This window comes from Entomohabitans teleogrylli (genome assembly GCF_001484765.1).
GTDB classification, from domain to species: domain Bacteria; phylum Pseudomonadota; class Gammaproteobacteria; order Enterobacterales; family Enterobacteriaceae; genus Entomohabitans; species Entomohabitans teleogrylli.
Map to the genome: position 1 here is coordinate 1 of NZ_LLXO01000032.1, position 55,927 is coordinate 55,927.

67 protein-coding genes and 1 pseudogene are annotated in these 55,927 nt (G+C 54.2%); 61 read left to right on the forward strand and 7 right to left on the reverse strand.

Annotation, left to right across the window (positions count from 1 at the left end):
- The 3 genes from AQ981_RS26405 to AQ981_RS22750 all read right to left on the reverse strand — a co-directional run.
- Positions 1-222 (reverse strand): Rpn family recombination-promoting nuclease/putative transposase (locus AQ981_RS26405; RefSeq protein WP_121500721.1); only part of this gene is annotated, 222 nt, incomplete at its 3' end.
- A gap of 70 nt (positions 223-292) precedes the next feature.
- Positions 293-556 carry a hypothetical protein gene (locus AQ981_RS28240; protein ID WP_058914058.1) on the reverse strand — a complete coding sequence of 88 codons (264 nt, stop codon included), beginning with the start codon at positions 554-556 and terminating at the stop codon, positions 293-295.
- A gap of 19 nt (positions 557-575) precedes the next feature.
- Positions 576-1,196 (reverse strand): recombinase family protein, encoded by a 621-nt coding sequence (locus AQ981_RS22750; protein WP_058914059.1) that lies wholly within the window; start codon positions 1,194-1,196, stop codon positions 576-578.
- A 1,058-nt stretch (positions 1,197-2,254) separates the two neighbouring features.
- Here AQ981_RS22750 and AQ981_RS22755 point away from each other — a divergent pair.
- Together AQ981_RS22755 and AQ981_RS22760 are read left to right on the forward strand one after the other, a co-directional pair.
- Positions 2,255-2,875 carry a ParA family protein gene (locus tag AQ981_RS22755; protein WP_032743918.1) on the forward strand — a complete coding sequence of 207 codons (621 nt, stop codon included), beginning with the start codon at positions 2,255-2,257 and terminating at the stop codon, positions 2,873-2,875.
- Between the two features lie 49 nt (positions 2,876-2,924).
- Positions 2,925-3,155 carry a plasmid partition protein ParG gene (locus AQ981_RS22760; RefSeq protein ID WP_032743917.1) on the forward strand — a complete coding sequence of 77 codons (231 nt, stop codon included), beginning with the start codon at positions 2,925-2,927 and terminating at the stop codon, positions 3,153-3,155.
- Between the two features lie 42 nt (positions 3,156-3,197).
- Here the strand turns inward: AQ981_RS22760 and AQ981_RS22765 are convergent, their stop codons facing one another.
- The 3 genes from AQ981_RS22765 to umuD form a co-directional block, all read right to left on the reverse strand.
- Entirely contained in the window at positions 3,198-3,398 is a 201-nt protein-coding gene (locus AQ981_RS22765) for a hypothetical protein (RefSeq protein WP_058914060.1), read from the reverse strand.
- 101 nt (positions 3,399-3,499) lie between these two features.
- Positions 3,500-4,774 carry a Y-family DNA polymerase gene (locus AQ981_RS22770; RefSeq protein WP_058914061.1) on the reverse strand — a complete coding sequence of 425 codons (1,275 nt, stop codon included), beginning with the start codon at positions 4,772-4,774 and terminating at the stop codon, positions 3,500-3,502.
- A complete protein-coding gene (umuD, locus tag AQ981_RS22775) occupies positions 4,774-5,199 on the reverse strand; it encodes a translesion error-prone DNA polymerase V autoproteolytic subunit (RefSeq protein ID WP_058914062.1) in 426 nt (141 codons plus the stop codon). The genes AQ981_RS22770 and umuD overlap by 1 nt, the downstream gene beginning before the upstream one ends.
- A gap of 207 nt (positions 5,200-5,406) precedes the next feature.
- Between umuD and AQ981_RS22780 the strand changes: the two genes are divergently transcribed.
- The 25 genes and pseudogenes from AQ981_RS22780 to AQ981_RS22900 all read left to right on the forward strand — a co-directional run bounded on the left by AQ981_RS22780 (position 5,407) and on the right by AQ981_RS22900 (position 21,939).
- The gene (locus AQ981_RS22780) at positions 5,407-5,637 is read left to right on the forward strand and encodes a hypothetical protein (protein ID WP_058914113.1); all 231 of its coding nucleotides are present in this window, start codon (positions 5,407-5,409) and stop codon (positions 5,635-5,637) included.
- Between the two features lie 109 nt (positions 5,638-5,746).
- Positions 5,747-5,916: pseudogene (locus AQ981_RS28245) on the forward strand (hypothetical protein); the annotation flags it as partial.
- Between the two features lie 71 nt (positions 5,917-5,987).
- The gene (locus AQ981_RS22785) at positions 5,988-6,689 is read left to right on the forward strand and encodes a DNA methylase (protein ID WP_058914063.1); all 702 of its coding nucleotides are present in this window, start codon (positions 5,988-5,990) and stop codon (positions 6,687-6,689) included.
- Complete coding sequence (locus tag AQ981_RS22790) at positions 6,689-6,910, forward strand: hypothetical protein (protein ID WP_049141634.1); 222 nt, start codon at positions 6,689-6,691, stop codon at positions 6,908-6,910. Before AQ981_RS22785 ends, AQ981_RS22790 begins: the two co-directional genes overlap by 1 nt.
- 44 nt (positions 6,911-6,954) lie before the next feature.
- The gene (locus tag AQ981_RS22795; RefSeq protein ID WP_058914064.1) at positions 6,955-7,365 is read left to right on the forward strand and encodes a DUF1380 family protein; all 411 of its coding nucleotides are present in this window, start codon (positions 6,955-6,957) and stop codon (positions 7,363-7,365) included.
- Between the two features lie 46 nt (positions 7,366-7,411).
- Positions 7,412-8,179, forward strand: coding sequence for a cytochrome P450 family protein (locus AQ981_RS22800; RefSeq protein WP_058914114.1), 768 nt, complete (start codon positions 7,412-7,414; stop codon positions 8,177-8,179).
- A gap of 431 nt (positions 8,180-8,610) precedes the next feature.
- Positions 8,611-9,039, forward strand: coding sequence for an antirestriction protein (locus AQ981_RS22805; protein ID WP_058914065.1), 429 nt, complete (start codon positions 8,611-8,613; stop codon positions 9,037-9,039).
- A gap of 44 nt (positions 9,040-9,083) precedes the next feature.
- Positions 9,084-9,590: an antirestriction protein ArdA gene (locus AQ981_RS22810; protein WP_058914115.1), complete on the forward strand. Its 507-nt coding sequence runs from the start codon at positions 9,084-9,086 to the stop codon at positions 9,588-9,590.
- A gap of 42 nt (positions 9,591-9,632) precedes the next feature.
- Positions 9,633-9,824 carry a hypothetical protein gene (locus AQ981_RS22815; RefSeq protein WP_000761848.1) on the forward strand — a complete coding sequence of 64 codons (192 nt, stop codon included), beginning with the start codon at positions 9,633-9,635 and terminating at the stop codon, positions 9,822-9,824.
- Positions 9,825-10,028: 204 nt separating this feature from the next.
- Complete coding sequence (locus AQ981_RS22820) at positions 10,029-10,292, forward strand: DNA polymerase III subunit theta (RefSeq protein ID WP_161969187.1); 264 nt, start codon at positions 10,029-10,031, stop codon at positions 10,290-10,292.
- 23 nt (positions 10,293-10,315) lie between these two features.
- The gene (locus AQ981_RS22825) at positions 10,316-10,636 is read left to right on the forward strand and encodes a hypothetical protein (RefSeq protein ID WP_058914067.1); all 321 of its coding nucleotides are present in this window, start codon (positions 10,316-10,318) and stop codon (positions 10,634-10,636) included.
- 710 nt (positions 10,637-11,346) lie between these two features.
- On the forward strand, positions 11,347-11,904 hold the full coding sequence (ssb, locus tag AQ981_RS22830; protein WP_058914068.1) for a single-stranded DNA-binding protein: 558 nt from the start codon (positions 11,347-11,349) through the stop codon (positions 11,902-11,904).
- Between the two features lie 48 nt (positions 11,905-11,952).
- On the forward strand, positions 11,953-12,186 hold the full coding sequence (locus AQ981_RS22835) for a DUF905 domain-containing protein (protein WP_043519690.1): 234 nt from the start codon (positions 11,953-11,955) through the stop codon (positions 12,184-12,186).
- A 68-nt stretch (positions 12,187-12,254) separates the two neighbouring features.
- A complete protein-coding gene (locus tag AQ981_RS22840) occupies positions 12,255-14,255 on the forward strand; it encodes a ParB/RepB/Spo0J family partition protein (protein ID WP_058914069.1) in 2,001 nt (666 codons plus the stop codon).
- Between the two features lie 40 nt (positions 14,256-14,295).
- The gene (psiB, locus tag AQ981_RS22845) at positions 14,296-14,730 is read left to right on the forward strand and encodes a conjugation system SOS inhibitor PsiB (protein ID WP_121500717.1); all 435 of its coding nucleotides are present in this window, start codon (positions 14,296-14,298) and stop codon (positions 14,728-14,730) included.
- Positions 14,727-15,455 carry a plasmid SOS inhibition protein A gene (locus tag AQ981_RS22850; RefSeq protein WP_058914071.1) on the forward strand — a complete coding sequence of 243 codons (729 nt, stop codon included), beginning with the start codon at positions 14,727-14,729 and terminating at the stop codon, positions 15,453-15,455. Before psiB ends, AQ981_RS22850 begins: the two co-directional genes overlap by 4 nt.
- Positions 15,452-15,775, forward strand: coding sequence for a hypothetical protein (locus AQ981_RS22855; protein WP_058914072.1), 324 nt, complete (start codon positions 15,452-15,454; stop codon positions 15,773-15,775). The genes AQ981_RS22850 and AQ981_RS22855 overlap by 4 nt, the downstream gene beginning before the upstream one ends.
- A gap of 818 nt (positions 15,776-16,593) precedes the next feature.
- A complete protein-coding gene (locus AQ981_RS22865) occupies positions 16,594-16,863 on the forward strand; it encodes a hypothetical protein (protein WP_058914116.1) in 270 nt (89 codons plus the stop codon).
- 46 nt (positions 16,864-16,909) lie between these two features.
- Positions 16,910-17,140: a CCDC81 family HU domain 1-containing protein gene (locus AQ981_RS22870; RefSeq protein ID WP_058914073.1), complete on the forward strand. Its 231-nt coding sequence runs from the start codon at positions 16,910-16,912 to the stop codon at positions 17,138-17,140.
- A gap of 48 nt (positions 17,141-17,188) precedes the next feature.
- Positions 17,189-18,064, forward strand: a complete 876-nt coding sequence (locus AQ981_RS22875; protein WP_058914074.1) for a DUF4942 domain-containing protein — start codon at positions 17,189-17,191, stop codon at positions 18,062-18,064.
- Positions 18,065-18,846: 782 nt separating this feature from the next.
- Complete coding sequence (locus AQ981_RS22880; protein WP_058914075.1) at positions 18,847-19,182, forward strand: hypothetical protein; 336 nt, start codon at positions 18,847-18,849, stop codon at positions 19,180-19,182.
- A 54-nt stretch (positions 19,183-19,236) separates the two neighbouring features.
- Positions 19,237-19,584: a hypothetical protein gene (locus AQ981_RS22885; RefSeq protein WP_058914076.1), complete on the forward strand. Its 348-nt coding sequence runs from the start codon at positions 19,237-19,239 to the stop codon at positions 19,582-19,584.
- Between the two features lie 88 nt (positions 19,585-19,672).
- Positions 19,673-19,903 (forward strand): CCDC81 family HU domain 1-containing protein, encoded by a 231-nt coding sequence (locus tag AQ981_RS22890; protein ID WP_058914117.1) that lies wholly within the window; start codon positions 19,673-19,675, stop codon positions 19,901-19,903.
- A 46-nt stretch (positions 19,904-19,949) separates the two neighbouring features.
- Positions 19,950-20,783: an N-6 DNA methylase gene (locus AQ981_RS22895; RefSeq protein WP_058914077.1), complete on the forward strand. Its 834-nt coding sequence runs from the start codon at positions 19,950-19,952 to the stop codon at positions 20,781-20,783.
- A 625-nt stretch (positions 20,784-21,408) separates the two neighbouring features.
- A complete protein-coding gene (locus AQ981_RS22900; protein WP_058914078.1) occupies positions 21,409-21,939 on the forward strand; it encodes an antirestriction protein in 531 nt (176 codons plus the stop codon).
- A 37-nt stretch (positions 21,940-21,976) separates the two neighbouring features.
- Here the strand turns inward: AQ981_RS22900 and AQ981_RS22905 are convergent, their stop codons facing one another.
- A complete protein-coding gene (locus tag AQ981_RS22905; RefSeq protein WP_058914079.1) occupies positions 21,977-22,456 on the reverse strand; it encodes a transglycosylase SLT domain-containing protein in 480 nt (159 codons plus the stop codon).
- 433 nt (positions 22,457-22,889) lie between these two features.
- On the opposite strand from AQ981_RS22905, the gene traM reads away from it, so the two are divergent.
- From traM to repA, 34 genes are all read left to right on the forward strand, one after another.
- Positions 22,890-23,282, forward strand: coding sequence for a conjugal transfer relaxosome DNA-binding protein TraM (gene traM, locus AQ981_RS22910; protein ID WP_058914080.1), 393 nt, complete (start codon positions 22,890-22,892; stop codon positions 23,280-23,282).
- A gap of 238 nt (positions 23,283-23,520) precedes the next feature.
- Complete coding sequence (locus AQ981_RS22915; RefSeq protein WP_058914081.1) at positions 23,521-24,195, forward strand: hypothetical protein; 675 nt, start codon at positions 23,521-23,523, stop codon at positions 24,193-24,195.
- A 191-nt stretch (positions 24,196-24,386) separates the two neighbouring features.
- The gene (locus tag AQ981_RS26445; RefSeq protein ID WP_420809789.1) at positions 24,387-24,545 is read left to right on the forward strand and encodes a TraY domain-containing protein; all 159 of its coding nucleotides are present in this window, start codon (positions 24,387-24,389) and stop codon (positions 24,543-24,545) included.
- A gap of 61 nt (positions 24,546-24,606) precedes the next feature.
- Positions 24,607-24,975 carry a type IV conjugative transfer system pilin TraA gene (gene traA / locus AQ981_RS22920; RefSeq protein ID WP_058914082.1) on the forward strand — a complete coding sequence of 123 codons (369 nt, stop codon included), beginning with the start codon at positions 24,607-24,609 and terminating at the stop codon, positions 24,973-24,975.
- Between the two features lie 13 nt (positions 24,976-24,988).
- Entirely contained in the window at positions 24,989-25,294 is a 306-nt protein-coding gene (gene traL / locus AQ981_RS22925; protein WP_058914083.1) for a type IV conjugative transfer system protein TraL, read from the forward strand.
- 19 nt (positions 25,295-25,313) lie between these two features.
- Complete coding sequence (gene traE / locus AQ981_RS22930) at positions 25,314-25,880, forward strand: type IV conjugative transfer system protein TraE (RefSeq protein ID WP_058914084.1); 567 nt, start codon at positions 25,314-25,316, stop codon at positions 25,878-25,880.
- A complete protein-coding gene (gene traK / locus AQ981_RS22935; protein WP_058914085.1) occupies positions 25,867-26,607 on the forward strand; it encodes a type-F conjugative transfer system secretin TraK in 741 nt (246 codons plus the stop codon). Before traE ends, traK begins: the two co-directional genes overlap by 14 nt.
- Positions 26,607-28,022, forward strand: coding sequence for an F-type conjugal transfer pilus assembly protein TraB (gene traB / locus AQ981_RS22940; protein ID WP_058914086.1), 1,416 nt, complete (start codon positions 26,607-26,609; stop codon positions 28,020-28,022). The genes traK and traB overlap by 1 nt, the downstream gene beginning before the upstream one ends.
- 85 nt (positions 28,023-28,107) lie before the next feature.
- A complete protein-coding gene (gene traV / locus AQ981_RS26450) occupies positions 28,108-28,668 on the forward strand; it encodes a type IV conjugative transfer system lipoprotein TraV (RefSeq protein WP_071608996.1) in 561 nt (186 codons plus the stop codon).
- A gap of 145 nt (positions 28,669-28,813) precedes the next feature.
- Complete coding sequence (locus AQ981_RS22945; RefSeq protein ID WP_058914118.1) at positions 28,814-29,017, forward strand: hypothetical protein; 204 nt, start codon at positions 28,814-28,816, stop codon at positions 29,015-29,017.
- A 386-nt stretch (positions 29,018-29,403) separates the two neighbouring features.
- Complete coding sequence (locus AQ981_RS22955) at positions 29,404-29,700, forward strand: hypothetical protein (protein ID WP_058914088.1); 297 nt, start codon at positions 29,404-29,406, stop codon at positions 29,698-29,700.
- Positions 29,701-29,723: 23 nt separating this feature from the next.
- Positions 29,724-29,945: a hypothetical protein gene (locus AQ981_RS27905; protein ID WP_058914089.1), complete on the forward strand. Its 222-nt coding sequence runs from the start codon at positions 29,724-29,726 to the stop codon at positions 29,943-29,945.
- Complete coding sequence (locus AQ981_RS28255; RefSeq protein ID WP_058914090.1) at positions 29,942-30,346, forward strand: hypothetical protein; 405 nt, start codon at positions 29,942-29,944, stop codon at positions 30,344-30,346. The genes AQ981_RS27905 and AQ981_RS28255 overlap by 4 nt, the downstream gene beginning before the upstream one ends.
- Complete coding sequence (locus tag AQ981_RS22970; protein WP_058914091.1) at positions 30,343-30,537, forward strand: hypothetical protein; 195 nt, start codon at positions 30,343-30,345, stop codon at positions 30,535-30,537. The genes AQ981_RS28255 and AQ981_RS22970 overlap by 4 nt, the downstream gene beginning before the upstream one ends.
- Before the next feature lie 94 nt (positions 30,538-30,631).
- Positions 30,632-33,250, forward strand: coding sequence for a type IV secretion system protein TraC (gene traC / locus AQ981_RS22975; RefSeq protein WP_058914092.1), 2,619 nt, complete (start codon positions 30,632-30,634; stop codon positions 33,248-33,250).
- 17 nt (positions 33,251-33,267) lie between these two features.
- Positions 33,268-33,660 (forward strand): type-F conjugative transfer system protein TrbI, encoded by a 393-nt coding sequence (trbI, locus tag AQ981_RS22980; protein WP_058914093.1) that lies wholly within the window; start codon positions 33,268-33,270, stop codon positions 33,658-33,660.
- On the forward strand, positions 33,657-34,283 hold the full coding sequence (gene traW / locus AQ981_RS22985) for a type-F conjugative transfer system protein TraW (RefSeq protein WP_058914094.1): 627 nt from the start codon (positions 33,657-33,659) through the stop codon (positions 34,281-34,283). The genes trbI and traW overlap by 4 nt, the downstream gene beginning before the upstream one ends.
- Before the next feature lie 19 nt (positions 34,284-34,302).
- The gene (gene traU / locus AQ981_RS22990; protein ID WP_161969189.1) at positions 34,303-35,286 is read left to right on the forward strand and encodes a conjugal transfer pilus assembly protein TraU; all 984 of its coding nucleotides are present in this window, start codon (positions 34,303-34,305) and stop codon (positions 35,284-35,286) included.
- A gap of 12 nt (positions 35,287-35,298) precedes the next feature.
- Entirely contained in the window at positions 35,299-35,916 is a 618-nt protein-coding gene (trbC, locus tag AQ981_RS22995) for a type-F conjugative transfer system pilin assembly protein TrbC (RefSeq protein WP_058914096.1), read from the forward strand.
- A complete protein-coding gene (gene traN, locus AQ981_RS23000) occupies positions 35,913-37,868 on the forward strand; it encodes a type-F conjugative transfer system mating-pair stabilization protein TraN (RefSeq protein ID WP_058914097.1) in 1,956 nt (651 codons plus the stop codon). The genes trbC and traN overlap by 4 nt, the downstream gene beginning before the upstream one ends.
- Positions 37,869-37,887: 19 nt before the next feature.
- Positions 37,888-38,211, forward strand: coding sequence for a hypothetical protein (locus tag AQ981_RS23005; RefSeq protein WP_058914098.1), 324 nt, complete (start codon positions 37,888-37,890; stop codon positions 38,209-38,211).
- Between the two features lie 20 nt (positions 38,212-38,231).
- Positions 38,232-38,984 (forward strand): type-F conjugative transfer system pilin assembly protein TraF, encoded by a 753-nt coding sequence (gene traF, locus AQ981_RS23010; protein WP_058914099.1) that lies wholly within the window; start codon positions 38,232-38,234, stop codon positions 38,982-38,984.
- Positions 38,985-38,993: 9 nt separating this feature from the next.
- Positions 38,994-39,233, forward strand: a complete 240-nt coding sequence (gene traQ / locus AQ981_RS23015) for a type-F conjugative transfer system pilin chaperone TraQ (protein WP_058914100.1) — start codon at positions 38,994-38,996, stop codon at positions 39,231-39,233.
- Positions 39,205-39,783: a type-F conjugative transfer system pilin assembly thiol-disulfide isomerase TrbB gene (gene trbB, locus AQ981_RS23020; protein ID WP_058914101.1), complete on the forward strand. Its 579-nt coding sequence runs from the start codon at positions 39,205-39,207 to the stop codon at positions 39,781-39,783. The genes traQ and trbB overlap by 29 nt, the downstream gene beginning before the upstream one ends.
- A complete protein-coding gene (gene traH, locus AQ981_RS23025) occupies positions 39,770-41,140 on the forward strand; it encodes a conjugal transfer pilus assembly protein TraH (RefSeq protein WP_058914102.1) in 1,371 nt (456 codons plus the stop codon). Before trbB ends, traH begins: the two co-directional genes overlap by 14 nt.
- The gene (gene traG, locus AQ981_RS23030) at positions 41,140-43,968 is read left to right on the forward strand and encodes a conjugal transfer mating-pair stabilization protein TraG (protein ID WP_058914103.1); all 2,829 of its coding nucleotides are present in this window, start codon (positions 41,140-41,142) and stop codon (positions 43,966-43,968) included. Before traH ends, traG begins: the two co-directional genes overlap by 1 nt.
- 26 nt (positions 43,969-43,994) lie before the next feature.
- Entirely contained in the window at positions 43,995-44,639 is a 645-nt protein-coding gene (locus AQ981_RS27785) for a hypothetical protein (protein ID WP_154675977.1), read from the forward strand.
- 54 nt (positions 44,640-44,693) lie between these two features.
- Entirely contained in the window at positions 44,694-45,362 is a 669-nt protein-coding gene (locus AQ981_RS23035; protein WP_058914104.1) for a tetratricopeptide repeat protein, read from the forward strand.
- Positions 45,363-45,602: 240 nt separating this feature from the next.
- The gene (traD, locus tag AQ981_RS23040) at positions 45,603-47,876 is read left to right on the forward strand and encodes a type IV conjugative transfer system coupling protein TraD (protein WP_058914105.1); all 2,274 of its coding nucleotides are present in this window, start codon (positions 45,603-45,605) and stop codon (positions 47,874-47,876) included.
- Positions 47,876-53,137 carry a conjugative transfer relaxase/helicase TraI gene (traI, locus tag AQ981_RS23045; protein ID WP_058914106.1) on the forward strand — a complete coding sequence of 1,754 codons (5,262 nt, stop codon included), beginning with the start codon at positions 47,876-47,878 and terminating at the stop codon, positions 53,135-53,137. The genes traD and traI overlap by 1 nt, the downstream gene beginning before the upstream one ends.
- Before the next feature lie 55 nt (positions 53,138-53,192).
- Positions 53,193-53,918 (forward strand): type-F conjugative transfer system pilin acetylase TraX, encoded by a 726-nt coding sequence (traX, locus tag AQ981_RS23050; protein WP_058914107.1) that lies wholly within the window; start codon positions 53,193-53,195, stop codon positions 53,916-53,918.
- Between the two features lie 147 nt (positions 53,919-54,065).
- Positions 54,066-54,656, forward strand: coding sequence for a fertility inhibition protein FinO (locus AQ981_RS23055; RefSeq protein WP_058914108.1), 591 nt, complete (start codon positions 54,066-54,068; stop codon positions 54,654-54,656).
- A gap of 187 nt (positions 54,657-54,843) precedes the next feature.
- Positions 54,844-55,395 carry a phospholipase D family nuclease gene (locus tag AQ981_RS23060; protein ID WP_058914119.1) on the forward strand — a complete coding sequence of 184 codons (552 nt, stop codon included), beginning with the start codon at positions 54,844-54,846 and terminating at the stop codon, positions 55,393-55,395.
- A gap of 132 nt (positions 55,396-55,527) precedes the next feature.
- On the forward strand, positions 55,528-55,782 hold the full coding sequence (gene repA, locus AQ981_RS23065) for a replication regulatory protein RepA (protein WP_004098862.1): 255 nt from the start codon (positions 55,528-55,530) through the stop codon (positions 55,780-55,782).
- The last annotated feature ends 145 nt before the right edge of the window (positions 55,783-55,927 follow it).

The following is a 55,927-nucleotide window of genomic DNA, read 5'->3' on the forward strand; positions in this document are numbered from 1 at the left end:
ACCACCGGTGGTTTTCAGGCTGTAGAGGACGTCGCTGAAATACTGGCGGAGATCATCCTCAACGAACGAGCCGGATTCCAGTTTCAGCGTGCTGAGATCGCAGACTGCTCGCAGCTCTGCAGGCAGGTGGATTTCCATGAAATCCCGGGCAATATCCGGTTGCGTCAGGAACTGCCTGAACGTGGCATCGTGAGGAGTGGGTGTGCTATTTTTCTTCTTCATCAGCCCTGGCTCTGAAAAATGACCCGCATATGCTATCACAGGCAGGAGCGGCACATAATGGCCAGGCCGCTCAGTCAATTATGCCGGACAACTCACGGTTGCGAACAGAGCGATCATAATCTTCTGCTTTCACGAAAATCCTGATATTCGAACAAATTAATTCATTCATTCCATCTTTACTGTCCGTTTTCACACATAATCCAGCCCAGAAAGGACCATTTGCAATGGCAGGATCTGTTGTGTCCGAAACGGAGTCGTAGAGTCGCGTTCCCAGAATAGTGAGTCCTGCAACGATTACCGTATAAATTACCAGGGTTAACGTTTTTGTTTGCACTTTACTTCCTTTGTAAAAGTTATTTATCAGCGCTGGAGCAGACCCGGATCACTGTCATTTTAGAAACGCCCGCCAGGCGAGCTGTTTCACGCAGTGATTTTCCGTGGGCCAGACGCAGAGTGCGTATCAATTCATGTTTCTGCGCATCGGCCACCCTGCCCCGGTATTTTCCTTCAGCTTTCGCCTTACTGATACCCTCTGACTGACGACGTCGACGGTCTTCGTAATCTTTTCGGGCAATAGCGGCGAGCATATCCAGCATCATGCCATTTACGGCCTTCAGCATGCTTCGGGTAAAGTCATCACTTACTGTGCTGGAGAGCGCCAGATGGCTGGTCGGTAGATCAAGACTGACGATGGCCAGCTGCTTATCAGTAATTTGCTTTCTGAGTGTCTCCCAGCCTGCATCATCCAGGCGGGTAAGCCTGTCGACCTGTTCTATGAGAATCACATCACCAGGTTCCGCATCACCAAGAAGCCTGATCAGTTCTGGGCGGTTCATTGTCGTACCGGAGACATTATCGATATACCAGCCAGCAATACGGTGGCCATTTTGGTTTGCAAATGCCTTCAGTGCATTTTTTGCCCGGCTGGCATCCTGCTCTGAAGTGGATGCCCGGAGGTAACCAAAAACGAACATATTTTGTCCTTCTGGTAACTTTTAAGTGGTCTTGCTTATTATGGTATCACTTATGTGGTAACAATAACATTCGCCGGTATTTTTTCGGGTGGTATATATAGAGCATACCCTAATGTTACATATTGGCGAGCGGTCTAGGATTGGTTAATAAAAAAGCCAGGGAATCCTGGCTCTTGGGTGAGCTGGTTGTTAGAAGAACCAGCGAATTAACTCTAAAAGCACAATGAGCGCTTTCAGAGCCTGGATGACTTTTGTAAGAGTCTCCATTTTCTCTCCTTTTCTGGAGAGTAGAACACCGAATGAACCCTTCCACTCTGTCATTCGGTTTTTAATCTTTAATGTCAGTTAAAGATAGTTCCACTCAGGTAATGGTACTGACTCAGCACCACCTGTTAGTCAGCCAGAGTCTAATCAATGTGTTAGCTGGCTCTTGTAAATCAGATTGATCAGAGTAAAGAGTGGGGGGTATCATTCAACCGTCAGTTAAAGATAGTTCCATTCCAGATCTGAGTACCAGCTTAGTTTTGGATGTAAAAAAGCCCGATCACCAGTCGGGCTTTTTTACATCTAAACCCGCCTGAAGCCTTATCATCCGCTGCCTTGACCCCAATTATGGGTTAATTTATTACTGTAACGCATTCCTAATAATCGCGATTTTATTGATTCAGAACAAAGTAAAAATGTCAGAGTACAAGTGAAGGGCGCTTGCGCTAAATGTAAATTTATACGATTAAAAAAAGATCATTTTTACTACTAACAGTTATTCTTGTTCTTAGTCATTCATCTGAACGAGCCCTTGAAACAGTCATCGTCTGGTCGCATTAAACCGTAAGCGGAGGAAGAACCCATAACCTAATGTTATCGTTTGAAGCGGTAGGCTATGAGATCTCAAACCTCAATATTTAGTTTTATACTCATTTGAGCTTTTGAGCTTTTGAGCTTTTGAGCTTTTGAGCTTTTGAGTTTATGTGTGTTTTTGCTTTTGCTCATATTAATATAATGGTAGACTCAAAAACTCATAGGAGTAATTGAGTAAAAACACAAGTGGGGTTATGAGTATGAAGGTTGTTTCTTTCCTTAATCCGAAGGGTGGCTCAGGTAAAACCACCGCAGTTATTAACGTTAGTACAGCAATGGCTCGTGCAGGATACAACATCGCCGTTGTGGATACAGATCCACAGATGAGTCTGACTAACTGGAGTAAATCAGGCAAAGCCGCATTTGATGTGTTCACTGCTGCGTCTGAGAAAGATGTTTATGGCATCAGGAAAGATCTTGCTGAATACGACTTCGCCATAGTTGATGGCGCCGGTTCGCTTTCTGTAATTACTTCTGCTGCAGTAATGGTCAGCGATTTAGTTATCATTCCGGTTACTCCAAGCCCACTTGATTTTTCCGCAGCGGGAAGCGTTGTCACAGTCCTTGAAGCTCAGGCATATAGCCGGAAAGTAGAAGCTCGTTTTCTCATAACTCGAAAAATCGAGCAGGCAACCATGCTAAATGTTTTAAAAGAAAGCATTAAAGACACTGGTGTCAAACCATTCCGAACGGCAATTACTCAACGCCAAATTTATGTTAAGTCAATTCTGGATGGTGACAGTGTATTTGAATCTAATGATGGGGCCGCTAAAGGTGAAGTGGAAATCCTTACAAAAGAAATAGTTAAAGTTTTTGAGTAATTACACTTTTACTTATAAACTCAAATGAGTAAATGAAAAGGGGGAGTCTATGGCTCTTGAAAAGGCCCATAGTGGTAGTAAAAAAATGACCTTTGGTGAGAATAGAGATCTTGAAAGAGTGGTCGCTACTCCAGCTTCATCAGGTAAGAGCAAGCGTGTTAACGTCAATTTTGATGAGGTGAAACATACCAGATTTAAAGCTGCTTGCGCGAGAAATGGAACTTCAATAACGGATGTGATTAGCAAGCTTGTAGATGACTGGCTTAAAGAAAATGAATAATTGAGATCTAAGCAGTGATAGAATTTCACTGCTTAAATGAAGTCAATGCCGGGTGATGCCGCTGACGTCTTGTTCGGGCAGTAAAGCGTGTCCAGGTGCGTTGAAAGTGATGGTGACAATCTTTCTGGTCAACCCTTCCTCTGAAATAGCATCATCCAGACTGACATCACGAATCAGCGGACTTTCCTCTTCTATATGTCGGGCGATATCCCGTAGCCAGTCTGCCAGTGTTTTTTTATCCATATCTTTCTGCTCCAGTCGAATGTTAGTTAGCATAAACATAACACACTGAAATCGTATGGTTTTAAATAAAAGTTTGTAAGCATATAATTAACATAATTGCTTCATTTCATACGAGCGACAGGCAAATCTGTCCACTTGGTTGTATAAGCCGGTGAAAGCATTTCACGCTTCATTTGCCATTCAGGGGCAATCCCCCGCCCCGCAAACCATACTTTCCCCAGACCGGAATGGTTGATGCCATCGAGAACCTTCATCAGTTCATCACTGCGTGCTCTGGGCTGTACGTCATCAAACAGATTCAGCTGAGAGACGCCGGTCGGGGAGAAATCGTTCAGCATGATGCCGGCTTTGGCATAGCGATGGCCGGAGACCCAAATCCTGTCCAGCGCTCTGACTGCAGCAGTAATAATGTCCCGGGTGTCCCGAGTGGGTGTCATCAGTTTCTCTGTTGCCAGATTGCCATAGTAGGGCTCGTTGATAGCGAACGGCGAAGTTTTAATGAAGGCCGAGATATGCCGACAGTACTGGTGCTCTCCGCGCAACTTCTCTGCTGCGCGTTCTGCATGCTGGCAGACGGCCTGGCGCATTGCCTCGTAAGTCGTGACGCGTTCTCCAAAAGAACGGCTGCAGACAATCTGCTGTTTTGGCGGGGGCGCTTCTTCCAGCGAGATACATGGCTCTCCGTTCAACTCCCGGACCGTTCTCTCCAGTACCACGTTGAAGTTTTTCCTGATGAATGTTGGGTTAGCGCGGGCCAGCTGCAGTGCTGTAGTGATCCCCATCATTCCCAGCTTTTTCGAAATTCTCCGGCCCACTCCCCAGATTTCTTCCACCGGCTGCAGTGAGAGCAGTTTCTCCGTCCTGCGGGGATTGCCTGCTGTTAACGCCAGTACGCCACCAAACTGCGGCCATTCTTTCGAGGCCCACTGGGCTGACTTAGCCAGCGTTTTGGTGGGGCCCATGCCCACGCCGATCGTCAGGCCAGTTCCGTTGCCAACATGGACGCGCAGCTGCCGGCCAAAGTCTTCAAAGTCTGTGCAGCGATCAATGCCGCGAATGTCCAGAAACATTTCATCGATTGAATACTGCTCAACCCGTGGCGCCAGCTCCTCCAGATGGGTCATGACTCTGTTCGACATAGAGGCGTACAGCTCATAGTTACTGGAAAATACGTACAGTTTCTCAGGAAACTGAGCATTTCTCAGCTGGAACCACGGTACCCCCATTTTGATACCCATCTGCTTTGCTTCTTTTGAGCGGGCTATCACGCAGCCATCATTGTTACTCAGAACGACAACCGGTTTACCGCGCAGGTCAGGTCGAAACACCTTCTCGCAGCTGGCATAGAATGAATTCACGTCAGCCAGGGCGAACATCAGTCTGTTCCCCGGGTTTTATGAATAAACGCGGTTACCACACCGAAAATTTGCAGCGTCTCCGGGTCCGGATGTATCGCAGGGTAGGCCGGGTTCATGGGCTGCAGTACAGGACGGGGCGTCAGCAGAAGCCGTTTGACGGTAAATTCCCCCTCCATTTCTGCGATGACGATATCACCGTGTTGCGGTTTTTCCGCCTTGTCGACGACCATCAGGTCGCCTGAGTTCAACCCTATATCCGTCATTGAGTTGCCGATAGCCCGCACAAAATAAGTGGATGCCCGATGCTTCACACAGTATTCGTTAAGGTCGAGTTCCGATTCTGTATAGTCAGCCGCCGGTGAAGGAAAGCCGGCCGCGCACCGTTCTGTAAATAACGGGAGTGGAAGGATTTGGGGGTCGGAGACTGCCGGGATAAACTTCACGATTCAATTCCTATTCACTGTGTTTATATACAGTAATTATTTTACTGCCATTACTTTTTTGCAAGACTGTTTACGCGGTCCCTGGCTAAACCTCTGCTGTGGTTGCGAAAAAAAATGACTGGCAGTAAAACGGATATCAGACATGTTCGGGGACCGATATACTGTAATATGCAGAAAACAAATGAATTTTTACCTGAGGAGGTCTTTATGTCGCCTGGATTCAGAAATGCTCTCCGCTTTGCCGGCGTCCCCGTCGACAGCAGCGAACCGGTACGCAGGCAGTACGGCAGTCGCATGATTGGTATTGTGACGGTATGTCTGCTCCCGCTCCTGGTGTTCGACGTCCCGCTGTGGGTTTTCGTGCTCTCCCAGGTTATCTGGGGCGCGGGCGTGTATATCGGCCTCTCCGTCGCCGGAGACAAATCCCGGAACCGCTAATATTCTGTCACTGATTGTACGAAAAAGCACAGGCGTGATGACGCCTGTCCTCCCCAGGTGCCGCTGAAAGTCTGCCGCACGCTGCCAGTGTCTCGCGTCAGGCCTGTTACGGGACGGGCGGCTTTTCCGCTCAGTCCCGGCGTCGTTGAGAGTGTACGCCAGTCCCTCGCCTTTTTAATGAACGCCCTTCAAGCCGCTTTCGCGGCATATCCTTGCCGTCAAAAAGACTGACGGCTGCGGTATTCCACGGTCGGCCTGACCCGTGACCTGACGCGATGAACAGGCAGCGTGCGGCAGGGAACGGTATCGCGGTGATGCCTCCTGCCCCCTCTGACTACAGGAGTGCTGCCATGTCCAGATTCATTCTCGGGAACTGTATTGATGTGATGCGCGGATTCCCCGACCGTGCCGTGGACCTTATTGTGACCGATCCGCCTTATTTAGTGGGGTTCAGGGACCGCTCCGGTCGCACGATTGCCGGAGATGTGACGGACGAATGGCTGCAACCGGCCACGCTGGAGATGTACCGCGTCCTCAAAAAAGACGCGTTAATGGTCAGCTTCTACGGCTGGAACCGGGTGGACCGCTTTATGGCCGCGTGGAAAGCAGCAGGGTTTTACGCCGTGGGCCAGCTTGTGTTCACCAAAACCTACGCCTCCAACCGTCGCAACGCGAAAGACCGACGCGGATTTGTGGATTACCGCCATGAAGGGGCTTATGTCCTTGCCAAAGGCCGTCCGGTGCCGCCCCTCAAACCGCTGCCGGACGTGATGCCTTTTCCGTATACCGGCAACCCGCTGCACCCAAACCAGAAACCGGTGGAGGCGCTACAGCCGCTGATTGAGTCATTCAGCGCCCCTGGCGCGATTGTCCTCGACCCGTTTGCCGGGAGTGCCTCGACCTGCGTCGCCGCATACCGCGCCGGACGTCGCTATATCGGCATTGAGCTGATGGAGCAGTACCACCGGGCCGGCACTGAACGACTGGCCGCCATGCGCCGTGCCGTCAACACCCCGGCGGCGAATGATGAATGGCTCCCGGAGGCGGCGTGATGAACTACGACGGACATGAAGCCCTGCGCCGCGATATGGCCGGGCTGGCGAACAACCTTTGCGACCTGAAAACCACTCTCAAAGTGCTGGAAGAAACGTATCACTACCGGCACGACGGACTGGCGGAGCGGCTTGCCGGTATCAGCCTGCGGCGTCTCAGTGTCCTGATGGATGAGGCGTTCAATATTGCCCTGATGCTCGACGAAAGCTTTCTGGACTGACAACCGGGGGCGGAACTACCCCACTGAATCACGGAGACAACACCATGCTGTATGGCACCCGTAAAGAACTGAACAAAAAACTTAAACGCATGTTTGGGAACGAAGAACGCTACGCCCTGCTGGTCTGGACGAAAGAAGACGTGATGGCCCTGGCCGGGAACATGACGGAGGCCGAGGCTCACACCCTGCTTGAGCTTATCGGCCGCACGGGAACGGGGGAGCACACCGAAGAAGGCGTGTCATTCCGCACCGTGCAGGCGCTGTACGCCGGGATTCGCCCGAGCATTCCCCGCGTGAGCGTCCCCGTCGATACGCTGTATCGCATCACGGACATTGCCGCACAGGCGATTAACGGAGAAGACGAGTATTCGCCGTCGCTGACGGTAGATCACTACCCGAGTGTCGCTGACGCTCAGGCAGAAATCGCCTGGCTGAAACGTGAACTGGCCGCCTGACCCGTCCGCCCCGCTGAACGGCGGGGCATTCACCGAAGGAAAAAACATGAGAAACGACACACTCAACGCGCTGATACTCCGCCACGGCGACCGGATGCTACAGGATGCTGGGTGGCCGCCTTGCGTGGATATGATGCAAATCGCGCCTGAAACCATGCCCGGCTGGTCAGTCGCCACCGGCTCGCTCGATGCCGCGCAAATTCTGGCGCTGGTCACGCACCTTTGCCAGCCGCTGACATATGGCCGGGCCGGGCTGCTGACAGCCAGCGCCCGGCGGCTGGCGGGAACCCCGGCGCGGCTGTATCTGTACCCGGCAAAGGGCTTTATGCCCCCGGAAAAACTGGCGGACGTCCAGACACTTCATCTGCCTTATGCACAGGAATGGCTGACGGCGGCAGAATGTGACGATCTGCTGGCTTTCCTGAAAGCCTCCCTCACGCAGATAGCGGAAATCGTCAGGCTGGATGCGCACCGCCTTGCCGCTGCGCTGAAACCGTCCGTCACGCCGCGACTGCTGGACAGGCGGTTTGGTGACTGGCGCGTACTGGCTGACGAGTACGAGCATGAAAACTGGCTGGATGAAAACGACACGGACGTACTGGATGCCGTCCTTGACGCGGTTCTGGTGCGCGGAGCAAGGTTCTGCCCCATCCTGCTCACCGTGGTCAATGAACGACGGGAGGAAATCGAAGCCGCAGGCGTTATCACCGATATGCTGCATTTTCCCGGCGACCCGGCCCGCCGCTGGCTTGATCGCCGTGTACTGCGTGAGGTGGTGAGTGAAGCCCGGGCGACGCCCGCACAAACTGAATGATGATGGCGGGGGAAGAAAAATCACTTCCCCCCACTGACTGGCGCGGGATGACCGTATGCGATAAGGATGTCACCGTGCCGGCTCCGCATTCACCCGGCCCGGCCTCCGGGCCTTTTGGGTGAAAACCCGCCTCTGTTATCCCTGTGTCGTGTGCGGGCTGTGCCGTGCCTTCACTTTAGCCCGGCCGCTGCAGATGCAAGGGTTCGCTGACGCCGCCATCCTCGCCCGGTCGCAGTGTTTTTTTATGAGGCTCGCCGCTCTTCCCGTCGTTTTCTCGCTCAAATTTCGCTCCAAAACCGTCCAGACCGGCTTCGCGCTTTATCTGCGCTGCGGCCTCCGGTGTCGCCCCTGCATCTTCCGCTTTCCGCCGGGCTGTCGTGTCGGCACGGCACCGCCCGGTGTCGCAGTCCATGTGATTACGGAGGTATACCATGCAGTATGTGACAACACGCCCTGTCCTGAATGTTGAAGAGTCCGACCGCCTGTCCTTCATGCCGTACATGTTCGGTGCGGATTTTATGCTCGCTGAATTGCAGGTGTATGCGCTGGCGAAAAAATGGATGCCCGAATATGACGGCGGGTTCTGGCATTACATCCGGCTGCCAGAGGGCGGCGGTTACATGATGCCGGATTGTAGCCGGGTTCATCTTGTCAACAGTGAAAACTGGTTCGACCGCATTGTGAGCGCTGACGCGGCGGGCATTATTCTGACATCGCTGGTCATTAACCGTCGTCTGGCGGCAAATCATGACAGCGGCAACCCGGCCCTGACTCACCTTTACATGCTGCGTGATGCCCAGCTCTGGAATCACATTACCTTCCACCCGGAATGCAACGCCATTTACGCCGCGCTGGACTGATTAACGACCGGGGCGGCCATGCCGCCCCGCAGGGAGACGAAAAAATGAATTCATCCATCACCACTCCGGCGGTCTACGTGGGTACGTATCACCAGTACAACTGCGGCAGCATTTTCGGCAAATGGTTTGATTTAACCGATTTCGACGACGAAGACGCGTTTTATGACGCCTGCCGGACGCTGCACGCCGGCGAGGAAGATCCAGAACTGATGTTTCAGGATATCGAGGGCATTCCGTCACAGTTTGCCTCTGAATCCTCTGTTACCTGGGCGTTTATTGAGGCTTTCCGGCAGGCACAGGACGACGGGCGCGCCGCCGCGTTTGTGGCCTGGGCGGAGTATACCGGTGAGTGTGACTATGACGCCTTTGATGACGCGTATTACGGCGAAGCGGACAGCGAGGAGGATTTCGCATATGGCTTTGTGGAGGATAACGGCCTGTTAAACGAGGTGCCCGAATCATTGCGCGTCTATTTCGATTATGAAGCATACGCGCGTGATTTATTCAGTTGTGATTATTTATTCAATAACGGTTATGTCTTCAGAAACTGAATAATGTCCGGCGGGGAAGCCCGCCGGTTAAGGAAAATACGTATGAAACTTGCACCACAAAGCCGTGAGATCCTGCGCCAGTACAAAGCCCTGATTAATGCCCGCCGCCGTGATGCCGGGCAGCGGGAACTGACCACCGCCCAGGTGATGGATGAAATTTGTTACTACATGACGTGTCAGTGTGCCGTGTACATCGGCGGTCATTTCATCCTTCAGGGCGGTAAAGGCCAGTAAACAGGATGGCAGGCGCGGGAGGAGGGCGCCTGTCAGCCCGCGCGCAAAACCCGGGCAGGCTGCGCCTGCCGGAGAGAGACGTCGCCGCGCCTCCGGCGCCGCGCATTCTCCTCTCCTGTCTTTCTTCCCCATTATCCGTCGATGAAGTCTGTAAATGCGCGTAGTATCCACAGTATCTTTCTGTAAACCTGACCGGTGATGCATATGTCAAAATGGAATATCGCCTCATTCTCAAAAGAAGAGCAGGACAAAGTATCAGTCGATAAAGCGGCCGCCGCTGTTGCCTGGCAGGAACGGATGAACAAGCCTGTTGTCCACGAACTCGTTGAGCGGGAACAGCCTGAACATCTGCGCGCATATTTCCGTGAACGGCTACGTGTGCATCGAATCAACAGTCAGCAGCTGCCGCGCGCAAATGCGCCTGAATACCAGAAGCCGGAAGACGGTGTCAGTGAGAGTAAGCCTTAATTTTTTCCCAGGGAGGGACTGCTATGCGTATGTCTGTTATGTATGGTGCCGTTGCGCTGTTAACCGGTATTAATCTTTTTTATATCCCTTTCCTGCCAGTTCAGGCGTTATGGGGGGCTGGCCTGTCAGTCGCTTTTATCGTGCTGAATATTCTCGCCGATAGATTGCGCCTCTGGAGTGGCGTGCCCTGGACGATTGCTGCCGGTGTCATCGTCGCTTTTATGCTTAACGGTGCAGAACCCGATGAAGAAAACCGGGTACTCATCAGTACATTCGCCTGTCTCGCCTCAGCATGGTATGCCGGGATTCAGTTCAGAAAAGAGAAGAGCGAGTCTCTGTCCTGACCGGGACTATTTCTGCCGCTGCCGCTGCCGCTGCCTCTTGCTGTTGCTGCTATTGTTGATGCTGATGGTCTTGCTCTTGCTGCTGCTCTTCCTTTTACTGTTCCTCTTCCTCACTTTATTTTCACTCAATCTGCCTCCGGGCCACCTTCGGCTCCCGACCGCTGCGCGTCCGGTCGTCGAGCCACACTCCGCTAACCGCGAAAGGACGCGCTAAGCTCCGCCGAACCCGCCAGGCGGTTTCGGGCCTGCCGGCTAGTGTCTGATGTCTGACGTCAACGGCAGGCTTGCAGCATCCTTGTCAGGATGCGCCGCCCCTTTTACGCGCCGTCACCTGCGCTTACTGCACCCCGGCAAACTGACGCCGGGCTGTAAGGCGCAACGCCGTTTTCGCTGCCGCTTCTCCGACGTTGCGGCGGGTTCCTGCTCTTTCCTTACCTGGTGCCGTTTCACCCCTTTGAGTCCTTTCGCCGGGGCTGAGACAAGCACAGTCGCTGTCAGCTGTCCAGGGTAAATGGCACGCGGTAAACCGCGCCCCGGACATCCGCCATCGCCCGCGCTGGTTTACGCCCTTGCGGCGAGGTTCTCAAACGGATGAAGGAAGTTACCCGAGGAATAAAACAGCAGGTCCCCGCAAACGTCAAAACCGCGGCTCCGTAACTCAACGGATGACGGGTTTTTAAAAGCAAAACAAAAGATTAAGGAGATTCATCATGGCAGCACGTGGGATTAACAAAGTCATTCTGGTCGGGCATCTGGGGCAGGACCCCGAGGTGCGTTACATGCCCAACGGCGGCGCAGTGGCAAACCTGACGCTGGCCACGTCCGAAACATGGCGTGATAAGCAGAGTGGGGAACTGCGCGAAAACACCGAATGGCACCGTGTTGTCATGTTCGGCAAGCTCGCGGAAGTGGCTGGCGAATACCTGCGTAAAGGCGCGCAGGTCTACATCGAGGGCCAGATGCGCACCCGTAGCTGGCAGGACGATACCGGCGCCACGCGCTATGTCACCGAGGTGCTGGTCGGGCAGAACGGCACCATGCAGATGCTCGGCGGTCGTCGTGGAACTGGTGAGCCTGAGAGCGCCGCACCGCAGCAACCCGCGCAGCCGCAGGATCCTGCTGCCCCGGCACAACCTGCTGACGCTCCGGCTAAATCCCCGAAAGCGAAGGGCGGTAAAAAAGGGCGTCAGAGCGCTGCTCCGTCTCAGCTTCCTCCCCAGCCGTTCCCGGACGATTACCCGCTGACCGATGAGGATGTGCCCTTTTAAACCATGATGAACACGCCCCGTTCAGGCGGGGTAGAAAAAGGAGAAAACATGAGCATTTATAACGCCGGACCGTTACCGGATGACACCTTCACCAGAGCACAGGCTGAAGCGGTGGTTGCACAGTTTGAAAATGTCGCCATCGAAGACGATCAGATTTCGCATTTTCGCCTGGTCGTTCGTCATAACGGCGAAATGGTGTGGCGTGCATGGAATTTTGAAGCGGATGCCGGGAAATGGCTCAACCGTTACATCGAACGCTATGGCATCCGTAAAACGAAGTAAGCCGTAAGAGGTGCCGGACAGTACGGGCTGTCCGGCAGACAGTCATCAATATCAGAGAGGTATCAATTATGTCAGTGACCGAGTTTAAAGCAAAAACCCCCGCAAAAACCAGCAAAAAAGCAGTGAAACCTGCTGAAGCCGCCGCCCTGAAAGCCGCGCTTGAGGCTGCACAGATTGAGATGGTGCCGCTGTCGGCGCTGGTCAAATCCCCGCTGAACGTCCGCACTATCCCGTATCCGCCGGAGAGTGTCCGGGAAATGGCTGACTCCATTCTTGCGATCGGCCTCATTCAGAATCTGGTGGTTCATACCCTGCCTGATGGCCTGTCGGGCGTCGCGGCGGGCGGTCGTCGTCTGGCGGCCCTGCAACTTTTACAGCGCGAGCAGCGCATCGATGCCGGGCATCAGGTCATCGTGAAGCGCGTCAGCGACGAACTGGCGGTTGTGGCTTCGATGGTCGAGAACAACAACCGGGTGGCGATGCACCCGGCAGAACAAATCAGCGGTTTCCGCACGTTGTCTGAGCAGGGGAAGACCCCGGCACAGATTGGTGACCAGCTGGGGTACAGTTCGCGCCACGTCCAGCGCATGCTGAAGCTGGCAAATCTTGCCCCGGAACTGATTGTCCTGCTGGCAGAAAACACGCTCGATGTGGAGCAGTGTCAGGCCCTGAGTCTGGAAAGTGACCCGGCGCGTCAGATACAGGTATATGAGCAGGTGAAGGCTTCATACAGCAACGCTCCGGCCCATCTGCTGAAACGCGCCATCACGGACACCGAAATATCGGTTCGCGACGCCCGCTTTATGTTTGTCGGGCGCGAAGCGTATGAGGCCGCCGGGGGCGAAGTGCGCGAGGACCTGTTCAGCGCTCAGGAGGGCGACGGAACGGCAGACGGGGTGCTGGTCGGGCGTCTGGTGCAGGAAAAAATGGAGTCCGCCGCGCTGGCGATTGAAATGCAGGAGGGCTGGGCATGGTCACTGGCACGGGAAGGGGCGGTCAGAAACTACGGTGACGACCGGGAGCATTATCTGGTTCTGCCGGAGCCGGAGGGCGAACTCAGCGCTGACGAACAGCAGCGTCTCGATGAACTGTACGCCACGCAGGACGCTACGGAAACATTTGAGGATGAAGCCGCGATTCAGGTGCTGATTGACGAGATTGAAGAGGCGGCATCGATCCGGGCATGGACGCCGGAGCAGAAAGCGGCCTGTGGCGTGGTGGTCAGTCTGAGTGACGGCGAGCTTCGTATCCAGCGCGGTGTGCAGAAGAAAGTGCAGGAGGTGGTCGCTGTCGGGCAGGAAAGTCCCGTCTCTCAGGCTTCCATCCATGTGGTCGCCAGCAGTACCCCGGATGTGGCAGAGGGTATCAGCGTACCGCTCCTGAAAAAAATGTCGTCTGAGAGAACGCTGGCGGTACAGGCGGAACTGGTCAGGCAGCCACACAAAGCTGTGGCCCTGATGGTCTGGCGGCTGTGCAGTTGCGTGTTCGACTACTGCACCACCACCCGGCACCCGTTTGTATTGCGCCTCGAAGTCCACCACAGCGGCCTGACCAGCGAAGCCCCGACCGGACAGGAAGGTCAGGCATGGCTGGCGCTGATGCAGGAGAAAGCCCGGCTGGAAGCCCTGCTGCCGGAAGGATGGCGTAAAGACTTCACCACGTTCATCGGCCTCGACGGACAGACGCTCATGTCGCTGATGGCCTTCTGTACTGCCTGTTCGGTGGATGGTGTCCAGACCCGTGAACACGGACATACCCGCCGCAGTGATCTCGACGGTGTCGAGGCGGCGCTCGGGTTCCATCTCCGTGACTGGTGGCAGCCAACGGCGGATAACTTCCTCGGGTTACTCAGCAAAAATCAGATTGTGGCGGCGCTGAAGGATGCCGGACTGACCGGGGCCGCCTCGGATGCCGAAAAAATGAAGAAGGGCGATGCCGCCAGTCACGCCGAACAGTGGCTCTCCGGGACCCGCTGGGTGCCGGGATGGATGCAGTCCCCGGATGCTGCAACGCCGGAAGAAGCAAACACCACGCCTGACACTGACGAATCGACTTCCCACGCTGCCTGATCACGGAGACGCCGCCCTGCGGGGCGGCGATAAGGAGACTATGATGCGCAATGTTATTACCCCCGATGTACTGAAAACCATGATCCCACAGGAATACGAAGACTGGCGCGAGGGAGGGGAGGATTTGCGCCGCGAACTGACCCATGCCGTGATGCGTGACCTGAACTGCCCGGATAACTGGGACATGAACGGGGAGTACCGCAGCGAGTTCGGGGGCTTTTTTCCGGTACAGATCCGCTTCACGCCCTCTCACGGTAACTTTCATCTCGCCGTGTGCAGTCCCGGCGATATCTCCCCGGCCTGGATGGTGGTGTTTGTCCCCGCCAGCGGTCGTCCGTTCTCTGTGGTCAGCACACTGCCAGTCTGGTCGCCGGAGGTGATTTCGCACACACTCAGTCTGACCGCACGGCTTGATGTCGATGGCTACAGTCAGGCCAGTATTATCAGCGTGCTGGCAATGGAGGGCGCACAGTGAACACATCAACAACGTCTCTGGTGACCCTGAAACCGGCCCGACAGGCGGCGCTGCAGGCGGTCCTGTCGGTGGAGGAATCCCGCCGTCACGGTGCGCGTCTGCCCGCCATGCCGCACGTGCGCACCTTCCTGCGTCTGCTGACCGGGAACAGCCGCATGAACACGACCGTGGCGCAGCGTATTCCCGGCCTCAACTGGAACCCGAAGCATCGTCTGAGCAGCCTCAAACAGGTGGAGGAGGCGCTTGATGAACTGATTGCCAGCCAAGGGGAGTGCTGCCCGCTGCCGCTGCCGGTGGATGTCCAGGCTGAACTGTTCCCGGAGGTGCTGCACACCCGGACAGAGCGCCGGTTGCAGCGTAGAAACATCGCGTTCACCCGCAGAATGCGCCGGGAGGAACGGACGCTGGCGCATCACTGGCGGCTGCGGCAGAACCTGCTGGGGCAGGCCGTCACGGAGCTGAACTTTCAGTCCCCGGAGACGGTCAGCAGCTGGTACCGCCGGTGGGCCGAAGAGTTTGACGCGCGCGAGCTGGAGCCTGCTTTCTGGCACTGGCGGTCGCGGTTTACCTCGCTGGCCCCCCTGGACTGGCTGCGTGACGCTGGTGAGCCGCTGTACGGGGTTATCCATGAAATTGGCTTCATTGTGCGTGACACCCCGGAGGCTGTGCGTCAGGCAGAGCGCTGGCAGGTGCCGAACAAGCTGACAGACCGGAGGCGCGGATGAAGTGGCGTTACTCCCTGCGCTGGAAATTACCATCACTGTGTCCTGGTCCGCATGAACTGGCATCCGAACTGGTGGAAGCCGGACAGCCTGCGCCCGAATCCATTATGTCGCTATGGGTGGCGGGTGCCGGGTATGCGGTGTGCGTGGATTTTCCCGATGAGCGGCAGGTCAGGCGCTGGAGCGATGAGCGGAAAGCGGCTGCGCGTCGAAGGAATCTTGAGCGTCGGGTCAACAGGATGGCGCCCCTGTTTGCTGAGGAACTGATTGAGCGGGAGCTTGAGAGGCGACCAGACTATTTCCGGGGAAAATCTCAGACCTGAATCGGGTGAGGCCCGGTTCAGGCGCGCATCGATGTGGAGCCTGCAACGTCTGAAAGAAAAAAGCACAACGCCGGATAAAGAGAGGGGCGCTGACGCGCTCCTCTTTATCCTGTCACTGTATTATCGCCCTTAAATCTTCTGCCTCTTTAATACTGCTTTCTGACAGGTTGATTATCTTCTCCTGCAGCGTTCTCTCTTCTTCCGTCTCTTTCTGACTGGCCTGACCCGCTGACCCCTTCGGCTCCCGACCGCTGCGCGTCCGGTCGTCGAGCCACACTCCGCTAACCGCGAAAGGATGCGGTAAGCTCCGCCGAACCCGCCAGGCGGTTTCGGGCCTGCCGGCTAGTGTCTGATGTCTGACGTCAACGGCAGGCTTGCAGCATCCTGACAGGATGCGCCGCCTCTGTCGCGCCGTGGCCTGCGCTCCCTGCATCCCGGCGAAAAACAACGACCACCGGGCTGTAAGGGGCAACGCCGTTTCGCCTGCCGCGACCCGTCGTTGCCGGGGTGCCTGCCCTGGTGTTCCGTGCGCCTTTCACCGTTTAAGCCCCTTCGCCCGGGAATATCCCGCCACAAACCGCCTGGCTGTCCAGTACCGCTGAAGCTCTCCGGCGACATTTTTTGCCGAAAACCCGACAAATAATGTCGCCTCCGTACCGGACATCTGCACCGGCCCGTGTCTGTTCTTTCCCGTTGCGGCGAAGGTTCTCAAACGGGTGAGGTTCACAACCCGGAACAAACCGGCAGGTCCCCCGCGATGAAAGGTCGCGGCTCCCGAAACTCAACGGGTGATGTTCTTTAAAAATCAGGAGGAAAAAATGCAGACACGGGCGATGCGTGTTTATCAGATCACGTTTAGCGGACTCGACGTAAAAGGCGTTATTCCGATGTTTACCCGCGTGAATGCCATGACCGGAAAGGGCGCGATTAAGGCGTTTATTGAGCGTTACAAACCTGTTCAGGGCTGGTTTCTGGGCGATCCCGAAGACATTACCGACAAAGTAAAAAAGGAGGCAGAAGAAGCAGAACGTAGAAATGAAAAAAGCAGGGATAACCCTGCTTCATCCATGCCGCAGAAATCGCTGTAACGACTTTTGCGGCTATCGACTAACTAACTATAAAGGAGTCACCTAAATGACACCTGTCATTCTTCCACCTTCCGCAGAGGCTGTAAAGCCCCGCCGTCATTCCCGTATCCCCCGCGTCGATATTCCCGCGCCGGAGATAGACCCCGCGCTCAGGGCCTTCGGGCGGCACATTGCGAAATCTGTTCGCAAGGGGCGCGGTGTCCACATCCCCGCGATGAAAAACGCCGATTTTGGTCAGGTGCTCCGCACCCTCGAACTGACACGCGCATTTAACTAACCAGGTGAGCCGCTCCGAAAGGGGCGGCAACAGCAGAAGGAGGACATCATGAATCACACCAGCACACAGGCTGTCAGCGTCGACATTACCCCCCACAGCGGCGCGGGAGAGGTCATCCCGTCTTTGCCCGTCGAGCGCATTGTGGCGCAGCGAAACAGCGGCGTGACGGCGTTTCTGGAGGCGATAAGGCTGCTACGTGACGCGCAGAAACTCATTTTTGACGCATCCGGACGCGGCTGGATCTCCGGCATGACCGAAATCATCGAACGCAGCCTGTCAGCCGACCGCAGCACCACGCGGGAAGCCGCCTTAAAACGCAGCATCTGCCGTTATGCAGATCGCGACATCTGGACGCGCCTGATGAATGACACGGGCATGTTTACGCTGATGAGCGAGGCGCAGCGTAAGGAATGGGACACGCAGTTGTACAGTGACGACTGTCCCGAAATTACGCTGGACAACGTGATCACTACGTTCCGGGCACTGAACGCCAGCAAGGGAGAAACGTTTGAGCAGGGCGTGATCGACGTGTTCCGAAATCTGTCCTGGGACTACAAAACCAACAATCCGCGCTTTCTCGGCAAACGCATCATCATTGATGGCGTCCTGGATAATCATCGCGGGCTGTATTTTTCCGTGCGCACGTATGCACAGAACCGGATAGATGACCTCGCCCGCCCGTTCTGGATCCTCGACGGAAAGAACATCCCCGACAATCGCGTCTCCGAGGGGGCGAACCTGAGCGCGTTTATCAGTCAGGGCGGCGCGGCGAGTGTGGGCGAGGTGTTTACCTGCGAGTATTTTACGGTACGCACATACAAAAAAGGCTCCGCACACGTCACCTTTACCCGGCCCGACCTGGTGGAGAAGGTGAACGACATTATCGCGCGGCACTATCCGGGGGCGCTGCCGCCGGTGGTCTGATGCACTGGCGGGGGACTTGCTCCCCCGTCACTGTCTGAGAGTCCGCCGAAAACCCGCCTGCGGCGCGTGGCAGGGCTGCGCTGACGCGCCGCCATGGCCACTTTGTCACAGGACAGGTATCCCTGTTTCGGGCTGACTCTGACGGTTCAGCTGATATCCTCTCCTGTTTCATTCTCTCTTCTGCTTTTTCTTTCTGACAGGCCAGACCCGGGGACCCCTTCGGCTCCCGACCGCTGCGCGTCCGGTCGTCGAGCCACACTCCGCTAACCGCGAAAGGATGCGGTAAGCTCCGCCGAACCCGCCAGGCGGTTTCGGGCCTGCCGGCTAGTGTCTGATGTCTGACGTCAACGGCAGGCTTGCAGCATCCTTGTCAGGATGCGCCGCCCTTTTACGCGCCGTCACCTGCGCTTTTCGCACCCCGGCAAACTGACGCCGGGCTGTAAGGGGCAACGCCGTTTTCGCTGCCGCTTCTCCGGCATTGCGGCGGGTTCCTGCTCTTTCCTTACCTGGTGCCGTTTCACCCCTTTGAGTCCTTTCGCCGGGGCTGAGACAAGCACAGTCGCTGTCAGCCGTCCAGGGTAAATGGCACGCGGTAAACCGCGCCCTGGACATCTGCCATCGCCGGTGCTCGTTTACGCCCTTGCGGCGAACGGCTCTCAAACGGATGAAGGTAACAACCAGCGGAGCAGAGCAGCAGGTCCCCGCAAAACGTCAAAACCGCGGCCCGGCAACTCAACGGGTGAGGGTTTTAAAGCCTCAAAGTCAGAAAAAGGGAGAAATTCATGAATACCCGCAACGTCCACATATCGTCCGTTCTGCGTACTGATGGTTTTGTGCGCAATATCCACACCGCTAACCCGTTCGATGTTATCCGCGCTGATGTGGTGCTTGCGCGCATCGAGAAAGAGGCAGGGCGCTGCTGCGGGCTGCATTACGAGCTGTATCAGGCGCGAGTGCTGAGCGATGCGCTGGATTATCTGGACGCGCTGCCGCTGAAAGACCGCCCGGCGTTCATGGGCGCGGCGGCAAAACGTGGCTACATCCTGACGCTGGCGGAAGAAAAACACGCGGAGGAAGCCCGTGATGTGCTGATGAGTGAACTGGCGGCAAACGAGTAGACAAACACGGGTGGCGGCATGTTGCTGTCATCCCTTAACCCGAAGGAGAAAACCATGCACTTATACATCACCGAATCTTCAGCCCGTCCGGGAATGCAGATCACCGCCGAAGCCGAGCGCGAATACTGGCTGAGTCGCCAGAAAGCGGCGGTGAAAGCGCCCGCTGAAATCGACGTTCACGCCTTCCACGACGCGCTGGGCCTGATGTTCCCGCTTAACTGGTCAACAAGTGATAACGGTGTCTGGGAAACGTTCATGCTGCAGGAGATGGTCTGCGGTGACGTGACAGAGATTTATGCCCGCTGCGGAGCCAGATATTTCCGGCTGCGGGATGTGTGCAACCTGAGCCATGCGCAGATTAAAACGCGCATTAAGGAGGGATTTAACCCGGAGCAGAAATGAAAAAAGCAGGGAAAACCCTGCTTCATCCACGCCGTAAAAGTCGCTGGAACGATTGATACGGCTGTTCAAATTAACTTACGAGGTACATATGAACCTTTCTATTCTTTCACCTTCCACTGAGGCTGTAAAGCCCCGCCGTCACCAGCGCATTCTGCGCGATGACATCGCCGCGCGGGAGATAGACCCGGCGCTGAAAGCCTTCGGACGGCATATTGCCCGCAGCATTCGCAAGGGGCGCGGCGTCCATATCCCGGCGATGAACAACATCGCCTTCGGGCAGGTACTTCGCACGCTTGAACTCAAACGCGCATGTAACTGATAAGGTGAGCCGCTCCGAAAGGGGCGGCAACAGCGGAGATAATTGTATGTCACAGCTGAGTTTTGCCGATGTGTTCAACATGGCCAGAGAAACCGCAGACAATCCCCCGGTCGTTCAGGTGAGGACTCAGGTCGCGGAAGTGGTGCCTTCTGTTCAGCGTTTGATGAGTGAGCAGCACAGCCGGAGCCGGTTTATCCGCGTGTTTAAAGACACGGGCCGCCATCTGGGACGCTGGGAGGTGTTCAGTGATTTTCTGTCACTGGCTGCCAGTGAGCTGGATATGGCCCGGATAAGCGCGCCTGAAAGCATGGAGCACTGCCGGAAAATCTGCGCGCGTTATGAGGCGTCAGATATTGCGAACATGCAGGAGATGTTCTGCATGATGGTGTGCGCACTGGAGGCGAAGTTTCATGATTTCCTCGGCGCCATTTTCATGGAGCTTGAGCTGGGCGATAGCTTTCGCGGGCAGTACTTTACCCCTTATTCGGTCCAGTGCCTGATGGCGCGGATGCTGATGCCGGGCATCAGGGACACTGTCCGCCGTGAAGGGATAGCCACGGTCAGCGACCCGGCCTGTGGTGCCGCCGGGATGCTGATTGCGTATGCGGAGTGCCTGCTTGAGGCCGATATCAACCCTTCCATGCATATGTTCGGCAGCTGCATCGATATCGATCCGGTGGCGGCAGATATGGCTTTCATCCAGCTGTCTCTGCTGGGAATTGCCGCCGAAGTGGTCACGGGCAACACCCTGACAATGCAGTTCCGGCGGGTAAGATACACTCCCGTGTACTATCTCAATGACTTTGAAAAGAGGCTGGCTGACCTGAACCGGTTCAGGGCGATGCGGGACTTTATGCGCGGGATAAAGCAGGCTGCATAAATAACCGGAGGGGCAGGGGATAACCTGCCCGACTGCGGAAAAAAGGCCGCGCACCTGCGGTGCCGGATAATACCGGCTGCGCTACGCGCCGCCTGTATTATTCCGTCGCGGGCTTGTCTCTTCATTAATATTTGTTTGTCCCTGTTATATTTCATCCGGCATCCTGCTGTTTATCTCTTACGGTATTTATCCTTTGCACTGAAAATAATAAACAGTGGTCCGGGCGTCGTCCCGGACGGGACACGGCTGTCGTGAACAGAGCCAGCAAGCTGTCTCTGCCCTTCGGGCTTCCATCCTGACGCAAATTCAAAAACGCGCTTGCTGCATCCTTATCAGGATGCGCCGCTTTCACCGTGGCGATAAATACCCGCCACTCTGATGGCCGGAACGTGAATTCGATGAAGACCGAATCGACGTTCCGGGTTGTGTGTATGCTCAGCCCCGCGCTATATCGCCCGTCATCATCTTTTCGCGGAGGGCGGCTTTTAGCATCAGCCGTGGCGAAAATAAAGGGGTATATAAACGCTTCGCGCCCCTTTATTTACTCCCCGTCGGCTGCTAATTGCCCTTTGCCGCTCAGTGATGAAGTCGAACGATTTAATAAACCGCGAAGGAGTTAACCAGCATGCACACAATTAACGTCAACACCGCCACTCGTGAATCAGACGAACAATTTAAAACTGACAAATATCTGCGTTATGCCGTTACCGATGGCGATGAGCGTCTGGATTTTATCCCGGCACTCTTTTTTACCCCGTCTGCGGAGAATATGGTCGCGAGCTGGTTACGCCAGCATTCCGATTACGATGGCGGATTCTGGTCTTACTGGATTATTCCGCAGGGTGTCGGCGGAAATATTACCCCCGGCCGCATCCAGTTTATCACCACCCAGACCGGCTATATTGCACCAGAAGGTGAGCAGCGTTACAGGATGCACATCCCCGGAAATTATTTTGAAGGTGAAGTCAGCGCCGATGCAGCAGGAATTATTGCCACGCTGATGATTATGAACTGGCTGTCATGGCAGGTGGCGGATATGGGGCCGGAATATGCCCGCGTCTGTAAGCATCTGGTTTCCCGTCAGGATGCGCTGAAAGATTATCTCAGTATTATTCATCATCCAGAACGGCATTTAATCTGGCGGGCGATAGACTAATCATATACCTGAAAAAAAGACCTCATGGAGGAGGTCTTTAGTTTTTCACAGGCCGGGATTGTCCGGCATTTTTATTTGCCTTGATGGCCCGGTAGATAGCTTCAATCTTTCTTGCATACTCCAGACGTCGCTGGGCCTGCCTGTCCGTTCTGCGGAATCCCGCATTATAGGCACCCACCGCCTCCCAGCTGACTCCCCATTTCTTAAATGACAGTGCCAGATAATAAGCACCCGTGTAAATGTTCAGGCAGGCATCTGTCAGCAGCTGTTCCGGTTTAATACCGAACTGCGACAGTTGAGCGTGATGCTGCGAATCGATTTGCATCAGTCCGGCACCGTAGCCCGTACCTGGATTTTTGCCGATAGCATCCACAACCCATTTTGATTCCTGCCATGAAATAGCCCGGAGCAGATCCGGATCTATTCGATAATCCCGTCCTGCCATATCAAAACAATCCGTGGCCCATGCAGGCGTGGATATTAATAACAGGGCAGCAAACGCCAGTTTTTTTCTCAAGAGATTCCCTCCGGGCCGATTCCTGTAATTACGTTAACCCAGACCAGAACGATACTCAACAAATATGCACTCCTCACCACAAAATCACCACACCCCACGCAAAATTAAAATTTTGCAGATTAGCATTCAGAAACAGTAAGTTAACCTTAGTTATATTATTTTATTTAATATAAGGTTATATATAAGTGAATCATCTACGAATCAATGGCAATTCATGAATGATTCATTATTGAATTGTTTTTAAATCACAATATTAAAATCAGATGGTTGATGTGAATTGACTCTAAATTCAATTCGTGGTGTGATTTGTCCTGTGAATTGCGGAGGATTAATATAAAATCAGAGTCGATTCACGATTCGATTCGTTGTCAGATAAGGTAGATATGCCAGGCCGTATTAAAACAAACCGTCTCATTTTTATAAGGAGTTCGAAGTGGCAAAAGTCCAGGCTTATGTCAGTGATGAAATGTCTGAAAAAATAAATGCCATTGTGGAAAAAAGAAGAGCTGAAGGAGCAAAGGAAAAAGATGTCAGTTTTTCCAGTATAGCCTCAATGTTGCTTGAGTTAGGTCTTCGAGTTTACGAAGCACAAATGGAACGTAAAGAATCCGGATTTAACCAGATGGCATTCAATAGAGCATTGCTGGAAAGCGTAGTGAAAACACAATTTACGGTAAATAAAATTCTGGGCATTGAATGTCTGAGTCCTCATGTCTCGGGTAATCCTCGATGGGAATGGTCAGGGTTAATTGAAAATATACGGGATGATGTGCAGGAGGTTCTGCTTCAATTCTTTCAAGAGGTCGAAGATTCTGATAGTGAGTAATATAAGAATTTTTCCACGTTCTTAAATGATATTTGATGTTTTTGGTTTTTCTTTTAATTTGTGACTGATTGTTCTTTTTGGTAGTGAATATTCAGAATAAAGATCTGGTATTAATGGGTGACATTGTAAGGGGGGAGTTTTATAATTTAGTGGCAGTTTAAAATTTGAGAAACATTGGTGTAGAGAGCTTGACCCTCTCTACACCAACTATCCATAGATACCTTATATGGAGGCGCCTATGTGTGCGAAGGATCGTAGTCAAATCATAGTGTACAGTCAATCGGAAATCATCAGTCATCTTGATGATTTTCTCTCCATCTCATCAAGTCACTGCTTTATACGTGATGCTCATGGCGAGTTAATGTATGTGAGCCCGCTATTTGAGAAAAATATTCTAAATGACAATGAACTAAAATTCTGGTTTTCGTCTATACCAATTGATATTCGGATAGAGTTATTTAACGCTGAAATTAATTCTTTTTCAGGGGAGGGGCCGTATATTTTTAAGGGGGTTAAATCAATGAACTGTTTGCTAAACATATTTATTGAATGCGTTTCTATAAATGGAGTTAAATTAGTTAGATGGGTTTTCTTTTCAGAATCCGTGATTTCTTTACCTCTGGAGGGCGAAAGTAGTCGAGCTTCTATATATATTGATGATATCTTTTCTTTGAGAAAAAAAGTGGGTTTGGATTTCTGGAGGGTTTTTAACTTATATGCTTATGGATTTACGATATCAAAAATTTCAGGTTCGACGAATTTAACTGAAGACCAGGTAAAGAAATTAATAAGAAAAATTAAAAGCGATTGTTTTTTGATTAGCAGGGACAGCTTGGGGATATTAATTTTAAATACACAGAATTATAGTCGGCTTGCTTTTAACGTAATCAAAATTCTATCTGGCAAGTGTTAAAATTATGTAAATCACGCGCACTTTTAGTGCGCGTGATTGTGAAAATAATTTACTCAAAACACCTTCTTAATTTGTTTACTTTTAACTCGGCAAATGTAAACTTTTTTAAGAGTTGGTAATCTTATTTTGGAGGTCGATTGGAAAAAGCGATGAGGAGTAACGCACGACCTGCGCCAGGGAAAAATGTACTTCTGAAACTGGATGAGGAGACTAATCGTCGACTCATTAAAGCAAAGGACAGAAGCAGAAGAAGTAAAACATCTGAGGCTTATTTGAGACTGAAAGATCATCTTGAACGATTCCCGGATTTTTATAACTCAGAGCTTACCGTGCCAGGAGGTGAACAGTAATTTAAACCATAATTCATACATCATTTTTATATATCAATCATTCTTTTTAAAGGAAATAAATATGAATGCTGTTGCAAGTGTTCAGGGCGTTGCTGTCTCTGAAAAAAATAAACCGTCTTTTCTGTCCCGCGTTTTCAACAAAAAGAAAGTGCTGAAAATGACGAAAGCTGTGCTGCCTGTTGCCGCTGTGGGGGCCTTCTTCCCGGATGTTGCGATGGCCACCACCACCGCGACTGACCTGATGAAGTCCGGTGACACCACGGTCAAGGGGACCTTCGGTAAGTCATCCAGCGTGGTCAAGTGGGTGGTACTGGCGGAAGTTATCGCGGGCGGCATCATGTATATGATGACCAAGAACGTCAAGTTCCTGGTGGGCTTCGCCATTCTTTCCGTATTTATCAGCGTGGGTATGACTGTCGCTGGTTACTAAAAGGCAATAAGTGATGACGGGAGACGAATTAAAAAAATACCGTTTCCCGGAAACACTGACTAACCAGAGCCGCTGGTTTGGTTTATATCTCGATGAACTTATCCCGGCCGTGATATGCCTCGGCTGGGGTTTCTGGACCAGTAAGTTCTTATTTGGTATGGCCGCAGCGGCACTGGTTTTCTGGGGTATCAAAAAGCTAAAGAAAGGGCGGGGCAGTTCCTGGCTACGCGACCTGATTTACTGGTATCTGCCGACCTCGCTTCTTAAAGGTTTTTTTCATGATGTCCCGGAGTCCTGTTTCCGGCAATGGATTAAATAACTCAACGGGGAAATAACATATGGAACATGGCGCCAGGCAAGATACCACGCGTGTTATTGCCGTGGGATTTATCTGTCTGGGGACGCTTTTTATCCTCAGTCTGACCACCAATATTATCCAGGGTATTAATAACTACCGCCTTCAGACAGAACAGAAAGTGGCGGTCACACCGATGCTGTATGGTGCGCCATTTGCTGTCTCACAGAATCAGGCAGATGCCTCTTATATCGAGCAATTGGGGCTCAGCTTTATTGCATTACGCCTGAATGTCACACCGGAAACGGTTGATGCCCAGCATCAGCAGCTGCTCCGGTATGTATTACCCGCCTCGCAGAACAATCTTAAGATCCAGCTGGCTGAAGATGCGAAGCGCATAAAAGAAAACAATGTTAACGCCACCTTTTATATGACGTTTATCCGCGCCTATCCGGCCGAAAATCGTGTCGATATTCGCGGTGAGTTGAAAACATGGATTGGTGACTCGAAACCCTACAGTGAAATTAAAAGTTATGTTCTGCAGTTCAACCGGGTTGAAGGTGTCAGCTGGCTGTCGCGTTTTGGAGAAATAAAGAGTGAAAAAGATTAACTCGTTATTTATTTCAGGCTGCCTGTGTTTCGCGGCACCTGCGATATCTGCCACCCAGAACGGGACACTGGTCCCGACGGTTGTGCCGCTGGCCAATGGCGGACAGGCAAACATTGCTGTCAGTAACACCGATCCCAATCTTTTTACCGTGCCCGGAGATCGCATTACCGCGATTAACAGTCTCGATGGTGGCCTGACCAATCAGGAACAGACTGACAGCGGTGGCGCGATTCTGGCCACGGTCAGCAAAAAGCCGTTCACGTTTATTGTGGAGACCGAACGGGGTCTGAATTTTTCAATCCATGCCGTCCCCCGTGCCGGTGTCGGCAGAACTATCCAGCTGGTCACGGAACTGACGGGCACACCTGGCCCGGCCAAAGCGTGGGAAGAGTCAAATCCGTACGAAAGTATTCTTGTTTCCCTGAACCGTGCCGTTCGCCAGGGCGGGATGCCTGATGAATACCAGAGTGTGCCGGTGACGTCAGAAACGCTCCAGGTACCTGCCGGTCTGCGTGCGACGGCGGAAAAGGTCTGGACCGGGCATCATCTGAAGGTGGTCCGTTTCAGCCTGGAGAACATGACATTTTCCCCCCGTCTGGTGCGGGAAAGTGACTTCTGGCAGCCCGGAACACGCGCTGTCATGCTCAGCACCCCGGCAGGTCTGCTGACCGGAGGGGGACGTATGCACGTCTGGATCACCACGTCAGATTCCGGAGGGGCGCGCTGATGGCAAACTTCAACACTCTGATTAAACGTAAACAGTACATCTGGCTGGGACTTATTCTGGTCGGCGGCACCGCGGCCATTGGCGGAGGGATGTATCTTTCAGAACTGAACCTGAGCTCTGATGAGGAAGCCCCGGTTCAGGGGGAACCCGCCCCTGACATGACCGGCGTCGTTGACAGCAATTTCAATGCGAAAGTGGAGCAACACGCAACCACTGAAATGCAGGCGACAGCCGCTGACCTGAACAAACGCTTCGCCTCCCTGCAGGGAGAAGTGGATTTGCTGAGTAAGGCGCGTACCGCCGATCAGATACGTATCGATCAGCTCAGCAATGAAAATGCGGCGATGCAGGAGCAGCTGAAAGCCCTGGGCGTGAAACCTGCCGTCACTGGCGGCGAGCCTGCGCCGTCGCCGTCGTCACCGCCACCCGGGCCGGAAGGGGAGCCTGCGCCAGTCAACTATCCGCCGCAGTCCGGCGGTGCCGTGCCGCCCCCCACGTCATTCTATCCGGGCATCGGTACCGTACCGCCTCCGCAAGTCACCTATCAGCCTGTGCCGGTACCGAACCAGATACAGCGTAAAACGTTCAGCTACAACAAGGGCAAAAAAGGCCGGGAACTGCCTTACATTCCGTCCGGCAGTTTCGCCAAAAGCATCCTGATTGAAGGGGCAGATGCGAATGCTTCTGTCACGGGTAACGAATCCACGGTGCCGATGCAGGTGCGTCTTATCGGACACGTGGAAATGCCCAACAGCAAAACCTATGACCTGACCGGATGCTTTGTCGGTCTCGAAGCCTGGGGGGATGTCTCCAGCGAGCGTGCCATCGTCCGCACCCGGAACATCAGCTGCATCAAAGGCGACAAGACCATCGACCAGCCGATAGCCGGGCACATCTCTTTCATGGGCAAGAACGGCGTGAAAGGCGAAGTGGTCATGCGTAACGGCAAAATTCTCGGCTGGGCATGGGGCGCCGGGTTTGTTGACGGAATTGGTCAGGGGATGGAGCGGGCGTCACAACCGTCCGTGGGTCTCGGCGCTACGGCGTCAGTTGGTGCCGGGGATGTGTTCAAGATGGGGATTGGTGGTGGTGCATCCAAAGCGGCGCAGACGCTGAGCGAGTATTACATCAAACGCGCCGAGCAGTATCACCCCGTGATCCCGATTGGTGCCGGCAATGAAGTGACGGTGGTGTTCCAGGACGGTTTCCAGCTGAAAACCATCGAGGAGCTGGAGGCCGAAAAGAACGGGCAACAACAGGCGCAGAGCCAGGAGCAGGTAGCGCAGCCTGAAGCGCAACAGTCAGGCAGCAACCTGAACGGGTTTAACACTGACGAGATGCTGAAGAAGCTGGGTAAGCTGGACCCGCGTCAGTTCTCACCTGGTGAGGCGTCTCAGGAAGAAAATCAGGGCTGAAAGCACCGGGAAATATTCCCGGTCCGTTAAGACAAATACATTCAGGATGAACCTGAAAAATAGCTGATTAAATACGGGAAATATTATGAAGGAATTAATGCTGTTAATTCCTCTGTGCAGCGCTTTGCTCTTAACCGGATGCGCGGGCACAGAGACGGAATTTGAATGTAATGCCACAACATCGGATACCTGTATGACGATGGAGCAGGCCAATGAAAAAGCAAAAGCCCGGGAGGAAAGCGCCTCTGCAAAGCCGGTTGCGGCCGGATTGCCACGACTGGCTGAAGGTCATTTCAGAACCTCGTCATCTTATCCGTTGCCGCCACAACCCGCGCTCTCTGCCACCGGAACGGTGACCACTGCTGTCCCGGCCTCCACGACGGCTGGCATGCTGAGTGCGCCGGCGCGTCAGCCCCTCGTTACCCGTCCGGGAACGACGGGCTCCTCAGTGACGCCGGTGAATCAGATAACATTCCGCTCTCCCGTGACGCTGCCGGGGGATTATCCCCGGCCCTTACGGAAAGGAGAGCAGACCGCATCGTTATGGGTGGCGCCCTATATCGATTCTGATGACGTCTATCACCAGCCGACAACGGTTTTATTTGTCGTCACGCCCTCGGCGTGGGGACAGCCACGTATTCACTGAGAACCAGCGCCATTAATGGCGCTGTGAAACCTGATGATCACGGTATTTAAAACGAGTGCCCTGCGCGTTGAAAGGGATGGGCGGTAGCGTGCTTTATACCTCGCGATTGGGTTCTGAAAATTTATGAAGAATGGAGCCGTTTTTTATGATTAAGTTTCAGGATTTTAGAAAAGATAAAAAAACATCTGGCGATGGGGAGTTTGACTGCGTCCGTAAAATGAATGAATGGATTGAAAACAAGAATATTCAGGTGATTTCAGTTGAAACCCTGTCCGAAGTTACCGGCGACGCTTTCTCTACTGACACCTTTTTTATCATGTTCAGGCTCTGGTATAAGGAGGTCTGTTAAGTACAGAGGGATAAGGTATCAAATACGGTCAAGGATTAATTATAAATGCAAGTGCTAAAAATGATGTGTGGAAGGAATGTATTAACTTTTTTTTGAACGAGGAATAAATGTGTCCAGGGAGCAGAATCAATATCAAAAAAAGATTGAAGTTTTTGTCCTGTGCTATGACTTGCTGAAGCAGTTTATGATACTCATCTCGCTGATACTCATATCTGTTTTAATTTTTTGGGTTGATAACGTGTCTTTGTTTTTTTTGATTTCGGTCGTTTTTATTCCTTCGCTCGTCTGGCTGGTTTTCAGGGCGTTCGAGTTAAAACTCACGATGTGGTATGTCGAAAGAATCGCGCAGTCAGCCGAACAGGAAGAAAAACGAAGAGGGAGGGGGTATGAATGAAGCGTTAAAATGGGTCATCGCCCTGTGCTTCGTTATTGGAATCTATGTCCTGTTTTTTAATACGGTCAGTCATGAGGTCTCTCAGGCGCAACAGCAGCAGCACTGGAAAAATGACTGCCGGTTGCTGGAAACGAATATTGATAAAGGTTTGTTTTCTCCCGCACAAAACCGGCTTCAGTGTGGTGATGTTATCGAAAATGTCAGCAAGGATGATTATGACCGTGTGATTAATGGCAATAAGCGAATAACACCCATCGCAGAGTTAATCGAAGAACTATTCGGCCGCTAATTTATAAGTGGAGACAGTAAGGTATGCATACCTTTATTTTTCTGGTGCTGATGACGCCGAGTAGCGGTGGCGGGATCTGGAACCTCACACCCATGCCCAATACGGATGTCTGCCTGAAGATGCTGCGGGCAGTCGAAGCGCGCGGAGGCAGAGGCTACGGAAATAACACAGGGGAGTGCATTGAGGTTAAAACGCGTGAGCCTTTGAATAGTGTGATGGAAACGCTGAGCGGAGGAAGGCGATGAGAGCTTACTACCTTGCGGGGAATAATATTGACTGGCTTATTGGAATATGTCTGCTTTTCTTTGCTACTGGAACGGTCATCGCACTGGCCATGGTGGCCATCCCTCAAAAATTCAATCTACGCGTTAACAGAGGTAATACATTTATATATAGTGGGTTTGTTGCAATAGCTGGGTTTTGTGGAATGCTCGTCCTCTCCATTCACTCATTTACGATGGAGGAGCTGGAAGCCGGCAGACACTGGAATAACGACTGTAAGTTGCTCGAGGCAAACATTCCGACAGGCACGTTTACTGATTCGGTTAATAAACTGGACTGTGCCGGCATCATCATTAATGTGCCTGTGTCTCAGTATTATGCTTATATCAGTCAGTGGGAATTGTATCAGGCGAATAAAAAATGAAAATAAACGTCGCGAGCATGGTTAAAAACATTGTTAGCTGGGCCTTTCCACTCTTTTTGCTGGGTTATCTTGTTTACGATGATTACAGAGATAACAGTACAGCGACTGAAGAACAGTTATTAATGACCGCTAAATGTCACGAGAAAGATAAACAACTTCAGGCGCTGAATAATATTGCCCCGGGAAAATAAAGAACGCATTTGCGGAAACTCACCCCGATAACACTGTGGTTCGCCCATTCAAATATCCGGTATTAAATCAATTCACTCATTAAGGAATGCTCGCATGAGTAATAACATCATGGATACCGTCGCGCAGGCCGTGAATACGCTTGTCTCTGCCCTTAAATTGCCCGACGAAGCTGCTAAAGCCAATCATGTGATGGGCAGCATGAACTACCCTCAGTTCAGCCGGGTTTTGCCCTATAAAGATTATGACTCTGGCACCGGGCTTTTTTTTAATACCAGAACAGTGGGTTTTATTTTTGAGGCCCGACCGTTGCCCGGCGCAAATACCCATATCGTGTCGTCTCTGGAAAACCTGTTACGCACAAAACTCCCGCGTAATGTCCCTGTGACGGTGAATCTGGTCTCCAGCAAACTGGTCGGTGACGACATTGAATATGGGCTGCGGGAATTCAGCTGGAGCGGGAAAGAGGCTGAAAAATTCAACGCCATTACCCGGGCCTATTATCTCCGGGCAGCAGAAACGCAGTTCTCCCTGCCCCCCGGGATGGATTTACCCCTCACGCTGCGAAATTACCGGGTGTTTATCTCCTGCTGTGTCCCCCGGAAGAAGAACTCGAAAGCGCAGATTATTGAGCTGGAAAACCATGTCAAAATTATCCGGGCCTCCCTTCAGGGTGCGCAGATCCCGACGCGTGTGATGAACGCTCAGGAGCTGGTCGATATGGTCCGCGAGATGGTTAACCCGGACCCCGAAGAAATGTATTCCAGACCCTATAAGCTGGATCCGTATCAGGACCTGAATTATCAGTGCGTCGATGATTCCTTTGATATGCAGGTGACCGCGAATCACCTGAAAATTGGCCTGCTGGACCGCAAGGGGAAAGAGAAGGTCACGCGCGTGACGAACTTTCATCTGGAACGGGACCCGGAAATCGCCTTTCTCTGGACCAGTGCCGATAACTACGCGAATCTGCTGAACCCCGAGCTCTCCATCTCCTGCCCGTTTGTTATCACGCTGACCCTGATGGTGGAGGACCAGGTGAAGACCCAGAATGAGGCCAACCTCAAGTACCTTGATCTGGAGAAAAAAAGCAAAACCTCCTATGCAAAATATTTCCCGTCCGTGGAAAAGGAAGTGCAGGAGTGGGGCGATATCCGCCAGCGTCTCGCGACTAACCAGTCCTCTCTGGTCAGCTATTTTTTTAATATCACGGCATACACCGTGGATAATCCGGAAGCCGCACTGGCCACTGAGCAGGAAATCCTGAACAGCTACCGGAAAGGGGGCTTCGAATTATTACCGGCCCGTTATCACCATCTGCGCAACTATCTGGCCATGCTGCCGTTCAAATGCGGTGAGGGCCTGTTCAAAGAACTCCAGGCCGCCGGCGTCGTTAAACGGGCAGAAAGTTTTAACGTGGCCAACCTGCTCCCTGTGGTCGCGGATGGCCCGCTGGCACCGGCAGGGCTGCTGGCGCCCACTTACCGTAATCAGCTGGCCTTTATCGATCTGTTCTACGAGGGCATGAACAATACCAACTTTAACATGGCGGTCTGCGGGACCTCCGGGGCGGGAAAAACCGGTCTGATTCAGCCCCTTATTCGCAGCGTGCTCGATTCCGGGGGATTTGCCTGGGTGTTCGACATGGGCGATGGCTATAAGTCCCTCTGCGAAAATATGGGTGGCGTTTACCTCGACGGAGACTCGCTGAAATTCAACCCGTTCGCGAACATTCTGGATGACGCCAACTTCGACCTGTCTGCCGAACGTATCCGTGACCAGCTGTCGGTGATGGCCAGCCCGAACGGCAACCTGGATGAGGTGCACGAAGGCCTGTTGCTCCAGGCAGTTCAGTCCGCCTGGCTGAGCAAGCGTAACCGGGCCCGAATCGATGACGTGGTCAGTTTTCTCCAGGCGGCGAAAGACAGCGAGGAATATGCTGATTCGCCGACTATCCGCAGCCGCCTGGATGAAATGATTATCCTGCTGGACCAGTACACGGTGAACGGGATTTACGGCAGCTACTTCAACTCTGATGAACCGTCCCTTCACGATGATGCCCGGATGGTGGTCCTGGAACTGGGTGGACTCGAATCCCGGCCGTCTCTTCTGGTCGCGGTAATGTTCTCGCTCATCATCTATATCGAGAACCGGATGTACCAGTCTCCGCGCAGCCTGAAGAAACTCAACGTGATCGATGAGGGCTGGCGACTGCTGGATTTCAAAAACGAAAAAGTCGGGACCTTCATCGAAAAAGGCTACCGGACCGCACGCCGGCATCTCGGGTCGTACATCACCATTACCCAGAACATCGTGGATTTTGACTCGCCGACCGCCTCCAGTGCGGCAAGGGCCGCCTGGGGGAACTCGTCGTACAAGATCATCCTCAAGCAGTCAGCGAAAGAATTCGCCAAATATAACCAGCTGTACCCGGACCAGTTCACCCCGATGCAGCGGGACATGATTAACAGCTTCGGCTCAGCAAAAGACCAGTGGTTCAGCTCATTCATGCTGCAGGTGGAGGCGCACACTTCCTGGCACCGCCTGTTTGTCGATCCGCTCAGCCGGGCCATGTATTCGTCCAGCGGGAAAGACTTTGAGTTCATCAAAAAACGCAAGGACGAGGGGGCCGATATCCACGATGCGGTGTATGAACTGGCCTGCAGAAACTTCACGGATGAAATGCAGGATCTGGAAGCCCGTATCGCCCGCTGACAACAAGGAATGCTCTTATGGAAAACAACGCCGTACAGACGAACAAAACAACGCTCTTCACGTTTCACCAGCTTCTGGTCATCCTCGCCCTCATGGCCTGCACGCTGGCAACCAGCAGCGTGCTCACGCGGGTGATACTGGAGCGCACCACGCCACGGCTGGTAGCCTTCGACATGAAAAAAACGCTCGACAGCTTTATGGACAGCGTCAGCCAGAAGCCGCTGACGGAGGCCCAGTCGAAAGCGCTCTCTGAGCGTTTTAACGACGCGCTGGAGAAGAGCCTGGCGGATTACCAGCGACAGCATCACGTGGTTATCCTGGTCTCCCCGGCTGTGGTTCAGGGCGCGCCTGATGTGACCCGCAAAATCCAGACGGAGATTGCCCGCCGGATGAAAGGGGGACGCGAATGACAGGACTTCGTGGGTATCTGCTCGCCGGCTGTCTGCTGTCGCCGCTGACCCAGGCCGCTGACCTCGGGACCTGGGGGGATTTATGGCCCGTGCGGGAGCAGGACATGCTGCAGCTCATCACGCAGCGGCTGCAGAATCTGCAGACCTCCGGTCAGTGGGATCAGACCATGGACGATTTTAAAAAACGCGTCATTGAAAACAGCCAGCGCCCGGCCCCGGTCGAAGGGATAACCCGAGCAGAGAAGTATGAACAGCGCTGGTTTGATCCCAGCCTCCGTCTGAGCGAAGACCTGAAAGACCAGGAGGGGCGGGTGTTTGCCCGCAAGGGCGAGGTGGTGAACCCGCTGAAAACCGTGCCGTTTATGCAGACCCTGTATTTCATCAACGGGGATGACGCCGACCAGGTGGCGTGGATGAAGCGCCAGGTGCCGGAGACCCTGATGAGCAAGATTATCCTTGTACGGGGCAGCGTGCCGGACACCTCTGCCGCGCTGGACAGCCGGATTTACTTCGACCAGAACGGCGTGCTGAGCCAGCGCTTCGGGCTGACCGCGGTACCCGCACGTATCACCCCCGCACCCTCCGGTGAGCGGCTGAATATTGAGATCTTCCCTGTTAAATAAGGATGTTTCTGTGAAAACCCTGACTCTCCTTCTGAGTGCCCTGGCGTTATGGGGGTACAGCCTCAGTGCGGCTGCTGACCCTTCCTGTGAGGGGCGATTCGTCAACCCGATCACCGATGTGTGCTGGCGCTGTATCTTCCCCCTGTCGCTCGGCAGCGTCCAGGTCGGCAAAGGTGACCTGCCAGATACCAGCAATCCCGGCAGCCCCCTGCAGCTTTGCCCGGCTCCGCCGCCGCTGTTTGTTCGTCCCGGCCTGGCTATCGGGTACTGGGAACCAATGGCGATGACGGACGTCAGCCGCTCGCCGGGCTGCATGGTCAATCTGGGGGGACTCAGTATCAATATTGGCAAAACCGGCATGGGGACCGCGAAAAAAGACGACAAACAGGTGAACGGGGCCTTCTATCACGTTCACTGGTACAAATACCCGCTGACCTACTGGCTGAACATCATCACGTCAGCAGGCTGTCTGGAGGGCGGAGACATGGATATTGCCTATCTGTCCGAGATTGACCCGACCTGGGTGGACAGCAGCCTGACCACCATCCTGAATCCGGAAGCCATTCTGTTTGCCAACCCGATTGCGCAGGGGGCCTGTGCGGCGGATGCGATGGCCAGCGCGTTTCATATGCCGCTGGATGTTCTGTTCTGGTGCGCCGGCTCTCAGGGTTCGATGTACCCGTTCAGCGGCTGGGTCAGTAACGAGTCCAGTCCGCTGCAGTCCTCTTTACTGGTCAGCGAGCGCATGGCGTACAAGCTTCACCGGCAGGGACAAATCATGGAGAGCATCGGCAAGGATAAGGCAGTCTGCTATGAGTATCCGTCCCCGATTATCCCCAAAGAGCGCTGGCGCTATCAGATGGTGAACATGTACCCCGACAGCGGCCAGTGCCATCCCCTGGGGCGCAGCGTGATGCGCTGGGAAGCGGGACGAAATCCCCCCAACTCACGAAAGAACTACGGCTATCTGATGTGGCGTAAACGCAACTGCGTCTTCCTCTGACAGGAGTCTCCGATGAAATTTATCAATGCGATGATAGTGATGGCCTTACTGACCATGAAGGTGTGTGGGGCTGCTGGCCCGACAACCGAAGACAGAGCCTGGCTGAAACAGCAGGAGAACCTCAGCGAACAGCTGCGCCAGCATCCGGATAAACAGCTGCAGCAGGAGCTTGAGGCGCAAATCAGCCGCAATCCTCTGCCTAAATCTGATCGCCAGTTTATCGATAATCTTCTGAGCCAGCAGAAAGCGGCGAATCAGGAAAAGCCGGCAGAAGGGGCGCTGTATTTTGTCTCCTTCTCGATACCGGAAGAGGGGCTGAAGCGGATGCTGCACGAAACCCGCCAGTACGGTATTCCGGCGACGCTGCGGGGACTCATCAACAATGACATGAAGACCACCACTGACGCGGTGATGCAGCTGGTAAAGGACGGCGTCACCGACGGCGTTCAAATCGACCCGACGCTGTACTCACAGTACAACATCCGCAGTGTGCCGGCCCTGGTGGTACGGTGTCAGGCCGGTTATGACGTGGTACGTGGCAATATTCGCCTGAAACAGGCGCTGGAAAAGGTGTCGGCAACAGGAGACTGCGCACAGACGGCCCGACAGATGCTGGGGGCGCCGAAATGAAATCTCTCCCCATTATTCTGGCGCTGCACGCCTCTGTCCTCAGTGCCTTCATCTGGCTGGCATCACCGGCCTGTGCTGACAGCGGTACCGATTATAAAGCCGGGTCAGATTTTGCGAAGCAGGTGCAGGGCAGCGGGATTGACTCGCTGAAAAACTTCAGCGGCGAGCAAAACCTGCCCGGGTATACCGACAACCCGGACCAGACAAAATACTACGGTGGCGTCACCGCCAGCGGTGACAGCTCCCTGAAAGGCGACTCGGCCTCTGAGTTCAGCCAGGGCGATACCGGTAAGACCATTACGGAATCATTCCTGAACCGCCCGCCGGACCTTGTTTCGCCGGATGCGCCGTTCATTCAGGCAGCAAAGGATACGGAATCGAAAGCGGACACTATCGTCGGTGATACCGGACAGGCCTGCACGGCCCAGGTGGTTAACCGCAGCGAATTCACGAACCACACCTGCGAGCGTGACCTGCAGGTCGAGGAATTCTGTACGCGTGAGGCGACACTTCAGGACAATGCGACCACAGTGACAGAGCAGGTCACCACGAAGCAGGTGGTCACCCTGAGTCACAGCGCCGGCACCACGCAGTGGAAAGGGACCGTCAGAATGCCGGAAGGCGGCCGTCTGAAAAGTGTCTCACTGGACGGTGACAATATGGTTATCGCCTTCATCAGTCAGTGTGACAACGAAGGGGCGGTGCGGGACAGCTGTAAGCAGGCCATTAACGACCAGCTGACGTTTATGGACAAGTCGTTCCCGGTCAGTGTGGTTCAGTGGCCCCGGTCGCTGACGCTCTGCTCCGGCGGTCAGAACACGCACTGCAACACAACACGTTACGATGGCACCGGCAAAATTCATGAATCGTTTTCCGTCGACAAAACGGTCACCTCCGGCCAGGCCTTCAGTCTGACGAAATCCTCAAAAACGGTGCCCACCGTCAACGTCAAATCGGTCCAGGTCACGGTGACACTGGTGATGGACGTCACCCGGACAACCTATGCGCCGGCCGTGGTCTGGGTGGAAAGCTGCCCGTTCAGTAAGGATGAGGGAACCCGGGTCAGTGAAGAGTGTATCAGTCCGGGCGGAACAAAAAGCATCGTGGTTGACGGGAAAAACTGGTCATTCACGGAGGCCTGCTGGAAATACCGGGATACCTGGATGACACAGCCGGCGGATAACGGCACCTGTGAAAGCCTGATGAATAATGCGGCCTGTACCCTGTCTTCACGCCAGTGTGCCTTCGCCAGTGAGGGCGGGACCTGCCTTCATGAGTACGCCACGTTCTCCTGTGAAACCCGGACAAGTGGAAAGCAGATGATTTGTGGTGGAGATGTGTTCTGTCTCGATGGCGAATGTGAGAAGGCCACCTCCGGAAAGAACAATGATTTTGGTCAGGCGGTCTCCGAACTGGCGGCCCTGGCCGCTGCCGGTAAGGATGTGGCTGAACTGGACGGCGTGGACGTCAGGGCTTTCACCGGCAGTGCGAAATACTGCAAAAAATTCGCTGCCGGGTTCAGTAACTGCTGTAAGGACAGTGGCTGGGGCCAGGATGTGGGACTGGCCCGCTGCAGCGGTGAGGATAAAGCGCTGGCGAAAGCAAAAGCCGACAAGCTGACTGTCAGCATCGGTGAGTTCTGCTCTAAAAAAGTCCTCGGTATCTGCCTGGAGAAAAAACGCAGCTACTGTCAGTTCGATTCAAAACTGGCGCAGATAGTGCAGCAGCAGGGACGCAACGGTCAGCTGCATATCGGGTTTGGTGGGGCAAAAAGCCCGGACTGTCGGGGTATCAGCGTCGATGAACTTCAGCGCATTAACTTTGATCAGCTGGATTTCACGAACTTCATGGAGGATTTAATGAATAACCAGGCTATCCCTGAGAACGCAGAACTGACGGAAAAGACCAGAGCGCGCATTAAAGAACTTCTCACGCAGTCTTCAGCAAAATAACACCTCAACAGGAGCGTTCATGGAAGAGAGAAGCGGAGAGAGACTGACGATGATATTTGTCTCTGCCTTTGTCATTTTTCTGGTCTGTATCATGTCCTACAGCCTGTGGCGGGACCAAAAAATTAATGCGTTTATGCAAACCAACCGGGCCTGGGGCATTCAGTGCGACAAAGATTCGCAGTCTGCATGGGTTATCCGGGACGGGGAGCGGGTGGATTTAACGATAAATGATGTGCCTCTGTACTGCAGTGGTTATCGATTTGAAGTCAGGGATGACGCAGGAAACGATACGCAGCTCGATAAGTATACCGTCTATCAGCACCTGTCACGCCAGCAGCACTAACTCATCACAACAGGTATTCCATGCGAAAACTACACACCGTCATTCTGGCGGGGTGCCTTTGCGGCACCCTGTCGCCGGCTTTCGCCAAAGATGCGGGCTGGCAGTGGTACAACGAGAAGCGAAAAACCGCCGAACAGGAAAAGCCTCCGGCACCGGCCTCCCCCCCGGCCAGAATGGACATTCTGGAGAAGCTTTCCGCCCTGCAGGCGGCCACAAAACGCTCGCTGTATGAAGCCATTCTGTATCCCTCATCTGAGAATTTCGTGAAGTATTTCCGCCTGCAGAACTACTGGACGCAGCAGGCAGGCCTGTTCTCGATGAGCGCGAAGAAAGCCATGCTGGAAAACCCGGAGCTCGATTACAACCTGCAGTACAGCCACTACAACGGCACCGTGAAAAACCAGCTGGCTGCCGACTATGCCGAACAGCGGCAGGCCATTGCCACGCTCGCACAGCACTATGGTGTGATGTTTTTTTACCGGGGCGGGGAGGCCATCGATGGCCAGCTGGTCCAGGTGATCCAGAACTTCCGGGAAACCTACGGCCTGAGCGTGATACCGGTCTCCGTCGACGGTGTCATTAACCCCATGCTGCCTGACAGCCGGGTGGACCAGGGGCAGGCACAACAGCTCGGCGTGAAGTTCTTCCCCGCGATGATGCTGGTCAACCCGAAAAGCGGTCAGGTGAAGCCCCTCAGTTACGGGTTTATCAGCCAGGACGACCTGGCGAAACAGTTCCTCTATGTCTCCAGTGATTTCAGACCCAATTTTTAAGGAGAGTTTATGCGAAAGATTCGTTTTCCCGATTTAGATATCACGGGGATGTGGGTGCTGGCGGTGGGCGTGTTTTTCCACCTGATAGCCAGGCTGGTCAGAAAACAACCCGAGATGGCGGTTCAGGCCGCTGAAATCCTGGGATTAGGCATGGTCATCTGTGGAGGATACCGCATTCTCAATGCCCTGATTGCCGACGCTGATAAAGAGGAGAAAGCCCGTGAGAAACAGCCTGAAGAACACAACTAAAACAGCTGCAACAATGGCGACCTTACTCCTGGCCCTCTCCGGCATGGCGCGCGCGGGCACGCTTGATGAAGTGAAGTCGCTCTGGAACCCGCAAGGCATTTCAGTGGGGGCATCAGCCTCCCGGCATGATGATGCGCCCCGGGCTGTGACGCCGGCTCCTCAGCCCCGCTGGTTCCGGCTCAGCAACGGCAGGCAGGTGGACCTGCGTGACTGGAAGGTGGTGCTGTTCATGCAGGGAAAATGCCCGTACTGCCACAAGTTTGACCCGGTCCTGAAGCAGCTGGCCGGACAGCATGGCTTCTCTGTCTTTCCTTATACCATCGACGGGCAGGGCGATGAGGCGTTCCCGGAGGCGCTGCCGGTGCCGCCGGATGTGATGCAGACCTTTTTCCCGAACATCCCGGTCGCCACGCCGACGACGTTTCTGGTTAACGTGCACACGCTGGCGGCGTACCCGGTTCTGCAGGGTGCCACGGATGCGCAGGGCTTTATGGCCAGAATGGATACGGTATTTCAGATGATGGAGGCACCGAACAATGGACAAGGTTAAGAAGACGGCACTGGCGAGTGGGTTTCTGCTGGGCATGTCGTTTTCAGCAGTAGCTGACGTCAACGGCGACATGAACAACTTCTTCAACCGGCTGGGGTTCGCGTCCAATACCAGCCAGCCGCAGGTCTGGCAGGGGCAGGCGGCGGGCTACGCCTCCGGCGGTTCGCTGTATGCCAGAACGCAGGTGAAAACCATCCAGCTGGTCAGCATGACCCTGCCGGATATTAACGCCGGCTGCGGCGGCATCGATGCGTACCTGGGCTCATTCAGCTTCATTAACAGCGAGCAGCTGCAGCGCTTCGGCAAGCAAATCATGTCCAACGCCGCGGGCTACTTCTTCGATCTCGCCCTGCAGACCACGGTACCCGAAATCAAAACTGCCAAGGACTTCCTGCAGAAGATGGCCAGCGACATCAACAGCATGAACCTCAGCTCCTGCCAGGCCGCGCAGGGCATTGTGGGCGGTCTGTTCCCCCGCACTCAGGTGGCACAGCAGAAGGTCTGCCAGGACATCGCCGGGGAGAGCAATATCTTTGCCGACTGGGCGGCATCGCGCCAGGGCTGTTCGGTCGGCGGGCAGATGGGCAAGGTGCAGGATAAAGCCAGCGACAAGGACAAGGAGCGCGTCATGAAAAACATCAACGTCATGTGGAACGCGCTCTCCAAAAACCGGCTCTTTGACGGCAATAAGGAACTCAAGGAATTCGTCATGACCCTGACCGGCACACTGGTTTTTGGTGAGAACAGTGAAATCACCCCGCTGCCGGCACGCACGACGGACCAGGATCTGATTAAGGCCATGATGGAAGGGGGAACGGCCAGAATTTACCACTGCAATGATTCAGAGAAGTGCCTGAAGGTCGTGGCAGATGCCTCCGTGACCATCTCCACTGACAAGGCGCTCAAGAACCAGATTTCAGCGCTGCTGAGCAGTATCCAGAATAAGGCGGTAGCAGACCAGGCGCTCACCGAGATGGAGAAAGGCTTTATCTCCAGCACCACCATTCCGGTATTCAAATATCTGGTCGACCCGCAGATGCTGGGCGTGTCTAACACCCTGATTTATCAGCTGACGGACTATATCGGCTACGACATTCTGCTGCAGTACATCCAGGAGCTGATACAGCAGGCCCGGGCCATGATCGCCACAGGCAACTACCCCCAGGCGACAATGGATTTAATTCTGGAAAATCTGAACCAGGCGAGTGTGCAGATTGCCGCTTTCCAGTCCCGGGTGCAGGTTCAGCAGGATGCCCTGCTGGTTGTCGACCGGCAGATGAGCTACATGCGCCAGCAGGTATCCGCCCGCATGATGACCCGCTACCAGAATAACTACCATTTCGGAGGGAGTCTCTGATGACGCCACTTGAAATCTACACCATCGCCGGAGGCGACTGGCTCCGGGGCAATCTCAATGCCATTGCCGCCTTCATGAATACCGGCACCTGGACATCTATCGAGAAAATGTGCATCGCATTTTCAGTGCTGATTGTGGGTATCAGCTGGGTGAAAAAACACAACGTCATGGACCTCATTGGCTGGGTCTTCTCCCTGACGCTGGTCTCCATGCTGGTCGTTGTCCGCACGCCTGTGCAGATAATTGACTACAGTAACGTGGCCCAGGTCTACAAAGTGGATAATGTCCCGATTGGCCTGGCGATTCCCGCCTCGCTGACCACGCGCGTCGGGAATGCCCTCGTCCAGAGCTATGAGATGATTTTCTCTCTACCGGACAGCGTAACGTACAGTAAAACCGGCATGTTATTTGGCGGTAATCTGGTCGCCAAAAGCACGGACTTTATTTCACAGAACCCGGAAATCACCACGCTGTTCTCCGACTATGTGCAGAACTGTGTGATGGGCGATATTTTCCTTAACCACAAGTACACCTTTGAGGAACTGCTGAACTCGGCCGATCCCTATACCCTGATATTTTCCAACCCGAGCCCGCTACGGGGTGTATTTGATAAAAATAATACATTTCAGACTTGCCTGGACGCGTCCCGTGATTTGAAGTCAGCGCTGGCGCTGGACTCCCAGACCGGCGGAAAAACATGGAGCTACTATGTACGCCAGCTGTTTGGTGGCAAACCGAATCCGGATCTGCTGTTCAGTCAGATGATTGGCGACAGTTACAGCTATTTCTACAGTTCAGGTCAGAATGCCGGGCAGATTATCCGCCAGAACGTCACCATGAATGCGTTGCGTAACGGTATCCAGAGCTATGCTTCCCGCAGTGGTGACACCGCCAGTCTGGTCAATATCGCAAATACCTCTTCGCTGGAGAAACAGCGTCTGGCGCAGGCAACCATGGGGCATCAGGCTTTGCGTTCATTACCCATGATGCAGACGGTAATTCTGGGCATCATGATTGGGATGTTCCCGGTGATGGTGATGGCCGCGATGTTTAATATGATGACCCTCCAGGTGCTGAAAGGGTACATGTTCGCCCTGATATGGCTGCAGTCATGGCCGCTACTTTATGCCATCCTGAACAGTGCGATGGCCTACTATGCGAAACAGAACGGTGTGCCGGTGGTCCTGTCTGAACTCTCTCAGGTGCAGCTGAAAAACTCGGATATTGCGACCACAGCAGGGTATATATCGATGATGATCCCCCCGCTCAGCTGGGCGATGGTGAAAAGCATGGGGGCCGGATTCTCCAGTGCCTACAGCCACTTTGCCTCTTCCGGCCTCAGTTCGACGTCGCAGGCCGCTTCCGGTGTGGTGGACGGGAACTATTCCTTTGCCAATATGCAGATGGAGAACGTCAGCGGCTACAGCTGGGGTACCAACAGCTCGACCAGCTTCGGACAAATGTCGCGTCAGTTGGCGAACGGCGGAATGAGTACGCAGACAAGAGATGGTTCAATGGTCTGGGATACTGGTGGTGCAATGTCGAAACTTCCAGTAGACATCAATGTCGGCCGACAGATCGCCAGTGCACAGCAGCAAATGGCCAGAGAGTCGGATGTGCAGGCTGAAAGTGCATTGCATGGCTATAACAGCAGCGTGACGAGCGCCTGGAACAGCCTGAAGCAGTTTGGTACGAATATGGGGACCAGTTCTTCCATGACTTCCGGAGCCGACAACACGGAATCCTCTCAGGATTCAATGGCCAGAAGCAAAATGTGGAATGCTGTAGATTCGTATGCGAAGGCAAATCATATTAATAGGGAGCAAGCCTTTAACGAACTGATGGATAAATCAGTTCGTGGTGATGTTTCAGGAGAGGTGTATGGAAGTGTAAAAGCTAGTGGAGGTTTTAACGTTTTTGGAACAGGGGCGACAGCAGAAGCTGGAGGAAAACTCTCAATGAGAGGTACGGGAAGTTCTGGTTCACAGGATAGCGTTAGTGAGTCTGGCCGTAGTTCTGACAGTAATAATCATGATTCCAGTGCTCAGTCAGTAAAAGACTTCAAAGAATCATCTGATTACTTTACCAGCCGTAAAAACACCAGTTCCGGTAATACTACAGATAATAATGCCAGCTCGCGTGTTGACCAATTTGCGGCATCGCTCTCCAGTGCCAAGAACAGTTATGACCAGTACACGAACAGTCGGACACGTAGTCATGAATACAGTGAGATGGCTTCTCGTACTGAAAGCATGAGTGGTCAAATGAGTGAAAACCTGACTCAGCAGTTTGCAAACTTTGTTCAGCAGCGCGTGCCACAGAATGCAGAAGCTATTCTGACCAACACCAGTTCCCCTGAAGTCGCGGCGCAACGTGAAGCCCTGGCGCGTGAGTTCGTCAAATCCCAGGTTGAACCTAAGATTGATGTGGCCTATCAACAAAGTCGCGAAAACATTGGTCAGAATATGTCCGGGGTATCAGGTGGTGATGACCGTGGCTCGGTAATGGCTGACTATGGACGTAATACCCATAGTATCGAGGCCATGACACGAGATGCGGGGATTAAAAATAACGTGGAGCAGACTGTTGATTCCATGATATCTCAGAATAAACGAAATCATCATGAAACGCAGCAGCGTATACAGCAGCAAGGTAATGAAGTGCAAAATCAGCATACAGATCTAGAAAGTACCCATAAATCAGAGGGAAATAAAATGGAAAAAGAATATAATAGCAAAAAGGAAAATCAGGAGTTAATTCCCGGGGCAGATACGAGGAATGAGTTAACGAAAAAAGCTCTGGATTTTCAGGAGAAACATAAGCGTTAAGGATAGAATTTTTAGGAGGGTGTAGGATGAAACCAATTTTTATGTTGTTAATGATATATATCTCATGCACATTATATGATTATCCTACACCTGTGATTGTTTTTTTTGTGCTTATAACTGCCTTATGGCTTGGGGTATTTAAGTATGTGCTTTATGAAACAAGCAGGAAGTCTAACCTCCTGAACTTAACCGATGGAAGGGGGGCTAAGGATATGGTTATTGTTTTTATTTGTTGTATGGTTAACCCTGTATTTTGCTTGATTTCCATTCTTTTATATCAACCATATATTTTGAGCAAGCGTCTGCAACTCTATCCTAAAGTAAAGGGAAGAATTAAAGGAGGCTCAGGTCATAATTTACGACATTCAAAATTCAAATCTTCATCATTTGATTCGGGAAGCCCTAACTTTAATTCAGATATGAGGGGCGCAGGAAATGATAAGATACTTTCTTTTCCTACGGTAAACATTCCAGGTTCTGAAAATTACGAAAGTCATGATACTCATGCGTTTGATACCACATACGATTCAGGCTCTGAAGTTTATTTTTGTAATGAATCTAACTTTAATAATAGTTCGTGTGATATTAATCCAGCGAGTGGTTTGCCAATGACTGGTGGTGTTGATGTTTACGGAGATCCTTTTGGTGTAAATAGTCACGATAGTTATTGAAAGAATAAAGGTGAATGTAATGAATGTGATCCTATGTTTAAATGGTGAGAAAAAATGAAAAAAAACAGCTTCCTTGTTTTTATTTTGTTTCTTTTGGTTATGCGTGTTGAAGCAAGTGATGATTATTACGCTAAAATTAAGAAAGATGCAGCAGCAGGAGATTCTCACGCACAATTTGTTTTAGGTAGAATGTATCTTACGATTTCAGGTGACTATGATAAGGCTATTTTTTGGCTGGGTAAGGCTGCAAATCAAGGTAATTCTGAAGCTCAAGTAGATATGGGAGCTTTTTATTATTATGGCAAGGGTGTCAAAAAAAACCTAAAAAAAGCTGAGGAATGGTACGTTAAAGCGTCCCGGAATGGTAATCCGGTTGCGCAAAATAACTTAGCGATGATGTATTCAACCTCAGGTTCAAGTGATGGGAATTGTGCTAAAATACTCGAGCTTCTAAATAAGTCTGCAAGTAAAGATTATGATTTGGCATATCTTAATCTCGGAAACCATTATAGTAAAGGGCGCTGTGTAGAGCGCGATATGAAAAAGGCTCTAGATTGGTGGGAAAAGGCTGCAGCTAAAGGAAATGGTCAGGCTGAATTCAATCTATATATTTCGTATTATAATGGGGTTGGTGTACACATGAACCAAAGTATGGCCGGTGATTATTTGAGGAAGTCTTGCTCACATGGTTATACGGAGGCATGCAACGTCATCAATAATTAACTAAAAGATTTATATGCCTTCATCCCACTACCTAGCTAACCGGATATCTAAGTCCGGCTAGCTAATGTTACAGCCTTTACTCCCCCTTTTTTTTACAAAGCTAACGGTGAGCTGGTGTGCAATTTATTTGTGCGCCAGTGAGGCGTTGCCGCCAGGGGCGGAATGATTTAATAACATTTGTCGGATATTTTCCTGATATCCGGCATATCTTCCTCAATGGTTCTTTGACGGATTATTGCCATGAGTTTTAATGCCAAAGATATGACGCAGGGCGGTCAGATCGCGAATATGCGTTTCCGCATGTTTGGTCAGATTGCCAATATTATGCTCTATGTTCTATTTATTTTGTTCTGGGTATTATGTGGACTGCTGCTGATGTACCGCCTCAGCTGGCAAACCTTCGTCAACGGCTGTGTTTACTGGTGGTGTACGACGCTGGGGCCGCTGCGGGAAATTATGCGCTCTCAGCCCGTCTATACCATTCAGTATTATGGCCAGTCGCTGGAATTTACTGCAGAACAAATCCTGACGGATAAATACACGGTCTGGTGCGGCGAGCAGCTGTGGACCGGGTTTGTCTTCTCCGGGATGGTGGCCCTGATTGTTTGTGTCGTGACGTTCTTTGTCGCCAGCTGGGTGCTCGGTCGTCAGGGTAAACAGCAGAGTGAGGATGAGAATACCGGCGGGCGCCAGTTGTCCGACAAGCCTAAAGAAGTGGCCCGTCAGATGAAACGTGACGGGATGGCCTCGGATATTAAAATTGGCGACCTGCCAATACTGCTGAACTCCGAAATCCAGAACTTCTGTCTCCACGGTACCGTGGGCTCCGGTAAATCTGAAGTTATCCGCCGTCTGCTGAACTACGTGCGCGCCCGGGGCGATATGGCCATTATCTACGACCGCTCCTGCGAATTCGTCAAAAGCTATTACGACCCGTCGCGCGATAAAATCCTCAACCCGCTGGATTCGCGCTGTGCGGCCTGGGACCTCTGGCGTGAATGCATTTCGTTACCTGATTTTGATAACGTCTCCAACACCCTGATCCCGATGGGCACCAAAGAGGACCCGTTCTGGCAGGGCTCCGGTCGCACCATCTTTGCGGAAGGGGCCTACCTGATGCGGGAGGACAAGGACCGCAGCTACGAGAAGCTGGTCGATACCATGCTTTCCATCAAAATCGACAAGCTGCGTGCCTATCTGCAGAACACCCCGGCGGCGAACCTGGTGGAAGAGAAAATTGAGAAAACCGCCATCAGTATCCGTGCGGTGCTGACCAACTACGTCAAGGCCATCCGTTACCTGCAGGGGATTGAGAAGAACGGCGAGCCATTTACCATCCGCGACTGGATGCGGGGCGTCAGAGAAGACCAGCCCAATGGCTGGCTGTTTATTTCTTCGAACGCTGACACCCATGCTTCCCTGAAGCCGGTTATATCCATGTGGCTGTCAATTGCTATCCGGGGGCTACTGGCGATGGGGGAGAACCGTAACCGGCGCGTGTGGATTTTCGCAGACGAACTGCCCACGCTGCACAAGCTGCCTGACCTGGTCGAAATTCTGCCGGAAGCGCGTAAATTCGGCGGCTGCTACGTGTTTGGTATTCAGTCCTACGCCCAGCTGGAAGACATCTATGGCGTGAAACCCGCCGCCACGCTGTTCGACGTCATGAACACCCGGGCCTTCTTCCGTTCCCCGAGTAAAGAGATTGCGGAATTTGCCGCCGGTGAAATCGGTGAGAAAGAAATTCTCAAGGCCAGCGAGCAGTATTCCTACGGTGCGGACCCGGTACGTGACGGGGTATCGACCGGGAAAGAAAAAGAGCGTGAAACCCTGGTCAGCTACTCCGATATTCAGACGCTGCCGGACCTCTCCTGCTACGTCACGCTGCCCGGGCCGTATCCGGCCGTGAAGCTGGCCCTCAAGTACAAGCCGCGTCCGAAAATTGCCGAGGGATTTATTCAGCGCCGACTCGATACGCGTGTTGACGCCCGACTCAATGCGCTGCTTGAGGCCCGGGAGGCAGAAGGCAGCCTGGCACGGGCGCTGTTCACACCCGACCCGCCGGAGCCTGAGAAGGCTGAAGAAGAAAAGACCGTCGATGAGCAGCCCGAACAGACACCGCCTGCTCCAGTGAACGCGCCGTCGGTGGCAAAGACGTCTGCAGCAGAAAAAACCGTTAAGTCGCCTGAAACAGCACCGCCGGTGGTACCGGTCGCGCGGGTCACGACCGTTCCTTTAATCCGGACTAAAGCCGCCGCCGCTACCGCTGCTGCCGGCGCGACAGCACACACAGGAGGCACGGAGCAGGAGCTGGCACAACAGTCTGCAGAGACGGGACAGGAGATGATGCCGGCCGGCATGAACGAAGAGGGTGAAATCGAAGACATGGCGGCGTATGACGCCTGGCTGGAGAGTGAGCAGACCCAGCGGGATATGCAGCGACGCGAAGAGGTCAATATCAACCACAGCCGTCGCGATGAACCGGATGATATTGAGATTGGAGGGAACTTCTGATGATGTCGATTGGGTCCGTTAAATCGGCGGGCAGCGCCGGAAATTACTACACCGACAAGGATAATTATTACGTCATCGGCAGTCTGGAGGAACGCTGGCAGGGGAAGGGGGCGGAAGCGCTGGGGCTGGACGGAAAAGCGGTCGACAAAGCCGTGTTCACTGAACTACTGAAAGGGAAGCTGCCGGATGGCAGCGACCTGACCCGCATGCAGGACGGAGAGAACAAACATCGTCCGGGCTATGACCTGACGTTCTCGGCCCCTAAAAGCGTGTCTGTGATGGCGATGCTGGGTGGTGATAAACGCCTTATCGATGCCCACAACCAGGCAGTGACAGAAGCCATCAGGCAGGTCGAAACGCTGGCGGCGACCCGTGTCATGACGGACGGGAAAAGCGAAACCGTCCTGACCGGCAATCTGATTGTGGCGAAATTCAACCACGATACGAACCGTAATCAGGAGCCGCAGCTGCACACCCATGCCGTTGTTATTAATGCCACGCAGAACGGGGACAAGTGGCAGTCTCTCGGCACCGATACGGTTGGTAAAACGGGCTTTATCGAGAATGTGTACGCAAATCAGATAGCCTTCGGGAAGCTTTACCGGGAAGCATTAAAACCCCTGGTAGAAAAGCTCGGGTATGCAACCGAAGTCGTGGGAAAGCACGGCATGTGGGAGATGAAGGACGTGCCGGTCGAGCCGTTTTCCACGCGCAGTCAGGAACTCAGGGAAGCGGCAGGACCCGATGCGTCGCTCAAATCCCGGGATGTGGCCGCGCTCGATACCCGTAAGTCGAAGGAAGCCATCGACCCGGCCGAGAAGATGGTGGAGTGGATGAACACGCTGAAGGAGACCGGCTTCGACATCCGTGGCTACCGTGAAGCCGCTGATGTGCGTGCAGCAGAGCTGGCCCGGGCGCCTGCAGCCCCGGTGAAATCCGACGGGCCGGATATTACGGACGTGGTGACAAAAGCCATCGCCGGTCTCAGTGACCGCAAGGTGCAGTTTACGTATGCCGATCTGCTGGCACGCACGGTCGGCCAGCTGGAGGCAAAGCCCGGCGTCTTTGAACTGGCCAGAACGGGCATTGATGCGGCCATCGAGCGCGAGCAGCTTATCCCGCTTGACCGGGAAAAGGGTCTGTTTACTTCAAATATCCACGTCCTCGATGAGCTCTCTGTGAAAGCCCTGAGCCATGAGGTTCAGCGCCAGAACCACGTCTCCGTCACACAGGCTGCGGGTCTGGTGCGCGAAAAACCCTTCAGCGATGCGGTCAGCGTGCTGGCACAGGACCGCCCGGCAATGGGGATTGTCGCCGGTCAGGGCGGCGCGGCAGGCCAGCGGGAGCGGGTGGCCGAGCTGACGATGATGGCCCGGGAGCAGGGGCGTGACGTGCATATCCTCGCCGCAGATAACCGCTCCCGGGAGTTTCTTGCCGGGGATGCACGACTGGCCGGCGAGACGGTGACCGGTAAATCCGCCCTGCAGGACGGGACGGCCTTTATTCCGGGCGGGACCTTAATTGTCGACCAGGCCGAGAAGCTGAGCCTGAAAGAGACGATTTCCCTGCTCGATGGCGCCATGCGCCATAACGTGCAGGTTCTGCTCTCCGACAGCGGCAAGCGCAGCGGAACCGGGAGCGCGCTGACGGTCCTGAAAGACAGCGGCGTCAATACATACCGGTGGCAGGGCGGCAGGCAGGCGACGGCAGACATCATCAGCGAGCCGGACAAGCGTGCGCGCTACAGCCTTCTGGCACAGGAGTTCGCCGCCAGCGTGCGTGAAGGGCAGGAGAGCGTGGCGCAAATCAGCGGCACGCGTGAGCAGAATGTCCTGAACAACGTTATCCGCGACACCCTCAAAAATGAGGGGGCGCTCGGCAACCGGGACATGACGGTGACCGCCCTGACGCCAGTGTGGCTGGACAGCAAGAGCCGGGGCGTGCGGGACTACTACCGCGAGGGCATGGTCATGGAGCGATGGGACCCGGAGGCGCGCAGCCATGACCGCTTTGTGATTGACCGGGTGACGGCCAGCAGCAACATGCTGACCCTGAAGGACCGTGAGGGCGGGCGTCTGGACCTGAAGGTCTCCGCCGTCGACAGTCAGTGGACGCTGTTCCGGGCCGATAAGCTGCCGGTGGCAGAGGGGGAGCGTCTGGCGGTGCTCGGGAAAATCCCCGACACGCGCCTGAAGGGCGGCGAGAGCGTCACGGTGCTGAAAGCGGAGGCCGGACAACTGACGGTTCAGCGTCCGGGGCAGAAAACCACGCAGACGCTTCCTGTCGGCAGCAGCCCGTTTGACGGCATCAAGGTCGGGCACGGCTGGGTGGAGAGTCCCGGCCGGTCAGTCAGCGAGACCGCGACCGTCTTTGCCTCGGTCACGCAGCGTGAGCTGGATAACGCCACGCTCAACCAGCTGGCGCAGAGCGGAAGCCATATCCGGCTGTACTCCGCACAGGATGAAGCCCGCACCACAGAGAAGCTGGCGCGTCACACCGCGTTCAGCGTGGTCTCAGAGCAGCTGAAGGCACGCTCGGGAGAAACAGACCTGGAGGTGGCCATCGCACAGCAGAAAGCCGGACTGCATACCCCGGCAGAACAGGCTATTCATCTTTCCATCCCGTTGCTGGAAAGTAACAGTCTGACCTTCACGCGGCCGCAGCTGCTGGCTACGGCGCTGGAAACCGGCGGCGGTAAGGTTCCCGTGGGGGACATTGAGGTAACCATTCAGGCGCAGGTTAAGGCCGGCAGTCTGCTGAACGTTCCGGTGGCCCCCGGCCACGGCAGCGACCTGCTGATTTCCCGTCAGACCTGGGATGCGGAGAAAAGCATCCTGACCCGGGTACTGGAAGGCAAGGACGCGGTGGCACCCCTGATGGACCGCGTGCCGGGCAGCCTGATGACGGACCTGACCGCCGGGCAGCGGGCGGCGACCCGGATGATACTGGAGACCCCGGACCGGTTTACGGTGGTTCAGGGGTATGCCGGGGTGGGAAAAACGACCCAGTTCCGGGCGGTGATGAGCGCCATCAGCCTGTTGCCGGAAGAGACCCGCCCGCGCGTCATCGGTCTGGGACCGACACACCGCGCCGTGGGCGAGATGCAGAGTGCCGGTGTGGACGCGCAGACGACCGCCTCATTCCTGCATGACACGCAGCTGCAGCAGCGCAACGGTCAGACGCCGGATTTCAGCAACACACTTTTCCTGCTCGATGAGAGCTCAATGGTCGGACTGTCAGACACCGCGAAGGCGCTTTCCCTGATTGCGGCCGGGGGAGGCCGGGCGGTACTGAGCGGGGATACTGATCAGCTGCAGTCCATCTCGCCGGGCCAGCCGTTCAGGCTGATGCAGCAGCGCAGCGCCGCTGATGTCGCCATCATGAAAGAGATTGTGCGTCAGGTGCCGGAACTGCGACCGGCGGTCTACAGCCTGATTGACCGGGACGTACACAGCGCACTGTCCACAATTGAACAGGTCACGCCGGCGCAGGTACCGAGAAAAGAGGGGGCCTGGGTACCGGAAAACTCGGTCACAGAATTCACGCCGGCACAGGAAAAAGCGATACAGGAGGCTCAGAAGCAGGGCGTGGAGGTACCACCCGGCCAGCCCGCCACGCTGTATGAGGCAATCGTGAAAGACTACACCGGGCGCACCCCCGCGGCGCAGGCGAATACGCTCATTATCACGCATCTGAACGCAGACCGCCGTGCACTGAACTCACTCATCCATGATGCCCGGGTACAGAATGGCGAGGTCAGTAAAGAGGAGGTGACCCTGCCGGTACTCGTCACGAGCAACATCCGTGACGGTGAGTTGCGCAAGCTGTCCACTTGGTCAGAGCATCAGGGAGCCGTGGCCCTTCTTGATAACACGTATCAGCGCATTGAGCGCGTCGATAAGGAGAACCAGCTCATCACCCTGAAGGACCGCGAGGGGAACACCCGTCTTCTCTCTCCCCGGGAGGCCTCAGCGGAGGGCGTCACGCTGTATCGCGAGGAGACCCTCACCGTGTCACAGGGCGACCGGATGCGCTTCAGCAAAAGCGACCCGGAACGCGGCTATGTGGCCAACAGCGTGTGGGAGGTGAAATCCGTATCAGGTGACAGTGTCACGCTTTCTGACGGTAAAACCACCCGAACACTGAGCCCGAAGGCGGATGAGGCGCAGCGTCACATTGACCTCGCCTACGCCATCACTGCGCACGGTGCGCAGGGGGCCAGCGAACCTTTCGCCATCGCGCTGGAGGGCGTGGAAGGCAGCCGGAAAGCCATGGTCAACTTTGAGTCGGCCTATGTGGCGTTGTCGCGCATGAAACAGCACGCGCAGGTCTACACCGACAACCGGGAGGGCTGGACCACGGCAGTCAGCCGTTCTCAGGAAAAGGCCAGCGCACATGATGTGCTCGAACCGCAGAACGCACGGGCCGTTAAAAACGCCGAAATGCTGTATGGCCGGGCGCAGTCGCTGGAAGAGACGGCTGCAGGCCGGGCTGCCCTGCAACAGTCCGGCCTGGCGAAAGGGGTATCACCGGGCAAATTCATTTCTCCCGGTAAAAAGTATCCGCAGCCTCATGTGGCGCTGCCGGCATTCGATAAAAACGGGAAAGAAGCTGGCATCTGGCTCAGCCCGCTGACGGACAGGGACGGCCGGCTGGAGGCCATCGGTGGTGAGGGGCGGATTATGGGGGACGAGACGGCCCGGTTCGTGGCGCTGCAGAACAGCCGGAACGGCGAAAGTCTGCTGGCCGGGAATATGGGAGAAGGCGTCAGGCTGGCCCGGGACAACCCGGACACCGGCGTGGTGGTCAGGCTGGCGGGGGATGACCGGCCCTGGAACCCGGGAGCCATTACCGGGGGGCGCGTGTGGGCAGATCCTCTGCCGAATCTTCCCCTGCCAGACACGAGTGCGGATATCCCGTTACCCCCGGATGTTCTGGCACAGCGCGCCGCAGAAGAGGCACAGCGCAGGGAGATGGAAAGACAGACGGAGCAGGCGACCCGGGAAGTGGCCGGGGAGTCGCGTAAAGCCGGAGAGCCGGAGGACCGGGTGAAAGAGGTTATCGGGGACGTCATTCGCGGTCTGGAAAGAGACAGACCGGGTGAGGACAGAACGGTTGTGCCGGACGACCCGCAGACCCGGCGTCAGGAAGCCGCGATACAGCAGGTGGTCTCAGAGAGTCTGCAGCGAGAGCGCCTGCAGCAGATGGAGCGGGACATGGTGCGCGACCTGAACCGTGAGAAAACGCTCGGGGGCGACTGACGTGCCTGCAGCATTTGTCAGGCACAGCAATATCAGGGATAAAAAGGAACTAACGATGACAACACATGCAATACGCCTCAGCACCGCTGACCGCTGGCTGCAGGGATTACTGACCTGGACGCCGGGTCAGACCGATATCATCAAGACCGTGGCACTGGTGCTGATGGTTATTGACCACACCGGACTCCTTCTGGCAGATAACAACGAGCTAATGCGCCTCCTGGGAAGAGGCTGTTTTCCGCTGTTTGGCCTCGCCTGGGGAATGAATCTGGCCCGGCACGCGGATATCCGCCAGTCGCAGCTGAACAGCCTGTGGGGCTGGGCGCTGGTCGCCCAGGTGCCGTTCATGCTCATCGGGTATCCGTGGTACGCGGGGAATATCCTGTTCGCCTTTGCCGTCACCGGTCAGGCGCTGCGGTGGTTCAGCCTGCCGTTCTGGCGTTACACCTTCGCCGCCATGGCCATCGTTGCCGCCTGGATACCGTTCTCCTGTGGCAGCTACGGCATGGCCGGGGTGGCGATGCTCACCGTCAGCTGGCTGCTCTGCCGTGCACAGACTTCGCGGGAGCGACTCGGATGCGGGGTGTTGTGGGCCGTGATGGTGTTACTGATGAACCCGAATGACGCCGGAGAATCACTGGCCGGGCTGGCCATCGCGCTTCTCGTATTGATGGTGTGCTCATCTGCCGGGGAAAGTGTGAAACGGTTCTGGCCACGACAGTTCTTTGTGCTGTTTTATGCCGTGCACCTGGCCGTGCTGGGGATAGTGGTGTCGATGTGAAAAAATCCCGGATGGACTCCGGGAACGACAGACTGTCCATATGCGTTACAAACGGAACCACGCGCCCGGTCTCTCAGGAAAAGGAAAGGGCGGCGCCGTTCAGGTATAGTAGTTTTTAACCTCTGAACTGAAAAATAGGCAATTGTGATGGCAGAAGAAAAACGTCCGGTGCTGAGCCTGAAACGAAAACCCGCAGCAGACAGTACCGGGCAGGATAGCCCGGGGTTACCCGGCGTGGTTCGTCGCAGAAAAGTCGTGGTGGTGTCCACGCCACCCGCCTGGAAGGTAAAGAAAGAGAAGCTTGAACAGGCGAAACAGGCTGCGGAAGCCGTTGCACACCAGGCGGTACCCGAACCGGTCAAAGCGGCAAAGGCTCCGCCTCCGGTGCGTTATCTTCGTCTGCTGCCACCGGAGCAGGCCATTATGACCCTGAAGGCGTTCTGGCCGCAGCTGTTTGACGGTCACTCGCCACGCCTGCTGGCCACGGGGATGCGTGAACAACTGTTTGCCGATATCGTAGCGCGCGACCTGCCGCTGTCGCATAAACAGGTGATTAAGTGCCTGAAAAGCCTGACCCGGTCTGCGGGCTATCTGTCCCGGATGCGGGAGGGAGCCTCCCGGTATGACCTGCAGGGAAATGTGGTGGCCACCGTCACGGCAGAAGAAGCGAGATACGCCGGTGAACGCATGATGAAAGAACTGTTGCGGGCCGAACGAAAGATGAGCCAGACCGTTTAATCCTTTTCCATTCGATTTTCAGAACGCTGTCCACCATACCGGCGACGGACCCGTCTGCTACTGGTTCCGTCATGCCATAAAACCTGACGCCTCCGCATGGCGTCGTTGTCCAACCCCGGAGACGAGGAAAAACCAGTTTCCCCCGCCCCCGGCGTTTCTCCAAAACAGTGAAGGAAATACTGTGAAAATCAACCGTACTCTCCGCAGATGGTGTCTGCCCGGGCTGGTCAGTCTGAGCCTGTACGCCCCCTTACCGGCTGTTTATGCCGCGAACATCGAGGCCGGGTTTTCTCCGGAAGGAACTGCCCTGCAGCTGGTTCTGAAAACCATCACGACGGCACAACAGGAAATCCGGCTGATGGGTTATTCTTTTACGTCTCCGGATGTGGCCGGCGCGCTGGTCAGAGCCAGGCAGCGGGGCGTGGATGTGAAGGTGGTTCTGGACCACAAAGCCAATACCGGTGAGCGCAACAAGGCCAGCCGGGCCGCCATGAATCTGCTGGTCAGCGCAGGAATTCCTGTCCGGACGGTAGATACCTACAAGATCCTGCACGACAAAGTGATCATCGCTGACAGGCGTAATACCGAGGTCGGTTCGTTCAACTTCAGTCGCGCCGCCGATCGTGCCAATTCAGAGAATGTGCTCGTCATATGGGATGACTCTGCCGTTGCTCAACGCTATCTGCAACACTGGTCATCCCGCTGGTCGAAGGGAACGGACTGGAAACAGACGTACTGATACCGCCTTAAATGATCCCCGGACGTAAACCGTGCGCCAACGCGGGTTACGTCCATAAAGTAAGTCGCTGATTTAAGATATCTGTAGTATTCTCTGCGAACGATCCTTTTTTAGATCCTTGAGGAGGCAGAGATGTCGCAGATTGATAATGCAGTAACTTCCTCTTCGAAACCCAAAAGGCCTTACCGTAAGGGGCAACCTTTATCAGTAAGCGAGCGAAAATTGCGCTCTGTATCCAGAAAAAGGGATACGCATAAAGCCGTTACTGTGTTCATACAGAATGCTAAAAAGGCGATGCTGGACGATCTTTGCTCGAAATCCAATATGACTCAGGCAGAAATCATTGAGTTACTAATTGAGCGAGAATCAGAGCAACGGAACAAATAGCAACAAGTCACAATTATTGCTAATAATTAATCCAAGTGCTAGATTACTGATCGTTTAGCAAATTTTGATGGTGGGCCACGCCGTAAGGTGGCAGGGAACTGGTTCTGATGAGGTGTCTACCCGGGACCAGAAAAGCAAAAACCCC

Bases quoted from the DNA above. Each gene is read 5' to 3' on its own strand.
- AQ981_RS22750 (WP_058914059.1), bottom strand. From the start codon at position 1,196: ATGTTCGTTTTTGGTTACCTCCGGGCATCCACTTCAGAGCAGGATGCC.
- AQ981_RS22755 (WP_032743918.1), top strand. From the start codon at position 2,255: ATGAAGGTTGTTTCTTTCCTTAATCCGAAGGGTGGCTCAGGTAAAACC.
- AQ981_RS22760 (WP_032743917.1), top strand. From the start codon at position 2,925: ATGGCTCTTGAAAAGGCCCATAGTGGTAGTAAAAAAATGACCTTTGGT.
- AQ981_RS22765 (WP_058914060.1), bottom strand. From the start codon at position 3,398: ATGGATAAAAAAACACTGGCAGACTGGCTACGGGATATCGCCCGACAT.
- AQ981_RS22770 (WP_058914061.1), bottom strand. From the start codon at position 4,774: ATGTTCGCCCTGGCTGACGTGAATTCATTCTATGCCAGCTGCGAGAAG.
- AQ981_RS22780 (WP_058914113.1), top strand. From the start codon at position 5,407: ATGTCGCCTGGATTCAGAAATGCTCTCCGCTTTGCCGGCGTCCCCGTC.
- AQ981_RS22785 (WP_058914063.1), top strand. From the start codon at position 5,988: ATGTCCAGATTCATTCTCGGGAACTGTATTGATGTGATGCGCGGATTC.
- AQ981_RS22790 (WP_049141634.1), top strand. From the start codon at position 6,689: ATGAACTACGACGGACATGAAGCCCTGCGCCGCGATATGGCCGGGCTG.
- AQ981_RS22795 (WP_058914064.1), top strand. From the start codon at position 6,955: ATGCTGTATGGCACCCGTAAAGAACTGAACAAAAAACTTAAACGCATG.
- AQ981_RS22800 (WP_058914114.1), top strand. From the start codon at position 7,412: ATGAGAAACGACACACTCAACGCGCTGATACTCCGCCACGGCGACCGG.
- AQ981_RS22805 (WP_058914065.1), top strand. From the start codon at position 8,611: ATGCAGTATGTGACAACACGCCCTGTCCTGAATGTTGAAGAGTCCGAC.
- AQ981_RS22810 (WP_058914115.1), top strand. From the start codon at position 9,084: ATGAATTCATCCATCACCACTCCGGCGGTCTACGTGGGTACGTATCAC.
- AQ981_RS22815 (WP_000761848.1), top strand. From the start codon at position 9,633: ATGAAACTTGCACCACAAAGCCGTGAGATCCTGCGCCAGTACAAAGCC.
- AQ981_RS22820 (WP_161969187.1), top strand. From the start codon at position 10,029: ATGTCAAAATGGAATATCGCCTCATTCTCAAAAGAAGAGCAGGACAAA.
- AQ981_RS22825 (WP_058914067.1), top strand. From the start codon at position 10,316: ATGCGTATGTCTGTTATGTATGGTGCCGTTGCGCTGTTAACCGGTATT.
- ssb (WP_058914068.1), top strand. From the start codon at position 11,347: ATGGCAGCACGTGGGATTAACAAAGTCATTCTGGTCGGGCATCTGGGG.
- AQ981_RS22835 (WP_043519690.1), top strand. From the start codon at position 11,953: ATGAGCATTTATAACGCCGGACCGTTACCGGATGACACCTTCACCAGA.
- AQ981_RS22840 (WP_058914069.1), top strand. From the start codon at position 12,255: ATGTCAGTGACCGAGTTTAAAGCAAAAACCCCCGCAAAAACCAGCAAA.
- psiB (WP_121500717.1), top strand. From the start codon at position 14,296: ATGATGCGCAATGTTATTACCCCCGATGTACTGAAAACCATGATCCCA.
- AQ981_RS22855 (WP_058914072.1), top strand. From the start codon at position 15,452: ATGAAGTGGCGTTACTCCCTGCGCTGGAAATTACCATCACTGTGTCCT.
- AQ981_RS22865 (WP_058914116.1), top strand. From the start codon at position 16,594: ATGCAGACACGGGCGATGCGTGTTTATCAGATCACGTTTAGCGGACTC.
- AQ981_RS22870 (WP_058914073.1), top strand. From the start codon at position 16,910: ATGACACCTGTCATTCTTCCACCTTCCGCAGAGGCTGTAAAGCCCCGC.
- AQ981_RS22875 (WP_058914074.1), top strand. From the start codon at position 17,189: ATGAATCACACCAGCACACAGGCTGTCAGCGTCGACATTACCCCCCAC.
- AQ981_RS22880 (WP_058914075.1), top strand. From the start codon at position 18,847: ATGAATACCCGCAACGTCCACATATCGTCCGTTCTGCGTACTGATGGT.
- AQ981_RS22885 (WP_058914076.1), top strand. From the start codon at position 19,237: ATGCACTTATACATCACCGAATCTTCAGCCCGTCCGGGAATGCAGATC.
- AQ981_RS22890 (WP_058914117.1), top strand. From the start codon at position 19,673: ATGAACCTTTCTATTCTTTCACCTTCCACTGAGGCTGTAAAGCCCCGC.
- AQ981_RS22895 (WP_058914077.1), top strand. From the start codon at position 19,950: ATGTCACAGCTGAGTTTTGCCGATGTGTTCAACATGGCCAGAGAAACC.
- AQ981_RS22900 (WP_058914078.1), top strand. From the start codon at position 21,409: ATGCACACAATTAACGTCAACACCGCCACTCGTGAATCAGACGAACAA.
- AQ981_RS22915 (WP_058914081.1), top strand. From the start codon at position 23,521: ATGTGTGCGAAGGATCGTAGTCAAATCATAGTGTACAGTCAATCGGAA.
- traA (WP_058914082.1), top strand. From the start codon at position 24,607: ATGAATGCTGTTGCAAGTGTTCAGGGCGTTGCTGTCTCTGAAAAAAAT.
- traL (WP_058914083.1), top strand. From the start codon at position 24,989: ATGACGGGAGACGAATTAAAAAAATACCGTTTCCCGGAAACACTGACT.
- traE (WP_058914084.1), top strand. From the start codon at position 25,314: ATGGAACATGGCGCCAGGCAAGATACCACGCGTGTTATTGCCGTGGGA.
- traB (WP_058914086.1), top strand. From the start codon at position 26,607: ATGGCAAACTTCAACACTCTGATTAAACGTAAACAGTACATCTGGCTG.
- traV (WP_071608996.1), top strand. From the start codon at position 28,108: ATGAAGGAATTAATGCTGTTAATTCCTCTGTGCAGCGCTTTGCTCTTA.
- AQ981_RS22945 (WP_058914118.1), top strand. From the start codon at position 28,814: ATGATTAAGTTTCAGGATTTTAGAAAAGATAAAAAAACATCTGGCGAT.
- AQ981_RS22955 (WP_058914088.1), top strand. From the start codon at position 29,404: ATGAATGAAGCGTTAAAATGGGTCATCGCCCTGTGCTTCGTTATTGGA.
- AQ981_RS27905 (WP_058914089.1), top strand. From the start codon at position 29,724: ATGCATACCTTTATTTTTCTGGTGCTGATGACGCCGAGTAGCGGTGGC.
- AQ981_RS28255 (WP_058914090.1), top strand. From the start codon at position 29,942: ATGAGAGCTTACTACCTTGCGGGGAATAATATTGACTGGCTTATTGGA.
- AQ981_RS22970 (WP_058914091.1), top strand. From the start codon at position 30,343: ATGAAAATAAACGTCGCGAGCATGGTTAAAAACATTGTTAGCTGGGCC.
- traC (WP_058914092.1), top strand. From the start codon at position 30,632: ATGAGTAATAACATCATGGATACCGTCGCGCAGGCCGTGAATACGCTT.
- trbI (WP_058914093.1), top strand. From the start codon at position 33,268: ATGGAAAACAACGCCGTACAGACGAACAAAACAACGCTCTTCACGTTT.
- traW (WP_058914094.1), top strand. From the start codon at position 33,657: ATGACAGGACTTCGTGGGTATCTGCTCGCCGGCTGTCTGCTGTCGCCG.
- trbC (WP_058914096.1), top strand. From the start codon at position 35,299: ATGAAATTTATCAATGCGATGATAGTGATGGCCTTACTGACCATGAAG.
- traN (WP_058914097.1), top strand. From the start codon at position 35,913: ATGAAATCTCTCCCCATTATTCTGGCGCTGCACGCCTCTGTCCTCAGT.
- AQ981_RS23005 (WP_058914098.1), top strand. From the start codon at position 37,888: ATGGAAGAGAGAAGCGGAGAGAGACTGACGATGATATTTGTCTCTGCC.
- traF (WP_058914099.1), top strand. From the start codon at position 38,232: ATGCGAAAACTACACACCGTCATTCTGGCGGGGTGCCTTTGCGGCACC.
- traQ (WP_058914100.1), top strand. From the start codon at position 38,994: ATGCGAAAGATTCGTTTTCCCGATTTAGATATCACGGGGATGTGGGTG.
- traH (WP_058914102.1), top strand. From the start codon at position 39,770: ATGGACAAGGTTAAGAAGACGGCACTGGCGAGTGGGTTTCTGCTGGGC.
- traG (WP_058914103.1), top strand. From the start codon at position 41,140: ATGACGCCACTTGAAATCTACACCATCGCCGGAGGCGACTGGCTCCGG.
- AQ981_RS27785 (WP_154675977.1), top strand. From the start codon at position 43,995: ATGAAACCAATTTTTATGTTGTTAATGATATATATCTCATGCACATTA.
- AQ981_RS23035 (WP_058914104.1), top strand. From the start codon at position 44,694: ATGAAAAAAAACAGCTTCCTTGTTTTTATTTTGTTTCTTTTGGTTATG.
- traD (WP_058914105.1), top strand. From the start codon at position 45,603: ATGAGTTTTAATGCCAAAGATATGACGCAGGGCGGTCAGATCGCGAAT.
- traI (WP_058914106.1), top strand. From the start codon at position 47,876: ATGATGTCGATTGGGTCCGTTAAATCGGCGGGCAGCGCCGGAAATTAC.
- traX (WP_058914107.1), top strand. From the start codon at position 53,193: ATGACAACACATGCAATACGCCTCAGCACCGCTGACCGCTGGCTGCAG.
- AQ981_RS23055 (WP_058914108.1), top strand. From the start codon at position 54,066: ATGGCAGAAGAAAAACGTCCGGTGCTGAGCCTGAAACGAAAACCCGCA.
- repA (WP_004098862.1), top strand. From the start codon at position 55,528: ATGTCGCAGATTGATAATGCAGTAACTTCCTCTTCGAAACCCAAAAGG.